The sequence below is a fragment of the Streptomyces sp. NPDC086989 genome (assembly GCF_044745505.1).
Classification (GTDB): Bacteria; Actinomycetota; Actinomycetes; order Streptomycetales; family Streptomycetaceae; genus Streptomyces.
Genome location: NZ_JBIVAL010000007.1, coordinates 332236 through 389906, shown reverse-complemented (window position 1 = coordinate 389906; position 57671 = coordinate 332236). Strand labels below are relative to the sequence as shown.

Below are 57671 nucleotides of genomic sequence, written 5' to 3'. Positions count from 1 at the left end.
CGCCGCCTCCTGGACGGACTTGGTGTTGGCGGTGCGCCAACCGCTCTCGGCGCCGACCTGGGCGAAGCCGAGCGTGATCGTCTTGCCGGATCCCGCCTTGGCCGCCGAGGAGGAGCCGGAGGCGGGGGCCTCGGTGGAGCAGGCGGTCAACGTCGTGGAGGCGAGTAGGGCGGCGGTGAGGACGAGAGCTGATCTGCGAGCCATGGGGAGTGTCCTTTCAGGGAGCATGAAAGAGGCGCCGCGCGGTCGGGGCCGGGCTTTGTCCACCAGGAGCCCCAGGAGTGCCGCTGCTCGACGGCCGGGGCAGCCGACGTCAGGTCGGCAGTCGGCAGTCGGCAGTCGGCAGTCGGCAGTCGGGGATCAAATGACGAATGCGGCGCCGTCGCATTGTGAGCGCTAACAAGGCACGTTCTCAACCCCCTTGCGCGCGTTACCTGTCCGTTATCGCATCAGGTGCGCCGACGAAGCGGACCGTCCCCCCTGTCGGCACGCTCCCCCTGGCGGCCTCATGCCGAGAAGCCTCAACGCGCCTCGCGCCAACGGCAGATCCTCCCGGGCCGCCCTACCCATACGGGGGCAGCTGCGCCGACGGAGCCGCACATCATCCGCACCCACCTCTTGCCTATCGACATTGTTAGCGCTCACACTGCGGGGGACCACCCGCCCGACCGTCAGGATTGCGGGCGGCGACTCCGGGCCTGCCCGACCGCCTGCCGCCCCACGGCTCCTTCGAAAGGCACTCTGTTGACGTCACCCCGTCCCCACGCGCCCACCCCGCATTCCGAGGAATCGGAGCACTACACGGTCGGCGTCGACTTCGGCACGCTGTCGGGCCGCGCCGTGGTGGTGCGGGTTCGCGACGGTAAGGAGCTGGCCGTCGCGGTCCACACCTACCGGCACGGCGTCATCGCCCGGCACCTGCCGCACAACGGGGTGCAACTGCCCCCGGACTGGGCCCTGCAACACCCGCAGGACTGGCGGGACGTACTGCGTCACGCCGTCCCCGAGGCCGTTGCGGCGGCCGGGGTCGACCCTGCCGCGGTGATCGGCATCGGCACCGACTTCACCGCGTGCACCGTCCTTCCCACGCTGGCCGACGGAACCCCCCTCGCCGAGACGGAGCTCGCCGGACGGCCGCACGCGTGGCCCAAGCTGTGGAAGCACCACGCGGCCCAGTCGCATGCCGACCGCATCAACGAACTCGCCCACGCCCGCGGGGAGAAGTGGATCACCCGCTACGGCGGCCGGATCTCCGCCGAGTGGCAGTTCGCGAAGGCCCTCCAGGTCCTGGAGGAGGATCCGCTCGTCTACGAAACCTGCGCGCGGTGGATCGAGGCCGCGGACTGGATCGTGTGGCAGCTCACCGGAACCGAGTCCCGCAACGCCTGCACCGCCGGATACAAGGGCATCCACCAGGACGGCGCCTACCCGAGCGAGGAGTACCTGGCCGCCCTCAACCCCCGGTTCGCCGACTTCGCACGGACCCGCCTCGAATTCCCACTCTCCGCACTGGGCTCACGCGTGGGCTCGCTCAGTCCCGAGGCAGCAGCTTGGACAGGGCTGCGGCCCGGCATCGCCGTGGCCGCGGGCAACGTCGACGCCCATGTCACCGCGGCGGCGGCCCAGGCCGTCGAGGACGGTCAGCTGCTCGCCATCATGGGCACCTCCACCTGCCACGTCGTGAACGCTCCCGTCCTCGCCGACGTCCCCGGCATCTGCGGTGTCGTGAGCGGCGGGATCGTCGAGGGAACCTACGGCTACGAGGCCGGCCAGAGCGCGGTCGGCGACGTCTTCGCCTGGGTGCTCGACCAAGGCGTCCCACCGGACTACCTCGCCGAGGCCGCCGACCGCGGCGAGGACCTGCACACCCTGCTGACCCGGAAGGCCGCCCGGCAGCCGGTCGGAGGCCACGGACTGGTCGCCCTCGACTGGCTCAACGGGAACCGTTCCGTCCTCGTCGACCACCACCTCTCCGGGGTCATCGTGGGGCTCACCCTCGCGACCCGCCCCGAGGACGTCTACCGTGCGCTGCTCGAGGCGACCGCGTTCGGCACCCGCGTCATCGTGGAGGCCCTTGAGCAGGGCGGGGTGCCGGTGAACGAGTTCATCGTCGCCGGCGGCCTGGCCAAGAACGCATTGCTGATGCAGATCTACGCCGACGTGCTGCGTCGCCCCGTCTCCCTCGCCGCGTCCGACCAGGGCCCCGCGCTCGGGTCGGCCATCCACGCCGCCGTAGCGGCCGGCGCGCACACCGACGTGCGCACGGCCACCGCCGCCATGGGCCGCCGACGGCCTGCCGTCTACACGCCCGACGCCTCCCGGGCCGACGCCTACGACGCCCTCTTCGCCGAGTACCGGCTCCTGCACGACCATTTCGGCACCGGCGGTCTGCTGCACCGTCTGCGGAACATCCGCGACACGGCCCACCACGCGGGCTGACCAGGCCCGCTGTTCGTCCCCGTCTCCCCACCAGCCCGCCGCCCTCACCACCGTTGGGGGACGTCACCTTCAGGAGTTCATGTGCCCAGCCACACATCCACCGCCCAGGAGATCTGGTTCCTCACCGGCAGCCAGGGCCTGTACGGGGAGGAGACGCTGAAGCAGGTCGCCGAGCAGTCACGGCAGATCGCCACCGCGCTGGCCGACTCCTGCGGCATCCCCACTCGCGTGGCTTGGAAACCGGTACTGACCGACGCCGACGCCATCCGCCGGACATGCCTCGACGCCAACGCCGACGACCGGTGCATCGGGCTCATCGCCTGGATGCACACCTTCTCGCCGGCCAAGATGTGGATCGCCGGACTGGACGCGCTGCGCAAGCCCTTGCTGCACCTCCACACCCAGTCGAACGTGGCCCTGCCCTGGGACACCATCGACATGGACTTCATGAACCTCAACCAAGCCGCTCACGGGGACCGCGAGTTCGGGCACGTCCAGGCCCGTCTCGGTGTCCCCCGCAAGACCGTGGCCGGCCACGTCAGCGACCCGGTGACGACCGCACGCATCGAGGTCTGGGCGCGGGCCGCCGCCGCACGCTCCGAACTGGCCACCCTCAAGGTCGCCCGCTTCGGTGACAACATGCGCGACGTGGCCGTCACCGAGGGCGACAAGGTCGAGGCCCAGCTGCGCTTCGGCGTCTCCGTCAACACCTACGGCGTCAACGACCTGGTGGAGGTCGTCGACGGCGCGGACGAGACCGAGGTGACGTCCCTCGTCGAGGAGTACGGGGACTTGTACCAGCTGGCGCCGGAACTGCGGCCCGGAGGCGCACGGCACGAATCACTGCGTTACGCCGCCCGCATCGAAGCCGGCCTGCGCACCTTCCTCGAAACGGGCGGATTCGGGGCCTTCACCACCAACTTCGAGGACCTGGGCGGACTGCGCCAGCTGCCCGGCCTCGCGGTCCAGCGGCTCATGGCCCAGGGGCACGGCTTCGGAGGAGAGGGCGACTGGAAGACCGCCGTCCTGCTGCGCGCCCTCAAGGTGGCCGCCACCGGCCTGCCGGGCGGCACCTCCTTCATGGAGGACTACACCTACGACCTGACGGCGGGCAACCAGCTCATCCTCGGCGCGCACATGCTGGAAGTCTGCCCCACCCTCGCGGCCGCCAGGCCCAGCTGCGAGATCCACCCCCTCGGCATCGGCGGGCGCGAGGACCCGGTGCGCCTGGTGTTCGACGCGGCCCCCGGCCCGGCCGTGGTGGTCGGGCTCGCCGACCTCGGCGACCGCTTCCGCCTGATCGCCAACGACATCGACGTGGTGGCACCCCCGCACCCGCTGCCCGCCCTGCCCGTCGCCCGCGCGGTCTGGCGGCCCCGCCCCGATCTGCGGACCTCCAGCGAATCCTGGCTGACGGCCGGAGGACCGCACCACACCGTCCTCAGTACCGCCCTCACCTCCGAGCACCTCGACGACCTGGCGGAAACGCTCCGCATGGAACTCGCCCTCATCGACGAGACCACCACCCCGAAGCAGTTCCGGCGCGATCTCCGCTGGAACCAGGCGTACTACCGGCTGGCACTGGGACTGTGAACCACCCGGAGGCCGGGCAGGTCCTCGCGGACCGCCCGGCCTCGTCGTACCCGGAGCCGTTCTCCGGGCGGGGCGGGCCGTTACTCCAGCAGCTCCGCGTACGAGCCCATGGCCAGGGCGACGTCGGCCTGGGCCCAGAACCGGTGGTACGTGAAGACGGGCGCGGCACCGCCCGCGAGGTAGGCCTCGACCTTCGGCCAGGCCGGGTCGTCCTTGTAGAAGGTACGGATCGAGGCGAAGGTGGACGAGGAGTTCACCGTGTCGCCGTTCGGCATCCTGCCGGTCCACGCGCCGGGCACGTACACCGGGTCGTCGAATCGGTTGTAGTCGGTCCGCGTCTCCTGGACGCTGACGCCCAGCGGGTCCTGGTGGTGGGCCCACATGCCGTCGAGGAGGGCCTTGGCGACCCGCTTGGCCTCGGCGTTCCCGGACTTCGCGGCGTAGTAGGTCAGGGCCTTGGCGTATGCGGCGGCCACGCCCACGTCGTCGGTGTAGTCGGCGACGGTGACGTGCAGGCCCGAGTTGGCGCCGGGAGCCGACGCGTTCCAGGTGTCGGGGGCGCCGGACCACGTGAGGGTGGAGGGGATGCGGTAGGTGCCGTCGGGGTTGATCGTGGTCTTCGACAGGGCCCAGCCGACCCACTTGTCGAGCAGCGTCTTGGCGCCGGCGTCACCCGTCTGCCGGTAGAGCTCGGCGACCCGCTCCATGGACCAGGCCTGGAAGCCGAACCACTGGTTGGACGGCGGGTCGTGGTAGACCGGCTTCTCGTCGTAGAAGAGGCCGTGGAAGGTGGGGGTGCCGGCCGGGGGCTGTGCGTAGCGCCCCTGCCAGCTGTTGGTGGCGCCGCCCGCGATGGCGCCCTCGTCGGACTGGAGCCACCGGTAGAACTCCAGCTGCCGGTCGAGGCTGGTCGCCCAGTCCGTGGCGCCGGTCGCCGACTTGGGCTTCAGCGGGGCGTACTGGCTGAGCGCGTAGGCGGCGAGGGGGTTCTGGTAGCCGCTGTGCGCGTGGCTGGAGCCGATCCGCCAGGACCAGCCGGCCGTGGTGTCGGTGGCGCCGCCCCAGGCGTAGTACCAGGACATCAGGTAGTGCGCGCTGTCCTTGCCGGTGCCGGCGGGACAGACCGTGGGCCCGACGCAGTTTCCGGCCCTCTTGAAGTACTTGTCGAACATGGAGTACCGGAGGTAGTCGCCCATCTTGGCCGCCTTGGAGACGGTCGCGGCGACCTGGGTTCCCCTGCCCTGCTCCTTGGCCCAGACGTCGGCCCAGTAGGCGGCCTGGACGGCACGCGCGTCGGCATCCGGGGCGTCGGTGAACTTCCACTGCTTGGCGTAGGAGGTGTCCCCGGTGAAGAGGTCGAGGTAGCCGTTCTTGCCGCCGAAGGTGAAGTTGTCGCAGGTGGGGTGTGGAACGGTCTCCCAGACCGATTCCTGGGGCCCGCGCTGGAAGGTGTTGATGTACGAGGGTCCGGTCGCGGTCGGTCCGGCGGAACACTTTCCTGGCCCGTTGCCGTAGCCGTAGACGTTGTCGACGTCCTGGAGCCAGTGCATGCCGTAGATGTCGTCCGTGCCGTACGCACTTTTCAGCTCGCCGGCGATCGGGTCCGCACCGGCGGCGACTCCCCCGTCGAGCTTGGCCGGGTACTGGGAGGGAAGGTCGTGCTCGGGGGCGTAGGTGGCGGGCTTGGAGGCGTTGTACGAGCCGGTCGTCGGCTGGTCGGCATGGGTGGGGATCATGAACTTCTCCATGGTCTCCCACGCGCCGTTGAACTTGGTCCAGTCCCCGGTGATCTTGCCGTACATGGCCTGCAGCCAGATCAGGTAGCTGTACGCCTCCGAGGTCGTCTCGTGCCCATGGTCCGGGGCCTCCACGATCAGCGTCTCGACGGAGTGGTACGGGATGCCCTCGGGCGAGAAGTAGCCGTTCGCCGGGTTGGTGATCTTCCCGTGGAGGTCGAGGAACCGGGCGTCGTACGTCGAGTCGGCGGCCAGCTCGGCGACCGTCACCGCGGCCTCCGCGTGACCCGGGGCGGTCGCGGTGAAGACGGCGGAGCCGGTGCCGTTGGTCCCGGCGGTGACCGTGACCTTCTGGGCGGTGTTCCAGTTCGCCGGGGTGAAGGTGAGCGAGGCCGGCGTCGCGGCGAGGTCGGTGTTGCCCGAGGTGCGGGCCACGCCCACCATGACGTTTGCGGTCGGCTGCCTGGACAGCTTCAGGTCGAAGGTACCGGTCTCCCCCCGGCGTACGGTGAGCTGTGCGGGGCTGGCGACGAGCGCGGGGCCGGCGGCGACCGTGATGCCGACGGGGGCCGACTCGGCGGAGGCGGCGAGGCTGTCGTAGGCCTTGGCGTAGAGGGAGTGGGGTCCGGCGGCGAGGCCGGTGGCATCCAGGGTGAAGGGCGCCGTGGTGTCCGTGCCCAGGAGCGTGGTGTCGCTGTAGAACTCGACCTTGGCGACGGTGGCGCCGTCGGCCGCGGCGGCGGTGGCGGCGAGCGGGACGGGGGTCCCCGCCGTGTAGACGGCGCCTGCGGTGGGGCTGGTCAGGACGGCGACCGGGGGCCGGTGAGCTCCGGTGCACGGGGTGCCGTTGACGGCGAAGGAGGTGGGGGCGGCGTTGGTCCCGCTGTAGGAGAACTGGGCGCCGGTGGTGACGGCCGCGCCGGCCTCGACGGTCTTGTTCCAGTCCGGCGCCGCGACGCGGACGCTCTTGCCGGACTGGGTCCAGGTGCCGTTCCAGCCGTTGGTCAGCTGCTGGTTGCCGGAGTGGTCGTAGGTCAGGGTCCAGCCGTCGAGTGCGGTCGCGGACCGGTTGGTGAGGGTCAGCTCGGCGGTGAAGCCCGAGCCCCAGTCGTTGGTCTTGTAGTCGACGCTGCACTGCACGGCCGCGGCCGCGGCGGTGGGGGCACCGACGGCCGTGAGACCGAGGGGGAGGGACAGCGAGACGGCCACGGCCGAGGCGGTCAGCAGCCTGCGTCGGACGTGCGGCCTGGGTGGGGGGTGTGCCGACATGCGGATGGTTCTCCTCGCGACTCGGGGGAGACGGGGACGGAAGAACGACTGCGCACGAGCTCCGACTAGTGGGAGCGCTCCCACTGTGCAGAGGCGGCGTGACGGCGTCAAGACGCATGGAGAGTCGAAAGCAATCTGCGAGAAATGTGCGCAACCCCTCTTTTCCTTGGCGCCAGTTGACGCTACGGTCGGGCCCCAACCAGTGGGAGCGGTTCCATCGTTGGGCGCGCCGTCGGGCGCAACCCCTGCAGGATTCGCTCATGCCGCCCCGCGTCCGTCGGCCCTGCTCGGCGGAGCAGCGCCGCCCTTGCGCGAGGCGGTCCCGGCCGGAATCCGCCACGAGGTCGCCGCCCTGCAGCACCCGGTGGAGACCGTACGGACGGCGGGGACCCGGCCTCCCACCGCTCCCGGCACCGCCTGCGACGACCCGGGCCAGTGGCTCACCGGTCCCCCGCCCTCGCGCGGTCGCGGACCGGATCCCCGGCCGCGGGCCAGAGCGGCGAGCACACCTGCTGACACTCACTCTTCGACCGCGCCGCGGCCCGGGCCCGACGGCCGCATCCGTACCGCCGCACCCGCTCCGTACGACGGCACCCCTCCGCACCACGGCACTCACCGCATTCGGCACTCACCGCATTCGGCACCGGGTTGCGCAACCGCCTGCGCACCCTCGACTGAGAGGCATCCCCGACATGAGCCGCAGCACTTCCCGCACCGCGTTATTGGCAGCCCTGAGTCTCGTCACGGCCGCCGGCGCCACCGCCACCGTGTTCGGCACCTCCGCCGGCGCCGCAACCGCGGGCTGCAAGGTCGAATACCAGATCACCAACCAGTGGAACAACGGGTTCGGCGCGAACGTGGTCGTCACCAACACCGGTGACCCGGTCGCCTCCTGGACCCTGGAATGGTCCTACGCGAACGGCCAGCAGGTCACCCAGGGCTGGAACGCCACCATCACCCAGTCCGGGGCCGCGGTGACCGCGAAGAGCATGTCCTACAACGGGTCGCTGGCCACGGGCGGTTCGACCTCCTTCGGCTTCAACGGTTCGCACGCCGGCACGAACGCCGTCCCCGTGGCGTTCAAGCTCAACGGCGTCTTATGCAACGGCGCCACCGACCCGACCCAGCCCCCGACCACTCCCCCGACAACGCCGCCCACGACGCCGCCGACCACCCCTCCGTCACCCGGCGGCAAGGTCGACAACCCCTACGCCGGCGCCAGGACGTACGTGAACCCCGAGTGGTCCGCCCATGCCGCCGCCGAACCCGGCGGCGGCAGGGTGTCCAACCAGCCCACCGGCATCTGGCTCGACCGCATCGCCCTGGTCAACGGCACCAGCACCACGATGGGGCTGCGCGACCACCTGAACGCCGCCCTGGCGCAGAAGGGCAGCGGCGAACTCGTCGTCCAGCTGGTGATCTACGACCTGCCGGGCCGGGACTGCTCCGCGCTCGCCTCCAACGGCGAACTGGGCCCGACCGAGATCGACAAGTACAAGACGCAGTTCATCGACCCGATCGCCGCGATCCTCGCCGACCCCAAGTACGCGGGGCTGCGGATCGTCACGGCCGTCGAGATCGACTCGCTGCCGAACCTGGTCACCAACGTCGCCGGACGCTCGACGGCCACCCCGAACTGCGACGTCATGAAGACCAACGGCAACTACATCAAGGGCGTCGGCTACGCCCTCAAGAAATTGGGCGCGATCCCCAACGTCTACAACTACGTGGACGCCGGTCACCACGGCTGGCTCGGCTGGGACGACAACTTCGGCGCCTCCGCGGAGATGTTCAGGCAGGCGGCCACGGCCGAGGGCTCCACGCTCTCCAACGTGCACGGCTTCATCGTGAACACGGCCAACTACAGCGCCCTCAAGGAGGACCACTTCACGATCGAGGACTCCGTGAACGGCGCCTCGGTGCGCCAGTCGAAGTGGGTCGACTGGAACCGCTACACGGACGAGCTGTCGTACGCCCAGGCCATGCGGACCAAGCTGGTGTCGCTGGGCTTCGACGCGAACATCGGCATGCTGATCGACACCTCCCGCAACGGCTGGGGCGGCGCCGCCCGGCCCACCGGTCCCGGTGCGCTGACCAGTGTGGACACGTACGTCAACGGCGGCCGCTACGACCGGCGCATCCACCTCGGCAACTGGTGCAACCAGTCGGGCGCCGGGCTCGGCGAACGGCCCCAGGCCGCCCCCGCCGCGGGCATCGACGCCTACGTGTGGATGAAGCCCCCGGGCGAGTCGGACGGCGCCAGCAAGGAGATCCCGAACAACGAGGGCAAGGGCTTCGACCGGATGTGCGACCCCACCTACACGGGCAACGTACGCAACGGCAACAGCATGTCGGGCGCGCTCCCGGACGCGCCGCTCGCCGGACAGTGGTTCTCCGCCCAGTTCCAGGAGCTCATGAAGAACGCCTACCCGGCACTGTGACACACCGCCGATGAAGGGCCCGGAGCCGTACGGAACCGCCTTGATTCCGTACGGCTGCGGTCCGTACCGCACTCAGGCCTCGGCAGCCCCAGGATCGGCCCCGGCCTCTCACCACTCAGGAGGAATCCCGCACGATCAGCTCCGTGGGAAGGACCCGCCGCTGCTCCCCACCCGCCGCAGGACCGGCTCCGGGATCCTCCGCGACCTTCTGGAGCAGCAGCCGGGTCATCGTGCGGCCCATCTCCTCGATCGGCTGGCGCACGCTCGTCAGGGGCGGGTCCATCAGACGGGCCACCGCGGAGTCGTCCACCCCCACGAGGGCGACGTCCTCGGGGATCCGCCGCCCGGCCTCCCGCAGCACCCCGCGCGCCCCCGCCGCCATCACGTCGGAGGCCGCGAAGACCGCGTCCAGGCCGGGTGCGCGCTCCAGGAGCTCGCGCATCGCCCGCCGGCCGCCCTCCTCGGTGAAGTCCGCGGTCGCAACCAGCGACTCGTCGGGCGCGATGCCGGCCTCGGCGAGACCCGCGCGGTAGCCGCCCAGACGCGCGCGGGCCACGTACATGTCCAGCGGCCCGGTGATGGTGGCGATCCGGCTCCGGCCCCGCCCCGCGAGGTGGGCCACGGCCGCCCGGCCGGCACCGATGTTGTCGGAGTCCACGTACGCGACGGGTTCGGGCTCGGAGCGGCGGCCGTTCATGACGACGGGAAGCCCGAGATCCGCGATCCGGTCGGGCAGCGGGTCGTCCCCGTGGACGGATGCCAGCAGTACGCCGTCGACCCGCTGGGCGGCCAGATAGTGCTCGAAGCGCTGCCGCTCGGCCTCGGTGCGGACCAGGGTGAGCAGCAGTTGTTTGTCCGCCTCGGCGAGTTCGGCGCTGACCCCGCGGATCAGATCGAGGAAGTACGGCTCCGAGAACACCCTGGCCTCGGTCTCCGGGATCACGAGGGCCACCGCGTCGGTCCGGCTGCCGGCCAGGGCCCTGGCCGCCTGGTTGGGCACGTATCCCAGCTCGGCGACGGCGCGGGCCACCGCGTCCCTGGCCTGCTCGCTCACCCTCGGCGAGCCGTTGATCACCCGCGACACCGTGCCCCGGCCGACGCCGGCCAGGGCCGCGACCTCCTCCAGGGTGGGTCTGCCGTTCTGCCGTCCGCTCACGACCCTCGAACTCCCCTCGTGCATCGCACTCGCACTCCGCGCCGGCCCGGCCGGCTGATCCTGTGGATCCGGTGGATCTGGCACGATGATGGACCCCACCGCGGTCACACGTTACGCCCGAGCCGGTGGGAGCGCTCCCACAGTACGCTCGATTCTTTGAACGCGCCACGCCCACGCCCCCGCCCGAGGGGCTGCACCCGAGAGAGGGGGCAGGCGGGCGTCGGGGGGCAGGCAGGGGGCAGGCGGGCGCCGGAGCCCGGCGTCGTGAATTCGTGTTCCATCCCTTGACACCCGCACCCGCCAGGCAGCAACCTTCCGGCAACGACGTGGGAGCGCTCCCATCCGTGGGTGCGGCAACGGCGTTCACATCAGGTCCAGGCGGGCCCCTGGCCGAGCCGCGAGCAGCCCGCCGGTCCCCCATGGCGCACAACGAGCGGCACCTTGGACGAGGAGAGTGCAATGCGTACTTCCAGCAGCAGACGCGGACGCGGACGCCGCACCGTGATCAACCTGGTCGCCACGGTCGCCGTCGTGTCGACCGGCGCGGCCCTGCTCACCGGATGCGGCGGTGACAGCGACGACGGCAAGGGCGACGGCGCGGCCGCCGGCGAGCAGATCACGCTGCGGATCGGTACCTTCGGCTCCTTCGGTTACGACGACGCGACCGGGGCCAAGCTCTACGCCGAGTACACGAAGACCCACCCGAACATCAAGATCGAGGAGTCGAACGTCGCGGACGGCCAGAAGTACTGGGACACGCTCAAGCTGCGCCTCTCCCGCGACAGCGGTCTCGCGGACATCCAGGCCCTTGAGGTGGGGTACATCGCCGAGGCGACCGGCCCCGCGCTGGCCGGCAAGTGGGCGGACCTGGGCAAGACGGGCGGCGCGGACCTCGGTGCGTTCCTCGGCTGGAAGGTCAAGCAGGCCACCACGGCCGACGGCAGGGTCATCGGCCTCGGCACGGACATCGGCCCGATGGCCATCTGCTACAACAAGGACCTCTTCGCCCAGGCCAAGCTGCCGACCGAGCGCGCCGAGGTCTCCGCGCTCTGGGCGGGCGACTGGTCGAAGTTCATAGCGGTCGGTGAGACGTACAAGAAGAACGCCCCGGCCGGGACCGCCTTCCACGACTCCGCCAGCGGCCTGTTCAACGCCGTGATCTCCAGCGAGGCCGTTCAGTACGCCAACGCCAAGGGCGAGCTGGACTACGAGAACAGCCCGGGCGTGAAGAAGGCCTGGGACACCGCCGTCACGGCCGCGACGGGCGAACTGACCGCCAAGCTGCGGCAGTTCGACGAGAAGGGCACCTGGAACGCGGCCTTCAAGAACTCGAAGTTCGCCACCGTCGCCTGTCCCAGCTGGATGACGGGCATCATCAAGGACCAGGCGGGCCCGGAGAACCGGGGGAAGTGGGACATCGCCGCGCCGCCCGTCGCCGGGAACTGGGGCGGCTCCTTCCTCGCCGTGCCGAAGTCGGGCAAGCACGTCAAGGAGGCGGCCGAGCTCGCCGCGTGGCTCACCGCCCCCGCCCAGCACGCCAAGGTCTTCGCGGTGAACGGCAACATCCCCTCCTCCAAGGACACGCTCGCCTCTCCGGTGGTTCAGGACGCCAAGCTGCCGTACTTCGGCGACACACCGGTCGGCAGGATCTACTCGCAGGCCGCGGCCGGCATCACACCCGCCCCGATCAGCCGCTGGGACGGCCAGGTGAAGACCTTCCTCACGGACAACGGCATCCTCGACATCGAGCAGCGCGGCACCGACCCGGCGAAGGCCTGGGAGAACGTCAAGAAGCTGGTCGCCGACAAGATCGACCGGTAACGGAGGAGCGTGACGGCCCGCCGTCACCCGCTGCCTCCCGCGGGTGACGCGGGCCGTCGATCGTCCGCACCACCGCAACACTGCACGCATCGACCTGGAAGGAAGCCCCCGTGGCCACCTCCGTACGGGCGACGGGCGACGGCTCCGCGCCGCCCGCCGCACAAGCCCCGGGCTCCGGCGCCGGCCCCCGCTCCCCCAGGCAGCGGCCCTCCGGCCGGAGCGGTTGGCGCAGCACGCTCTACCGCCTCGACCTGAAGGCGGTCCCGTACGTCTTCATCGCTCCCTTCTTCCTCACCTTCGCGGCCTTCGGCCTCTTTCCCCTGGTCTACACGGGCTGGCTCTCGCTCCACCGGGTCGAACTCGGGGGTGACGCACAGTGGAGGGGGCTGGGGAACTACAGCGCGCTGGCGACCAGCGAGTTCTTCTGGAACGCTCTCGCCAACACCTTCACCATCGGTGTGATCTCCACCGTCCCCCAGCTGCTGATGGCGCTCTGCCTGGCTCATCTGCTCAACTACAGGCTCCGCGGCCGGGGCTTCTTCCGCGTAGCGATCCTCGCCCCGTACGCCACTTCCATCGCGGCCGCGACGCTCGTCTTCGCCCAGCTCTTCAACACCGACTACGGACTGATCAACACGGTCCTCGGCTGGCTGGGCTTCGACCCGGTCGCCTGGGAGTCCTCCAAGTGGCCGGCGCAGATAGCGATCTCGGTGATCGTGACGTGGCGCTGGACGGGCTACAACGCGCTCATCTACCTGGCGGCGATGCAGGCCGTGCCGCAGGACCTCTACGAGGCCGCTGCGCTGGACGGGGCCTCGCGACTGCGGCAGTTCCTCAGCGTCACCATCCCCTCCATCCGGCCGACGATCCTCTTCACCGTCGTCGTCTCCACCATCGGCGCCACCCAGCTCTTCGGCGAGCCGATGCTCTTCGGGGGCAGCGTCGGCATCAGCGGCGGCAGCGGGAACCAGTTCCAGACCCTGAGCCTGCTCATGTACGAGAAGGGCTGGGTCACCGGCGCGCTGGGCCAGGCCTCCGCCATCGCCTGGGTCATGCTCCTGCTCCTGCTGATCATCGGCGGGATCCAGGCCCTGGTCTCCCGCTCACACCGCAGCCGCAACCGACGCACGAAGGCGGGGAGCTGACCTCATGGCCCGCACACTCGACATGACGCCACCCTCCGTGGCGCCGCGCGCCAGGCGTCTTCGCCCGTCAGCCGGCCGTCAGCACCACGCGGGACCGCTGACCTACGTCCTGCTCGGCCTGGCCGCCCTCATCTCCCTCTTCCCGCTGTACTGGAACCTCGTCGCCGCCTCCCATTCGGGCGAGCGCGTGGTCGAGGCCCCGGCCCCGCTCCTGCCCGGACCCCGGCTCCTCGACAACCTCTCCTTCGCCTGGAACCAGGTCGACATGGGCGAGGCGCTGCTCAACACGACGATCGTGGCCGGACTCGTGTCCCTGTCCACCGTCCTGTTCTCCACGCTGGCCGGCTTCGCCTTCGCCAAGCTGCCCTTCAGGGGCCGCGGCGCCCTGCTGGCGCTCGTGGTGGCCACCATGACGATCCCGCCCCAGCTCAGTGTGATCCCGCTGTACCAGCTCATCACCGACCTCGGCTGGGTCGACCAGCTCCAGTCGGTCGTCCTGCCCTCGCTGGTCGCCGCCTTCGGGGTGTTCTTCATGCGCCAGTACCTTCTCGAGGCACTCCCCGCGGAACTCGTGGAGGCGGCCAGGATGGACGGGGCCCACAGCCTGCGCATCATCTGGCACGTGGTGTTCCCCGTGGCACGGCCCGCGATGGCGGTCCTCGGCATGCTCGTCTTCGTCCAGGCGTGGAACGACTTCTTCTGGCCCTTCATCGCACTGACCCCCGACGGCAACCCCACTCTCCAGGTCGCCCTGGCCGGCCTCGGGGCGGGCGATCACACCGTCGACCAGGCCGTCGTACTGACCGGCGCGCTCATATCCACACTGCCGCTGCTCCTGGTCTTCGCCGTACTAGGCAAGCACGTCGTGGGCGGCATCACCGCCGGCGCCGTCAAGAACTGACGCGTCGTTCGTCGACGAACCGCCGACCCGGCCGGTCCGTTCGCGCCCACCTTCCGGCGTCGCGTCCTTCCGGTGCGGGCCTCATCCGGCACGACTTCATCCGGCACCCCTCCATCCAGACCTGCGTTGGGAGCGCTCTCCTATGACCGCGTCCGAGACCCGGCCGCTCACGGCCACCCGCACCTTCCCGCCCGATTTCCTGTGGGGCACGGCGACGGCCGCGTACCAGATCGAGGGCGCCGCCCGCGAGGGCGGCCGGACCCCGTCCATCTGGGACACCTTCTCGCACACGCCCGGCAAGGTCTTCGAGGGCCATACCGGGGACGTGGCGGTGGACCACTACCACCGGTATCCCGAGGATGTCCGGCTCATGGCCGAACTCGGCCTGAACGCCTACCGGTTCTCCGTCTCCTGGTCACGCGTGCAGCCGACCGGCCGGGGACCCGCCGTCCAGAAGGGCCTGGACTTCTACCGACGGCTCGTCGACGAACTGCTCGCTGCCGGCATCGACCCCGCCCTCACCCTGTACCACTGGGACCTGCCCCAGGACCTGGAGGACGTGGGGGGCTGGCCGGAACGCTCGACCGCCGAGCGGTTCGCCGAGTACGCGACCCTCGTCGCCGACGCCCTGGGAGACCGGGTCAAGCGCTGGATCACGCTCAACGAGCCCTGGTGCAGCGCGTTCCTCGGCTACGCCTCCGGCGTACACGCTCCGGGCCGCACCAATCCGGTCGCCGCCCTCCGTGCCGCCCACCACCTCAACCTCGGCCACGGCCTCGCCGTCCGGGCGCTGCGGTCCGCCCTGCCCGCAGATGCCCAGCTCGCGGTGTCCCTCAACCTCCACGAGGTCCGCCCGCTGAGTCCTTCGGCCGAGGACCGGGAAGCGGCGCGCCGTATCGACGCCGTGGGCAACCGGATCTGGTTGGGCCCGATGCTGGAGGGCGGCTACCCGGAGGACCTCCTCGCCGACACCGCGCACCTGACCGACTGGGCCTTCGTCAGGGACGGCGACCCCGCAGCGATCCACCAGCGGCTGGACCTGCTGGCCGTCAACTACTACACGTCGACGGTGGTTTCGCACGTGGCCAAGGGCGCGGCGCGGCCGCAGGACGACGGCCACGGCGCCAGCGAGCACTCCCCCTGGCCGGGCGCGGACCAGGTCGCCTTCCACCGCGCCCCGGGCGAGCGCACCGCGATGGGCTGGCCGGTCGACCCGAGCGCGCTCTACGACCTGCTCACCCGCACCACCGCCCGGTATCCGGGCCTGCCGCTCGTCATCAGCGAGAACGGCGCCGCGTACGAGGACGTGATCGGGCCGGACGGCACGGTCCACGACCCGCAGCGCGCCGCCTACATCCACGCGCACCTCGACGCCGTGCACCGGGCGATCACGGACGGGGCGGACGTGCGCGGCTACTTCCTGTGGTCGCTGCTCGACAACTTCGAATGGGCGTACGGCTACGCCAAACGGTTCGGCGCCGTCCACGTCGACTACGACACCCTGGAGCGCACACCCAAATCGAGCGCGCGCTGGTACTCCCGCGTGGCCCGGACGGGAGAGCTGCACGCGCCGCCTAACGGAGGGGCAGGCGGGTGGGGTCGGCGATGATCTGCTGGACGGTCGACCATGCCGCACCCAGGACCGGTCCGCGGCGCCCCAGGGCGGAGCGCCGCACCGCCTCCGGTCTCCAGGGCCGGACGGTGACCCGGGCGGCGAGTTCGGCGCGTATCGGCGGGAGGAGCCAGTCGGCGAGTTCGGCGTAGGCGCCGCCCAGGACGAGGCCGTCCGGGTCGATGAGGTTCACCGCCGAGGCGAAGGCGAGGCCCAGGGCCCGACCGGCCCGGTCCAGGGCGCGCAGGGTCGCCGCGTCCCCCGCGCCCGCCCGCTCGGCCAGCAGGGCCACCGGGTCGCCGGCGCCGCCGAGCCCGGCCTCGCGCAGTACGGCCGCTTCACCCGCGTACTGCTCCAGGCAGCCGCGTGCCCCGCAGGGACACGGTGCGCCCTCCGGGTGGACGGGCAGGTGGCCGAGTTCGCCCGCGAAACCGCGGGCGCCCCGGAACAGCTGCCCGCCGATGACCAGTGCGGCGCCGATTCCGGCCTCGGCGGAGACGTGGACGAAGGTCTCGGCGGGGTGTCCCTGCTGCCGCTGCTCGGCGAGCGCCCCGAGGTTGGCCTCGTTCTCCGGCTCGGGCACGGCGGCGGGGTCGGGCCAGTGGTCGGCGGGCCGGACGGCCTGCCAGCCGAGGTTGGGGGCGTTCGCGACCAGTCCGCCGGGGGCGTTCGCCACCACCCCCGGCACGGCCAGGACGCGGCCCTCCACCCGGAGGCCGAGTGCGGCGGCCTCGGACTCCGCGTCGGCGCCCAGTGCGGCCGCCTCCGCCAGTACCCGCCCGGCCGGCCGGCCCGCGTTGGACCGCTCCACCCGGCGCCACACCCGGGGTTCACCGCGCAGGTCCACGACGCACGCGGCGAGGTGGGTGACGCCGATCTCCAGGCCGAGGCCGGCGGGGCCCCGGTCGTTCAGGGCCAGCGCCCGCCCGGGGCGGCCGACGCGTCCGCTGGGCGCCGTCTCCGTCTCGGTCAGCGCGCCGCGGCCGATGAGCTCGTCGACCAGCGAGGAGACGGCCGGCCTGGTCAGGCCCGTGTGTCCGGCGATGTCCGCCCGGGAGAGCGGGCCGTGCGCGGCGACCGCGCCGGTCACCGCCGCGAGGTTCTTCCGGCGCATCCCCTGTTGCGAGGCGGGCGTGATCTCCACGGCCCCGCCCGCCCTGCCGATCCCGGTCATCGACCCGGCCCCCCTCGTCCTTCCGGCGGCGCCTCCTGCAGGGCCCGCGCCCGCCGCAGCGTACTGGTGATCCGTTCGAGCGTGTCGTCGTCACGGGGTACGGGCTCCAGTACCGGGCCCTCGGCGGTCCGCCAGCGCCGGGCGACGGCGTCGGCTGGCTCCCCGGTGAGCAGTGCCGCGGCCTGGGCGGCGGCCCCGAGCGCGACGAGCTCCCGCGCCTCGGGGACCTGGACGGCCCGCCCGGACAGCCGCAGGACCGTGTGCTGCCAGGCCCTGCCCGCGGCTCCGCCGCCGATCAGCAGGAGGGGTTCGTCGGCGGCGGGATTCTCGCCCCCGGCGCGCAGTACGTCGTCCAGGGCCACGAGCAGGGCGTGGGCGGCCCCGTCGTAGGCGGCCTGGAGCAGCTGCCCCGGGGTGGTGTCGTGGCGCAGACCGTGGACCAGGCCGGAAGCGCCCGGGAGGTCCGGGGTGCGCTCGCCGTCGAGGTAGGGAAGCACCACCACCGTGCCGCCTCCTTCGACAGCCTCGCGGTCGCGGCCGACGAGGGCGGCGAAGCGGTCGACGGCGAGGGCGCAATTGAGCGTGCAGGCGAGCGGCAGCCAGCCGCCGAGGGCGTCGGCGAAGCCGGCCACGGTTCCGCTGGGGTCGGCGGGCCGCGTCCGGCCGACGGCGTAGACGGTGCCGGAGGTGCCGAGGCTCAGCACCGGACGTCCGGGGGTCAGGCCCAGTCCGAGGGCGGCGGCCATGTTGTCCCCGGTCCCGGTGGCCACCGGCGCGCCCTCGCGCAGGGGCATCCCGGCGCGGACGAGGCCCGCCCGGGCGCCCGGCGGGAGAACCTGCGGCAGCAGCTCGGAGTCGAGTCCGATCCGGGCGAGGACCTCCTGGTCGTAGCCGTCCGGACCCCACCAGCCGGTTCCCGAGGCGTCACCGCGGTCCGTCACCGCCTCGCCGGTCAGCCGCTCCGTCAGGAAGTCGTGGGGAAGCCGGACCGCGCTGACGCGGTCGGCGGCGGCGGGCTCGTTCGCTCGCAGCCAGGCCCATTTGGCGGAGGTGAAGGCGGCCGTGGGGACGCTGCCGGTGCGGCGGGCGAGCTCTGCGGGGCCGAATGCGGCCGCGAGTCCGGCGGCCTGCGGGGCGGAGCGGACGTCGTTCCACAGCAGTGCCGGGCGCACCGGCCGGCCGGCCGGGTCGAGGGTGACCAGGCCGTGCTGCTGGCCGGCGATCGAGCATGCGGCGACGCGGTCCGCCCAGCCGGTGCCCGCCATGGCCGCGCCGAGCGCCCGCCACCACTCTTCGGGGTCGCTCTCGCGGCCGGCGCCCGCGCTGACGGCGTGCGCGGCCCGGCCCTCGCCCAGAACGGCGCCGGTCTCCAGGTCGACGGCGAGGGCCTTGGTGGACTGGGTCGAGCTGTCGACGCCGATCACGACACGCTGAGCAGCCATGCGTTCCTCCGGTGGGGTTCCTTCTGGCGTCTGCGCATACTAATTTGTTTTCCGTCATTACAAATAGCCCTCGGCCCGGATCCGGAGCGCCTCATGACCAGCGACCCGCTCGTCCCCACTCCCGCGCACAGGTTCACCTTCGGCCTGTGGACCGTCGGCTGGCAGGGCCGGGACCCCTTCGGCGACGCCACCCGGCCCGCCCTCGACCCGGTCGAGACCGTGGAACGGCTGGCCGGGCTCGGCGCCTACGGCGTCACGTTCCACGACGACGACCTGATCCCCTTCGCGGCCGGCGACACCGCACGCGAGCAAGCGGTCAAGCGCTTCCGCACCGCACTCGACACGGCCGGGCTGAAGGTGCCGATGGCCACCACCAACCTCTTCACCCACCCGGTCTTCAAGGACGGCGCCTTCACCGCAAACGACCGGGACGTCCGCCGGTACGCGCTGCGCAAGACGATCCGCAACATCGACCTGGCCGTGGAACTCGGCGCCTCGGTCTACGTGGCCTGGGGCGGCCGCGAGGGCGCCGAGTCGGGCGGGGCCAAGGACGTGCGCACCGCCCTCGACCGGTTGAAGGAGGCCTTCGACCTGCTGGGCGAGTACGTCGACAGCCAGGGCTACGACCTGCGCTTCGCGATCGAGCCCAAGCCGAACGAGCCGCGCGGCGACATCCTCCTGCCCACCGTCGGACACGCCCTGGCCTTCATCAACGCGTTGGAGCGGCCCGAGCGGGTCGGCCTCAACCCGGAGGTCGGCCACGAGCAGATGGCCGGGCTGAACTTCCCGCACGGCATCGCCCAGGCCCTGTGGCACGGGAAGCTGTTCCACATCGACCTCAACGGCCAGTCCGGCATCAAGTACGACCAGGACCTGCGCTTCGGCGCGGGTGACCTGCGCCAGGCGTTCTGGCTGGTCGACCTGCTGGAGTCGGCCGGCTACGACGGCCCCCGGCACTTCGACTTCAAGCCGCCGCGCACCGAGGACTCCGCCGGGGTGTGGGCCTCGGCGGCCGCCTGCATGCGCAACTACCTGCTCCTGGCCGAGCGCTCCCGCGCCTTCCGGTCCGATCCGGAGGTCCAGGCCGCGCTCGCCGCCTCCCGACTGCCCGAACTCGCCCTCCCCACCGCCGAGGACGGCCTGGCCGGCCTCCTGGCCGACCGGTCCGCCTTCGACGACTTCGACGTCGATGCCGCAGCCCGCCGCGGCATGGCCTTCGAACAACTCGACCAGCTGGCCCTCGAACACCTCCTCGGCGCCCGCTGAGCCGGTGCGCCCGCTGAGCCGGGCCGTGGCGTTCCACGACCCGGCTCCGCACCAGGGCAGGTGAGGCGCGGGTGCCGTCGAGTGCCTCCTCGCCGTGGTCCACGGGACGCGGTAGGACCTGCTGCCGTGCGGGCGGCTGCGCGAGGAGAGGTGACCGCACCGCACCCGGTACGTGAAGACGGTGGGAGGCGGGGTGCCCTCGAAGCCCCGAACCTCACCGTGCGGGCTCCTCCGCCTGCGCGCGGTGCGCTGTGATCAGGCCCCGGTACCAGTGGTAGCTGTCCTTGGGCGTCCGGGTCAGGGTGTCGTGGTCGACGTGGACCAGGCCGAAGCGCTGACCGTGGCCGTGCGTCCACTCGAAGTCGTCCAGCAGCGACCAGACGTAGTAGCCGCGCACGTCCACCCCTGCGGAGATGGCGTCTGCGACGGCGGCAAGGTGGTCCGCGAGGTAGTCGATCCGCGCGGTGTCACGGACCCGGCCGTCGAGGCCGGCGGTGTCATCCTCCGCGGAGCCGTTCCCGGTGATCCAGACCGGCGGAAGGCGCGGGTAGCGGGCGTGGAGTTCGCGGAGCAACTCCGTGAGCGCGTCCGGGACGACCGGCCATCCCATGGTGGTGCGCCGGGACCGGTACCGGTCCAGCTCGGTGACGCCGATGTCCACGGCGGTCCGCCTTTCGGGGGCGGCCTCGCGGTGGGGGGCGGCGGCGAACGTGACCGGCCGGTAGAAGTTGACGCCGAGGAAGTCCGGCGGGGCGCCGATCAGCTCCAGGTCGCCCGGCAGTCGCCAGGGGCCGTCGGCGAGGCCGGCCCAGGTCTCGGCCTCGTGCACGGGGTAGCGGCCCGCGAGGAGCGGCTCGGTCCAGACCTCGTTGTGGAGGACCTTGGCGCGGCGCAGGGCCGCCCGGTCCTCGGGAAGGGCAGAGGCGAGATGGATGCGGTCGAGGCTGAGGGCGATCCCGACCTCCTGGGCGCCCGCGGCGCGCAGCTCCCGTACCGCCAGGCCGTGGGCGACCAGCAGGTGGTGTGCAGCCGCCAGCGCGCCCCGGCCCTCCTCGGCACCGGGTGCGTGCCGCCCCTCGGCGTAGCCCAGGAAGGCGGAGCAGTACGGCTCGTTGAGGGTGATCCAGCGCTCCACGCGGTCCCCGTAGCGCTCGGCCGCGAGGGCCGCGTACTGGGCGAACGCCTCGGCGGTCTCCCTGACGCGCCAGCCACCGCGGTCCTCCAGGGCTTGGGGCAGGTCCCAGTGGTAGAGGGTGACGGTGGGGGCGATTCCGACGGCCAGCAGACCGTCGATCAGGCGGTCGTAGAAGTCCAGGCCCTTGGGGTTGACCGGTCCGGTGCCCCCGGGCAGCAAACGGGGCCAGGCGATCGAGAAGCGGTAGCCGTCGACACCGAGCCCGCGCAGCAGGGCGATGTCCTCGCCGTAGCGGTGGTAGTGGTCGCAGGCGGTGTCGCCGGTGGCACCGGCGAGGGTACGGCCGGAGCTGTGGCTGAAGGTGTCCCAGATGGACGGGCCGCGGCCGTCCTCGTCGTGGGCGCCCTCGACCTGATAGGCGGCGGTCGCGACACCGAAACGGAACCCGGCGGGCAGTTCCGGGAAGGCCGGGGCGCTCATGGGCGGTACCTCATGGGGTCTTTCGGGTTCCTCGGTCTCGGGGCGTGGCTCGGGAGTGGAGCGGCCGGGCGCGCGGGGCACCCTCCGGTTCACCCGGTCCGGTGGTACAGGGTGGTCAGAGCTCATGGGCCAGGCCGCGCCCGCGCAGCCGGGCCGGTTGGACGGGTGGAGGGGAGCCGTCGCCGCCGTGGTCGCCGAACGGCCACACGGTCGTGCTGCGGTCCCGGCCCGCGGACTGGTTGAAGGCGGCGCAGACCGTGGAGGGCGGCCAGGCCGGGTCCGTCAGGCCCACGCCGAACGGCGTCGGCGTGGGGGCTCGCCGGGCGAAGTGGACGCCGTCGAAGTGGTCGAGGGTGGCGAACGCCGGTTGCTCGCGGTGGGGGCTGCGCCGGCGCGACCCGTGACGATCTCCTGGTACAGGCCGTCGCAGCAGATCGCGGCAGCGTGGCGGAGGGGGCACCGGCACGGGCCGTCCGGCATGGCCGCCGCCACGCGGTCCCCGGCGAGACGGGCGCTGGCGAGACGGACGCCGGCGAGCGCCAGACCACCGCCCTGGCCGGCTCCGGCCGCCAGACCCACCGCCCAGGGCTATTCCGGCCGCCACCGGCGACGGGTCGGGCGTGGGCAAGCGCCCGTCGTCGGCTTCGACGGTGCTCAGCGGGTGCTGGGCGCTGACCCGTTCCGCCGTGATCGACGCGTCGTGCGACCGGGCGCCGGCAAGGGTCCGCCGACAGAAGGCGTCGAAGTCGGCCGGCTCGGACAAGTGTGGTCGGCGGTCACCGAGTTCCTCCGCTTCGAGGTCGGTGAGCGGCATGGGGCTTCCTTCGGTCGGAGCGGTGACGAGGTGGCGGAGCTCGGCGGCCCCAGAGAGCCCTGCCCCCGGACACAGGCAACAGATAGGGGGAGGGTGGCGGCCCGCCCCCCGGACGGGCCGCCGGTCTCGTGGGTGCGGGGCCTCTGTCGGTCCCGCGGACGCGGCGGAGCTGAAGGCGGCCAGGCGGAAGCCGCCGTGCAGCGTCAGCCGCAGGTCATGAACGCCGGCCGGCGGAACGGCTGGACCGGCGGGACCGGCCGCGCCGGGTCGGCGTGGGTCACGGCGTCGCCGCTGGTGCGGGGCGTCTTCCCTGGTCGGCCGAGAAGCGATACACCGTCATCGAGCGGTACTCCTCCCCCGGGCGCAGGTGGGTGGAGGGATACTCGGGCCGGTTGGGCGAGTCCGGAAAGTGCTGGGTCTCCAGCGCGATGCCCGCGTACGCGAAGTACGGGCGACCGGAGCGGCCGGTCAGCGAGCCGTCGAAGTGGTTCCCGGTGTAGACCTGGAGCCCCGGCTCCGTGGTCAGGCACTCGACGCGGCGTCCGCTGGCGGGGTGGCTCAGGACGGCGGCCCGCCTGAGCCCGGTGCCGTCGAGCACCCAGTTGTGGTCGAAGCCATCGCCGGCCCGGCGGATCTGCGGGTGTTCCTCGGTGATGCGGGACCCGATCGTCCGCGCCTCGCGGAGGTCGAACGGCGTGCCGGTGACGGACTCTGCCGGACCGAGCGGTATCAGTTCAGCGTCCACGGGGATGTAACGGGCGGCCTCGACCCGCAGCAGGTGGCCGAGCACCGTCCCGCAGCCCTCGCCGGCCAGGTTGACGTACATGTGGTTGGTGAGGTTGACGACCGTCGGGGCATCCGTGGTCGCGCGGTAGGTGAGGCAGAGTTCGCCGTCGGGGCCGAGCAGGTAGGTGACCTCGGCCTTGAGGGTGCCCGGGAAGCCCTGGTCGCCGTCAGGGCTGTCCATCCGGAAACGGACGCCGGCCCGCCTGCCCACGCGGACCGGCACGCCGTCCCAGAGGCGAGTGGCGAAGCCGTCCGGTCCGCCGTGCAGGGTGTGGCCGCCCTGCTGGGTCGCCAGCCGGTGCGTCGTGCCGTTGAGGGGCAGCGTTCCGCGCGCGATCCGATTGGCGTAGCGGCCGACCGTCGCGCCGAAGTAGGCGGCCCCCCCGAACAGATCGGCTGTGCTCTCGCAGCCCAGGACGACGTTGGCACACCGCCCGTCCCGGTCCGGCGCGTGCAGGGCGTGCAAGCGGGCTCCCAGATTCAGCACCTCCGCCGTCACGCCCTCCGGAGAGCCGAAGGTCCAGCGGGTGATGCGCCGCCCGTCCGCAAGCTCTGCGGCGGTCTCCTGGGCCACCGTCACTTCACCATGGGATACGAGTACGTCTCGCGACACGCGACTACTCCGTTCAACGCGGCGGGGAGGGGAGGGACGTCCGCCGTACGGGCGCCGTCATCGGCTGGGAAGGAGTGACGCGGGGGCGGCGCCGGGGACGACGTGGCAGGTGGACGTACCCCTGCGGGCGCGGAGTTGGCCGTTCTCAAGGGCCGGAGCGGCCGCCGCGGCCATGTGCGCGTCGACATGGCCGGCGGCCGGCGCGCTGCCCGCGGGCAGCCCTGTCCACTCCTCTCCCAGTGCGGTGAGCGAGCCGACCCGGGACACGAGCGGGACGAGGGGGCGCTCCGGACGGGTGCGGGCGAAGCCGCCGGACCAGGGCGCAGAGCGGCGAGGTACGCCTCCGAGGTCCTGCCGGCGTAGCGGGAGAACCACTTCTCTCCGCGGGCGGGAACGGGGGCGGGGGTGTTGATGCGGTCGGCCTGGTCCCGGGCCGCGTGGTACTTCCAGAGCTTCGGCCTGGCGTGCGGGTGAGCGGCCCGCTCGGCGGTCCCGGCGAGCGCGGCGCCGTCTGCGAGCACCGGCAGGACCGTGCAGCCGGTGAAGTCGGTGGCGAGGGCGATGACATGGGCGGGATCGGCACCGGAGACGGCGAGCGCGACGGGAGCGACGGGAGCGACGGGAGCGACGGGAGCGACGGGAGCGACGGGAGCGACGGGAGCGACGGCGCACGGTACCTCGCGCCGGCCCTCGGAGTGCTGCAGGGCCCGGCCGGGCGGCGGTGGGTGCCCGGTGCCGGGTAACTCGCGCTCGACGACGGCGTGCGGGTACTCGTGGACGACGGTCGCGAGCTCTTGTCCGTCATGCACGCGGACCACCACGGCACGATCGGAGAGGGTGCCGAAGTCGACGCCGACGACGTACCTGTCCGAGCCCCGGACGGCAGGGGTCAAGGTCACTTTCTCATCCTTCGCACCGGAAAACGGCATCGCTTCCAGCGGAGTTGAAGGGGTATCTCTCGTGCTGAGAAATTGTGAGCGTTAACAATCGCCGTGTCAAGGAATCGCCGAGGCCCTCGGCCCAGGGAGTCCGACGCGGCAGTGAGCGTGGGCCGCCGGGGCGGTCAGCCTCGGGCCCGACGGTGCCGACTCAACGGCGGGTGGCGGGACCCGCGCTGCGACGCAGCACCATCTCGGGCGGGATCCGCACGTGGGTACGCGTGTGCGCGACGCCCTCGAGCTCCTCTACGAGCAGTTCCAGGGCCCGGCGGCCGAGCTCGCCGAAGTCCTGCCGCACGGTGGTCAGGGGCGGGGTGAAGTAGGCGGCCTCGGGAATGTCGTCGAAGCCGACCACGCTGATGTCGCCCGGGATCGAGCGGCCGGCCTCGTGCAGGGCGCGCAGCAGGCCGAGCGCCATGTGGTCATTTGCGCAGAAGACGGCAGTGACGTCGTCCAGTTCGGCGATCCGCAAGCCCGCCTGGTAGCCGGCGCGCGCACTCCAGTCGCCGGGCTCGACACGCGGCACGGGGGCTCCGGCGGCCTCCAGGGCGCCGCGCCAGCCCTCCTGGCGGTCCCGGCTCTCCAGCCAGCCGGCCGGCCCCGCCAAGTGGTGCACGGTGCGGTGCCCCAGATCGAGCAGGTGTCCGGTGGCCGCTTCGGCGCCGGACCGGTTGTCCACCGAGACCATCGGAACCCGTGACTGGCTGCCCGGTCCGACCGCGACGACCGGCACGGAACTGGAGAGCTTGGCCACCGCGCTGACCGCGGAGATCTGGGGCGCGATCACGACCACGCCTTCCACGCCCTGGTCGCGCAGTCGGTCGACGGCCTCCTGAACCGAGCGGCCGTCCAGGGAGCGCAGACTCGTCACGCTGACGAAGTACCCCGCACTGCGCGCAGCCTGCTCGATGCCGTGCAGCATCGAGGCGGGACCGTACAGCGTCGATTCGAAGCTGACCACGCCGAGGGTTTGCGAGCGTCGGGTGACCAGGGCGCGGGCGGCGGAGTTGGGCCGGTAGTCCAGCTCCCGGATGGCGGCGAGCACGCGCTCCCGGGTGCCGGGCCGCACGTGCGGGGCGCCGTTGAGCACCCGGGACACCGTCTGGTGGGACACGCCGGCCAACTTCGCCACGTCCGCCATCACCGGGTGGCGCCGCTCGGTCCCGGCACTGTCGTTCCCCACGCGCACTTCCCTCCTCGACTCCTGGCCACGGTACGCTACCGACCCTCGACGAAGGCGATATGAGCTTCGCGTCAGCCCCGCCCTCCAGTGGACCGGCGGCAGGCGGTCGTCGGCGGCAGGGTCCAGGAAGCTGATCGCCTGCGTGTTGTTGAAGACTGAACGGCGACACGGGCAGACCCTTGACGGGCACTGTTGTGAGCGTTAACACTCATGTAACGCCAGGCCGGAGCCGCTGCAACGCCGGACTTCGCGCAGCGCGAGAAGACGACTCCCGGCCGCCCCCGCTCGACCGCTTCCGGTCACCCGAACCGGGTCGCACTGTGCCGGTCGCGGAACATCACTGGAGGAACTGTGCGGAAGCTTTCAGCGGGCCTCGTCTCCGTGGGCCTCACGCTGTCGCTGACAGCCTGCGGCCAGAGTGCCAACGGAGCGGGCGGCGGCGGGGCCGGCGGAGACGCCAAAGGGGGCCTCATCGGCATCGCGATGCCGACCAAGTCTTCGGAGCGCTGGATCAACGACGGCACCAACATGGTCAAGGAGTTCCAGGCCAAGGGGTACAAGACCGACCTCCAGTACGGCGACAACGTCGTGGAGAACCAGGTCTCCCAGGTGGAAAACATGATCACCAAGGGAGCCAAGCTGCTGGTGATCGCCGCCATCGACGGTTCCTCGCTCACCAACGTGCTGCAGAAGGCCGCCGACGCCCACATCCCCGTCATCTCCTACGACCGGCTGATCCGCGGCACGGGGAACGTCGATTACTACGCGACCTTCGACAACTACAAGGTCGGCGTCCTCCAGGGCAGTTACATCGTCGACAAACTCGGCCTCAAGGACGGCAAGGGCCCCTTCAACATCGAGCTGTTCGCCGGCTCACCGGACGACAACAACTCCACGTTCTTCTACAACGGCGCGATGAGCGCCCTCAAGCCGTACATCGACAACAAGATGCTGGTCGTGCAGAGCGGGCAGACCTCCCTCAACCAGATCGCCACACTGCGCTGGGACGGCGGTCTCGCCCAGTCCCGGATGGACAACCTGCTGAGCAAGTCGTACACCGCGGCCCGCGTCGACGCGGTGCTCTCGCCGTACGACGGCATCTCGATCGGCATCATCTCCTCGCTGAAGGGCGTCGGCTACGGGACCGGCCAGCCACTGCCCGTCGTCACGGGTCAGGACGGTGAGCTGGCCTCGGTGAAGTCGATCATTGCCGGCGAGCAGACCCAGACCGTCTACAAGGACACCCGCCAACTGGCCAAGGCCGCGGTCCAGATGGGCGACGCACTGCTGACCGGTGGCAAGCCCGAGGTCAATGACACCCGCCAGTACGACAACGGCGTCAAGACCGTCCCGGCGCAGCTGCTCCAGCCGGTCAGCGTCGACAAGGAGAACTACCGGAAGATCCTGGTGGACAGCGGCCAGTACACCGCGGATCAGCTCAAGTAGCCCACGGGGTCCGATCGGCGGCCCCCGTGCGAACCGGCGGTGCGACGCCCGGGAGACCGCCCGGCGTTGCACCGCCCCGACGATACGGATGCGCAACCATGGCCCGACCCGTTCTCGAGATGCGGTCGATCAGCAAGGCGTTTCCCGGTGTCAAGGCTCTCTCCGGCGTCGACCTGACCGTCGGCGCAGGGGAGGTGCACGCCGTCTGCGGCGAGAACGGCGCCGGCAAGTCCACACTGATGAAGGTACTCAGCGGGGTCCACCCGCACGGCAGCTACGAAGGCGAGATCTACTTCGAGGGCGAACCCTGCCACTTCCGGGACATCCGGGCCAGCGAGCAGCGCGGCATCGTCATCATCCACCAGGAACTCGCCCTTGTCCCCTACCTCTCCATCGCCGAGAACATCTTCCTCGGCAACGAGCACGCCACCCGGGGGTTCATCAGCTGGCACCGGACGCTGACCCACGCCGCCGCACTGATCCGGCAGGTCGGACTCGACGAGAGCCCGCACACCAGGATCGCCGATCTCGGCGTGGGCAAGCAGCAGTTGGTCGAGATCGCCAAGGCCCTCGCCAAGAAGGTCAAGTTGCTCATCCTGGACGAGCCGACGGCCGCCCTGAACGACGCGGACAGCCGCAAGCTGCTCGACCTGATCCTCGAACTCAAGGCTCAGGGCATCTCCTGCATCCTCATCTCGCACAAGCTGAACGAGATCGCCCGTGTCGCCGATGCCGTCACCGTCCTGCGCGACGGGCGGACCATCGAGACCCTCGCGATCGGTCCCGACGGCATCTCCGAGGAGCGGATCATCCGTGGCATGGTCGGCCGCGACCTGGAGCACCGCTACCCCGAGCGCGCCCCGCGGATCGGCGAGGTCGCCTTCGAAATCGATGACTGGAGCGTCCAGCACCCGATCGACCACCGGCGCAAGGTGGTCGACGGCGCTTCGCTCAACGTCCGTAGCGGCGAGATCGTCGGCATCGCCGGCCTCATGGGCGCCGGCCGCACCGAGTTGGCCATGAGCGTCTTCGGCCGCTCGTACGGACGGTGGACCGGCGGCCGGGTGCGGCTGCACGGGCGGGAGATCCGTACCCGGACGGTGCCGGAGGCGATCGGACACGGCATCGCGTACGTGACCGAGGACCGCAAGCAGCTCGGCCTCAACCTGGGCGACGACATCAGCCGGAACATCTCCCTGAGCGCCCTGGGCAAGGTGGCCCGGCGGGGCTGGGTCGACCGGCACGAGGAGGCGCGGATCGCCGAAACGTTCCGGCGGACGATGAACATCAAGGCACCCTCCGTGTTCGCGGAGACCGGCAAGCTCAGCGGCGGCAACCAGCAGAAGGTCGTCCTCAGTAAATGGATCTTCGCCGATCCGGAGGTGCTGATCCTCGACGAACCGACCCGGGGCATCGACATCGGCGCCAAGGCGGAGATCTACACCGTCATCGCCGAACTCGCGGCCCAGGGACGGACGGTACTCGTCATCTCCTCCGAGCTCCCCGAGCTTCTGGGCCTCTGCGACCGGATCTACACCATGGCCGAAGGCCGGATCACCGGTGAGGTGACCCGCGCCGAGGCCACCCAGGAATCCCTCATGCGGCTCATGACCATGAGCGCGGCATACCCCGACAAGCAGGTGTGAGGCATGGCCCAGATCGAGACCACCCCGGAGACCGCGCCCAGTCCCCCGGAAACCGGCCCACGACCGTCGGCCGGTGCCGTACTGGCCGGGGCGCTGCGGGGCAACCTGCGCCAGTACGGGATGCTGGTCGCGCTGGCGCTGATCGTGCTGCTGTTCCAGTTCTGGACGGACGGCATCCTGCTCCAGCCGCTCAACATCACCAATCTGATCCAGCAGAACGGCTACATCCTCATCCTGTCCATCGGCATGATGATCGTCATCATCGCCGGGCACATCGACCTGTCGGTCGGGTCGCTCGCGGCCTTCGTGGGGGCGGCTGCGGCGGTGATGATGGTCGAGCACAAGATGCCGTGGCCCGCGGCTCTGCTGGTCGCGCTGCTGATCGGGGCTCTCGCCGGTGCCTGGCAGGGGTTCTGGATCGCCTATCTCGGGATCCCGTCGTTCATCGTCACGCTGGCCGGCATGCTGCTGTTCCGCGGTGGGACCCAGATCCTCCTGCAGGGCCAGTCGGTGGCGCCGTTCCCCAAGGGTTTCCAGAACATCAGCAGCGGCTTCCTCCCCGCGGTCGGCCCCCACACCGACTACCACAACCTCACGCTGCTGCTGGGCCTGTCGGTACTGGCCGTGGCGATCGTGCAGGAGCTGCGCGGACGGCGGCGGGCCGCCTCGTACGGGCTGGAACCGCTTCCGGCCGGACTGTTCCTGGTGAAGCTCGGCGCGATCACCGCGGCCGTGGTGACGTTCACGCTGCTGCTGGCCAGCTACCACGGGGTGCCGATCGTCCTGCTGATCCTGGGCGTCCTGCTGGTCGGCTTCGGATACGTGATGCGCAACTCGATCCTCGGCCGGCACACCTACGCCATCGGCGGCAACGAGGCGGCGGCGAGGCTGTCCGGGGTGAAGAGCAAGCGGGTCGTCTTCCTCGCCTTCGTGAACATGGGCGTCCTGGCGGCCCTGGCCGGGCTGGTCTTCGCAGCGCGGCTCAACGCCGGTACGCCGCAGGCCGGCATCAACTTCGAGCTGGAGGCGATCGCCGCCGCCTTCATCGGCGGCGCCTCCGCGAGCGGCGGTGTGGGAACCGTCATCGGTGCGCTCACCGGCGGTCTGGTGCTGGGCGTGCTGAACAACGGCATGTCGCTGGTCGGCGTGGGTACCGACTACCAGCAGGTGATCAAGGGCCTGGTCCTGCTGGCGGCCGTCGGCTTCGACGTCTACAACAAGCGCAAGGCCGGAGCCTGACCTCGCCTCTCCTCGGCCCGGCATCGCCGCCCGCACGAGGGGGGTGACTCCGCTGCCGGGGAGCCCGCCTCGTGCGGCTCCGCTCGCGCGTCGACGATCTGCTCGAAGAGGGACCCGTACGCGGGGAAGGAGACGTCGTACTCGTGACCCGGGTACGGCGGGGCTTGACCAGCTGGGCGGCCCGGACCAGCCGCCGGCCCGCGCGGAGCGCCGCCACACCCGACGCGTACGGCGGCTCGTTGCGCCGGTCCGGCCGACCGGTCGCCTCCACGCACCACGCGGACATCGAGTCCGGCACCGCGGCCATCGGGGAGTCGTCGAGATCCGGTGCGTCCCACCTGCGCTGTGGGCGCACCTGGAGGTGAAGCGGCTTCCGAACACGTGGCACGGCGCATCGCGTCGCCGTCGTTGCTCCGGCCCCGTGCCCGGGGCCGTGGTGCAGGGACACCGCCGTCCCGGCCGGGCGGACCGGTCGTCCCGGCCGCGCAGGTCGTCCGCCGGAGGTGACTGCCCGGCACGGTGAGCGTTCCGCCCCTACGCCCGTCTCCGGCGTCGCCGCCTGCCGAAAGACGTCAACTGCCCGACGGAGGCGTCCGCCCGGACGTCGATGCCGGTCCGCGGGCAGCGGGTACGCGTCGCCGCCGTGACGCTCGCGTGTGTGCCGAAGCAGTGGTCCACCCACGGCTCCGGGCCCCCTCGGCTGTGCAGGCTGCCGGCTCTTTGGCAGCCCCATCGCTAATCGGCGCCAACGGCCTCGCCGCCGGTCGCGACTTCCGGGCCCCGGTGGCCGCGTACGAGGACGTCGCCCGGCCAGGAGGCAGGAGGCCCGCTTGACGTACACGGCACGGGGTACGGGACCCGCGCCGGCCCCGATCCCGGCTGGCTCACCACTCCGCTGCAGCAGGGCGTCGGCTGCCTGGCCGAACACCCTGCACGGGCCGCTGCCGAGGTACGGGCCGCGCTGTGGGGATCTCCCAGCTCGCCCCTCCGGGGAGCGGAGCACGGGCCGTTCATCCGGCGGGCGCAGCCGGCGTCGCCCTCATCGCTCCCCCGCCCAATGGGCGGACCGGTACGGGACGCGGCTGCCCGGCCGCCCCGAAGGACCCGCGCGCCCGCCGGCAACCGCCGGCATCCGTCGGCAACCTTTTCGCATCCTGCGGCGACCAGGCAGTGCACCTCGACTCGAATCTTCGGACGGACGGACATGCAGACTGCACGACAGGCCGCGCGGCAGCGCAAGCGTAGACACAGGCTGATGAGGGGAACGGCGGTGATGCTGACCGCCGCGGGCGGCCTCCTCTGCCTGGTGACCGCCGTGCTCCCCGGCCCCAAGTCCGGGACCGGGACCGGGGCCGGGGCCGGGGCCGACATGGCCGCCCCCGCCGCCCCCCTGGCGGGAGCCACGCCCTCGGCCCCGACGAGCCCCGCACCCCCGGCGAACAGCTCGCCTGCCGTGGCAACCCCGACGGCGGACGTCGGGGCGACCACCGCGGCGACGTCACAGCCTCCGGCGAAGGAGATCCGGCCGCCGGCGTCCTCCCCGGCACCGTCGGCAGGGCGCATCCAGCCCGGGGCCACCTACAAGGGCGTCGCCACCGCCTACGCTGCCGGCGACGGCAACGGCGCCTGCCTGTTCGGCCCGAGCGACGACCTCATGATCGCGGCGATGAACACCACCGACTACGAGTCGTCCCGGGCGTGCGGCGCGTACGTGCGCGTACGCGCCGCGAGCGGCGCCTCGATCACGGTCCGGATCACCAACGAATGCCCACTGCCCTGCGCACCCGGACAACTGGACCTCAGCGAACAGGCCTTCGCGAAACTGGCGGATCCCAAGCTCGGCCGTATCCCGATCACCTGGAGCCTGCTGAGCCCCCACACGTCCGGCCCGCTCTCCATCCGGTACAAGACCGGATCCAGCCCCTATTGGTGCGGCATCCAGGTGATCGACCACCGGAATCCGGTCGCACGGCTGGAGGTACGCACCACCAACGGCTGGCGGAGACTGCCCCGCACCGACTACAACTACTTCCTCTCCTCCGACGGCAGCGGGTGCGGCGGCGCGATGAGGATCACCGACATCTACGGAGAGCAGCTGACGGTCGACGGGACCGCGCTGCTGCCGAACGTCGCGCAACCGACCCGGGTCCAGTTCGCCCCGCACTGAAACCGCACCGCGGCCGGGCGAGCGGATCGGGGGTGCGGCGCATCGGGCGCACCCCCGATCGACCGGGCACTGATACGCTCCCGGCTGGATGTTAACGCAAACATTTGTGGAGGGGGGCGACCGACGGCCATGGTCCTCGATGACGCGTCCGCGCAGTTCCACGAGTTCTTCGAACGCCACTACGCCGAACTCGCCCGTTTCGCGCATCTCCTGACGGGTGAGGCGGACGGCGCCGACGATCTGGCCGCGGACGCCCTGATCGCGCTGTGGCAGCGCTGGGACCGGCTGGGCCAGGTCGAGTACCCGCTCGCCTACGCACGTGGCGTGGTCGCCAACCTGGCACGGTCACGGATCCGCAGCGCGGTTCGCGAACGCCGCCGGATCGCCCTGTTCTGGTCCCGCGGAGTGGAGCCGTCGGGCGGCCCGGACGTGGCTGCCGTGGTGGACGTGCGTACGGCTCTCGCCCGGTTGCCGTTCCGGAAGCGGACGTGCGTGGTCCTGCGGCACGCCTTCGACCTGTCGGAGAAGGACACCGCGCTGACGCTCGGGATATCGGTCGGTACGGTGAAGAGCCAGACCTCGAAGGGGATGGCCGAACTGGAACGGATGCTGGGCGGTACGGAAGCAGCCGGGGAACTGCTGGCGGGGAGGAGGAGCCGATGAACGAGGAGCTCAGCGCGCGGCTGCGCACAGCCGCCGAGGCACACCAGCCCGACCGCGCCCGGATCCTGGCACGCCTGGAGCGCGGTATGTCCGGCGCCCCCGACCGCCACCGGGAGTCGTCCGGCGCGAGGCCCTGGCCCAGGGTGGCACTGGCCTCCCTCGCCGCGGCCGGCATTCTGGCGGGCGGTGGTTTCGCCGTCGCCGCCATCGTCCAGTCCCCGCCGGCCAGGCCGGACAACTCGGGCACCCCCGCCGCGCCGTCCGCGCCGTCCGCGCCCTGGACGCCCCACACGACACCGCCGGCGCCCGCCACCGGCGGCCCGTCCGCGCCGGACCGCTCGTCCTCGACGAGCCCCAGCCCGGAGGTGTCCGGGGGCACGGCCTCGGCCCGGCCCGACAGCGCGCACGTCCAGGACGGTCCTCTGTGGTCGGCCGGCTCCCTGAACGCGAGCAGCAACACCTACTGGGCGCAGAGCGACATCACCCTCAAGACCACCCAGCCCCTCACCGCGCTCACCGTGGAACTGCGCATCACGCAGACCGGCGCAGTGCAGAGCACCGGCAACTGGCGGACGCTGCCGGCCGACGACTTCACCGTCACCGTGCAGCCTGAAGGCGGAGCCGTGGTCTACCGCTGGACCCTCAAGCCGGGCCGTACGGTCCCGGCCGGACAGCACGTCTTCGCCGGCCAGTACAACCACGCCGCCGGCCGGCGCGAGGCCAAGCACGACGGCTACCGCGTCGACGCAACCGGTCCGCGCGGCGCCCTCTCGGTCTGGGGCGGCTTCACCCCGGCACGGTGAGTCCGTGCCGGTGTCCCGGTCGACGTGCCGCGGCCATCCTCGGCAGCGGCCCGCCCGTGGGTGGCCGGCGCGGACCCCCGCCCGGCCCACGGGGCGGGGCGGGCCCAGACCTGCTGCCTCGTCCGGGCGTCGTCCGACAGGTCCGCCCCGGGCACGTCCAGCACCTCGTCGCTGTCCCAAGACCTGCTGCCTCGTCCGGGGGTCGTCCGACAGGTCCGCCCGCGGCGCGTCCAGCACCTTGTCGCTGTCCACGGACATCAACGCCCGGCGGGCGCCGGCATCCGGCGTCGCGGCTTCCACGTCGGTTTGCACGGACACCGGGTGGGGCCGAGCACACCGGGCTCGCCCAGTGCCGGACCCGAGGTCGTCCAGCGCCGGCGGATGGCCGTCCACACACACCGCTCGTCACCGGCCGCCACGGGCGTGCGCACGAGCCAGCCCCTGCCGCGGCGTTGGCACGGAATCGGGGCTTCGCATGTTCGGCGACCGCGCCGACCACGCCGGCCGCGGTGTGGCGACGGTACGCGCCTGAGTGCCTGACGCTGTACAACGAACTGGTCTCCCCCTACCGGAACCGCGCCCGAAAGGCTCCGACCCTGAACGCCGCACCCGCTGAAGCACTGTCCGTCGTCCTGCTCCTCGCCGTCCTGGCCTGCGCGGTGATCAGGCCGTGGGGCTGGCCGGAGGCGGTCGTGGCGGTCCCCGCCGCCGGAGTGGTGATCGCCGCGGGAGCGATCTCCCTCGACCACGCCGCGGCCGAGGCCGCCAGGCTGGGCCCGGTGATCGGCTTCCTCGCGGCCGTCCTGGTCCTGGCCCAGCTGTGCGACGACGAGGGCCTCTTCCACGCCTGCGGCGCCTGGATGGCGCGCCGGGCGGCCGGCCGCCCCCGCCGCCTGCTGGTCCTCGTCTTCGTGATGGCCTCCCTCATCACCGCGGTCCTCAGCCTCGACGCCACAGTGGTACTGCTGACGCCGGTGGTCTTCGCCACCGCCACCCGGCTGGGCGCCCGTGCCAAGCCGCACGTGTACGCCTGCACCCATCTGTCGAACAGCGCCTCGCTGCTGCTGCCGGTGTCCAACCTGACCAATCTGCTGGCATTCGCAGCCAGCGGCCTGGCCTTCACCCGGTTCGCCGCGTTGATGGCGCTGCCCTGGCTGGCCGCCATCGGGGCCGAGTACGTGGTGATCCGGCGCTTCTTCGCCACCGACCTGGACGCGGGCGCCGACGCCCCGCCCGCCGCCGAGCCGCCCGAACTCCCCCTGTTCGCCCTGCTCACGGTGGCGGGCACCCTGGCGGGCTTCGTGCTGGCCTCGGTGTTCGGCATCGACCCGGCCTGGGCGGCGGCCGCGGGTGCGGCCGTCCTGGCGGCCCGCGCCCTGGCCCGGCGGCGCACCACCCCCGTGGCGATCGTGCGGGCCGCGGCCCTGCCGTTCTGCGTCTTCGTGCTGGCGCTGGGCGTCGTGGTCCGGGCGGTCGTGGACAACGGCCTCGCGGATGCACTGGGCCACGTGGTCCCGGCCGGCACCGACCTGGCATCCCTCCTCGCCATCGCGGCGCTGGCGGCCGTCCTCGCGAACGTCATCAACAACCTGCCCGCCGTCCTGGTGCTGCTGCCGCTGACCGCCCCCACCGGCCCGGGCGCGGTCCTGGCCGTGCTCCTCGGCGTGAACATCGGCCCGAACCTCACCTACGCCGGCTCCCTGGCCACGCTGCTGTGGCGGCGGGTCGTGCGCGAGCACGGCACCGACGTGCACCTGGGCGAGTTCACCCGGCTCGGCCTGCTCGCCACGCCGGCCGCCCTGCTGCTCTCGGTGGTGGCACTGTGGGTGTCACTCCACACGATCGGAGGCTGAACACGGTGACCGTCATCGTCTGGATCGTCGAGGGCACCTGGCCCGCCTGCGTCGACGCCGCGCGCGCCCATGCGCCCCAGGGCGCCGACGTGGTGCTGCTGCACGTGGCCGGCCCCGAGGCGCCGGGCGCAGCGCACGGCGCCTACGCCGGGCTGCTGGGCCGCGCACGCCCCGATCGCGACCCCGGCACGCGGGTGGAGCACCTGGCCGCCGCGGCCGGCGAACGGCTCCTGGCCGGTGCGGCCGAGAGGCTGGGACGCCCGTGCACCCGGCAGGAACGCTCGGGCCGCGTCGAACGCGAGGTCGTGGCCGCCGCCGAAGGCGCCGACCTGCTCATCCTCGCCCGCGACGGTGACCGCACCCACCTCGGACCCCGCAGTCTCGGCCCTGGAAGCCGTTTCGTCGTCGACCACGCCCCGTGCCCGGTCCTGCTGGTCTGGCCGGAGACAGCGCCGGGCACGGCTGCCATCCCGCCCCCGCCACCCGACCCCCCGCACCACCGTTAGCCACGGCGGAACCCGAGGGCCCGGTGTCGGAAGTGCTCCCCGGACGGCGGGTACGGGGCCGGGGGTTCCCTCCCCGGCGGCGAGGGGGTCCGGGCCGCCACGGTGACGGCTCCCGGCCCGGCGTCGCGGGACGCCGAGCCACACCATCGGGGCGCCGGTCCGGTGCGGACCCGGCGTCCACGGGCGCCCGGGCGGTGGCCGAACCGTCAGGCCCCAGCCGCGCCGGTTCCCGCGATCACCTCGGGCCGCAGCAGCGCGGCGAGCTTCTCGGCCGGGAGCAGGCCCCTCTCCAGGACGAGCTCGGCCACACCCCGGCCACTGGCGAGGGCCTCCTTGGCGATGTCGGTGGCGGCCGTGTACCCGATGTGCGGATTCAGGGCGGTCACCAGGCCGATGGAGTTCTCGACGGTCGTGCGCAGCATCTCGGTGTTGGCGGTGATGCCGGCCACACAGCGCTCCGCGAGGGTGAGGCAGGCCGCGCGCAGGTGCGTGATGGACTCCGACAGCGAGTGCAGGATGACCGGCTCGAAGGCATTGAGCTGAAGCTGCCCCGCCTCGGCGGCCATGGTGATGGTGACGTCGTTGCCGATCACCTCGAAGGCGACCTGGTTGACGACCTCGGGGATCACCGGATTGACCTTGCCGGGCATGATGCTCGAACCCGCCTGTACCGGCGGCAGGTTGATCTCACCGAGGCCCGCGCGCGGTCCCGAGGACAGCAGGCGCAGGTCGTTGCACGTCTTGGACAGCTTGACGGCGATCCGCTTGAGCACGCCGGACATCTGGACGAACGCGCCGCAGTCCTGGGTGGCCTCGACCAGGTTGGCCGCGGTGACCAGCGGCATCCCGGTGATGCCGGCGAGATGACGGCGGGCCGATTCGGCGTACCCGGCGGGGGCGTTGAGGCCGGTGCCGATCGCCGTCGCGCCGAGGTTGATCTCGTGGATCAGTTCGAGGGCCTCCGCGAGCCGGCTGCGGTCCTCGTCGAGCATGACGGCGAAGGCGGAGAACTCCTGCCCGAGCGTCATCGGCACGGCGTCCTGCAGCTGGGTGCGGCCCATTTTCAGCACGTCGCGGAACTCGATGGCCTTGCGGGCGAAAGCCTCCTGGAGGACCGCCATGGCGTCCAGCAGGCCGTGCACCGCGGAGACGGTCGCGATCCGGACGGCGGTCGGGTAGACGTCGTTGGTGGACTGACCGAGGTTGACGTCCTCGTTGGGGTGCAGGTGCCGGTACTCGCCCCTGGCGTGGCCCAGCAGCTCCAGCGCCCGGTTGGCGACGACCTCGTTGGCGTTCATGTTGGTCGAGGTGCCGGCGCCACCCTGGATGACGTCGACGACGAACTGGTCGTGCAGCTTGCCGCCGCGGATCTCCTGGCAGGCGGTGACGATCGCGGCGGCCTTCGCGGGCTCCAGCAGGCCGAGTTCCTCGTTGGCGAGGGCGGCGGCCTCCTTGACGGTGGCGAGGGCGTCGATCAGGTGCGGGTAGGCGGATATGGGCGTGCCCGTGATGGGGAAGTTCTCCGTGGCGCGCAGGGTGTGGACGCCCCAGTAGGCGTCGGCGGGGACCTCGCGGTCTCCGAGCAGGTCGTGTTCGCTGCGGGTGGCGGCGGTCATGGGTGTGCGGATCCTCTTCCTGAGGTGGGTGGTTCAGGTGGTGAAGCGGAGGGGGTCAGGCGGTGGCGGCGGTGGGCCCAGCGCCGCCACCGGCCGGATGCCGCCGACGGGCCGGCCGCCACCGGTCATCTGCTCGCCCTGGAACCCGGCGAGCAGCCGCGGCTCGACTCCCGCCCGGGCGAGGGCGGCGGCCGTCACCGGGATGCGCGCGCGGTCCGCCCCGTCGGCGATCTTCACTGCGACGGCCCTGCCGTCGGGCAGCGCCGCGACCTGGACGCCCTCGAAGCCGTCCTTGGCCAGCAGCCCGGGCACCGCTCGCATCAGTTCGGCCGTGTCCCGCCCGGTGCCCGAGGCCATCTCCGGGTGGGCTCGCAGCGCGTCCGCCACCCGGCGCTCGGCGGTGTCCGGCGCGGCCGTGGCGATGCCGGCTGCGGCTCGGGCGAGGCCGTGCAGGGACACCGAGAACAGCGGGGATCCGCAGCCGTCGACGGTGACGTTCGCGATGCGCTGGCCGGTGAGTTCCTCCACGACCTCGGCGATCGCCCTCTGGAGCGGGTGGGCCGGGTCGAGGTACGTCTCCAGGGGCCAGCCCGACAGCTTGCACAGGTACAGCATCGCGGCGTGCTTGCCGGAGCAGTTCTGGGCGAGCCGGGAGGGCTCCCGGCCCCCGCGCACCCAGGCGTCCCGGACCGCCGGGGCGTACGGCAGGTCAGGGATGTTGCGCAGGTCGCCCTCGGAGACGCCGGCCAGTTCGAGGATCATCCGGGTGCCGGCGAGGTGGTGCTCCTCTCCGGAGTGGCTGCCCATCGCGAGGGAGAGGAGGGCGCCGTCCAGCGGCAGCCCGGCCCGCACCATGGCGGCGGCCTGGAGGGGCTTGAGGGCTGAGCGCGGGTAGCAGGCGGCCTCGATGTCGCCGATGCTCGACCGGACGCCGCCGTCGCCGTTGAGGACGACGACGGAGCCGTAGTGGACTCCCTCGACCACGCCACCCCTCGTGACGTGGGCGACCGGTGCATGCTGGGGTTCGCGGATCGCGGGGGCGTCCGCGAGGAGACTGCTGCGCATCACTGCCTCGTTGGGTGGTGGGTTGCTGCGGACCGATGTGGCAGGCGGGGGCCCGGAACGCCGGGTCGGCGTCCGCTCAGCCCTCGCCCTCGGCGGCGGCGCTCGCCACGCGGCCGCGGACCGCGTACCAGCCGGCCACCAGCGCCGCGGCGATCAGCGGCACGCACAGCACGGTGGTGCGCGCGGCTCCTCCGTCGGCGTACATGAGGACCAGGACGGAGGCGAGGAAGGCCAGCGTCACCAGTTCGGTCCACGGGGAGCCCGGCAGGCGGTAGGACGGACGGGTCAGCTCGCCGCTGCGGGTCTTCCGCCAGAAGAGGAGGTGGCAGAGCATGATCATGCCCCAGGTGGAGAGGATGCCGATCGCCGCGAGGTTGAGGACGATCTCGAACGCGTCCGCGGGGACGACGAAGTTGAGCCCGACGCCCAGGACGCACATGCCGCTGGTGAGGAGGATGCCGCCGTAGGGGACCTGGGTGCTGCTGAGGCGTGCGGTGAAGCGGGGGGCGGAGCCGTTGACGGCCATCGAGCGCAGGATGCGGCCGGTGGAGTAGAGGCCGGAGTTGAGCGAGGACATGGCGGCGGTGAGGACGACCAGGTTCATCACGTCGCCGGCCGCCGGGACGCCGATGTGTGAGAGCACGGTGACGAACGGGCTCTGGCCGGCGCTGTAGCTGCTCCAGGGCATCAGCATCGTCAGCAGGACGACCGAGCCGACGTAGAAGAGGCCCACGCGCCACATGATCGAGTTGATGGCCTTGGGCATGATCAGCTCGGGGTTCTCGGTCTCACCGGCCGTGACGCCGACCAGTTCGACGGAGGCGTAGGCGAAGACGACGCCCTGGATGATCAGCAGCATGGGAAGCAGGCCGTTGGGGAAGATGCCGCCGTTGTCGGTGATCAGGGCGGGGCCGGGGACGGCGCCGTCGACGGGGTGCCGGGTGATCAGGAGGAAGATCGCGATCCCCATGAAGACGACCAGGGCGCTGACCTTGACGATGGCGAACCAGAACTCCAGTTCGCCGAAGATCCGCACCGAGATGAGGTTCACGGTCAGGACCACGGCCAGGGCTATGAGCGCGATCACCCACTGCGGGACGTCGGAGAAGAGGTGCCAGTAGTGGGTGTAAGTGGCCACGGCGGTGATGTCGGCGATGCCGGTGGTCGCCCAGTTCAGGAAGTACATCCAGCCCGCGGTGTAGGCGCCCTTCTCCCCGAGGAACTCCCGGGCGTAGGAGACGAAGGCGCCGGAGGACGGCCGGTACAGGACGAGTTCGCCGAGCGCGCGCACGACGAGGAACGCGAAGATCCCGCAGACGGCGTAGGCGACGAACAGGGAGGGCCCGGCGTCGGCGAGGCGTCCGCCCGCGCCGAGGAAGAGACCGGTGCCGATCGCACCGCCGATGGCGATCATGTTGACGTGGCGGGGTTTCAAGGACTTGCTGTAGCCGGTGTCGCCGGCGTCGACGTGACGGGTCGTGGGGCGCTTCTCGTCTTTGAGGAACTGCTCGCTCACGCCTCGGGTCTGCCTTCCGTAGGGGCGGTCGTGCGCTGGGGGCGCACGATGTCGGTGAGGGTCGTCTCGACCCGCAGGAGGTGGTGGGACATGGCCTCCACCGCGTCGTGTTCGGAGCCGTCGACCAATGCCTCGAGGATCGCCCGGTGCTCGCAGTTGGACTGCTCGCGCCGGCCGCCCAGTTCGTTGAGGAAGGTCGACTGACGCGCCAGTGCGTCGCGGATCTCCTCGATGACCCGGCGGAAGACGGGGTTGCGGGATGCCTCGGCAACCGCCAGGTGGAAGACGGTGTCCATCGCCACCCACGCGGTGGTGTCGGTCTCCTGCTCCATCCGGTCCAGCAGATGACCCAGATGGTCCAGGTCCTCGGGGGTGCGGCGCACCGCGGCGTACCCGGCGACCGGGATCTCGACGTGCCGGCGCACCTCGAGCAGGTCGCTGGCGGCATAGTCGCCGAAGGTGGGGTCCTCGACCGTGTTGGCCAGGACGAACGTGCCCTTGCCGCTCTTGGAGACGGTCAGACCCATGGCCTGCAGGGCCCTGAGGGCTTCCCGCAGCACAGGCCGGCTGACCTCCAGGGTCCGGCACAACTCCGCCTCGGAGGGGAGCTTGTCACCCACTACGTACTCGCCGCGCTCGATGGCGCTGCGCAGGTGGCCGAAGACCGCTTCCATCGCGCTGACGCGCCGCGGGCCCGGGCCACCTGTCTGGCTGTCTGACAGGTTCACGCTGTGATCTTGCGGTCTGCACCAGAGGGGTGTCAAGACATCCGTGTCGGGAAAGCCCGGCCCGGCGAGGTTCGCACCCTGCGCACCTTCCGTCCGGCGACCTGAACCGTCAGATCGGCGTTCACAGGAGGGGAGCGGCGGCACAGCGACGGCCCAGTGGGAGCGCCCCCCACCTGCGCAATCGACACCGCGCGCGGCGCGCGGCACCGCCCCGTCACCGCGCTCGGTCGATGGCCGCAGTCCTGAGCGGGGCCGCCCTCTCACGCGTACGGCGACGCGCGGCCCGGGCGGCCGGGTGAACGGATCGTGGCGGCCCGGTGCAATACGGCCAAACTTGCCGTCGGCCGGACGCGCGTAGACCTGACCCCGATGTCAGGATTTCCACTATGGCCGACCCCCGGCCACAATGGCTGAAAATTAAACTACCCGGTGGCGGGCGCACTACGTTTGCGGCGGTTGACGCTCCACCGAGAGGAAACCCCCTCATGACCGCCGCCGACAGCACACCGAGAAGAACCGCCCACGTCCTCCCCGGATACCGCCCCGACGACGCCTTCATGGCCGTGGAGCTGGACCCGCCACCGGCCGAGTACGTATGGCACGACGAGCACGCCGAGCAGCAGGAACAGCGCTATGGCCCGGGAGCGGCCTACCACCAGTGGCTGGCAGTGGACGCGTGCGACGGCGCCGTCTGGTTCGGGGACACCGACTGGCGGGCCCCGGGCGAAGACCTCGCCGACCGGCTGCCCGGCCTTCCCCGCAAGGTGCTCGGCGACGGTGCCGTCCCGGCCCCTGGAATCGTGGTGCACCTACTGGACCACCTGACCCATGACGAACAGCGTGGCTGCTCCTGGCGCTTCTTCACCGCCGAGGAGCTGCACGCGCTCGCGCTGCGCATCCTGCCCGGCGTACAGCGGCTCGTGGATTCGATGCACCGGATCGGGCCGGCCGGTGAACTGGAGTGGTCGGCTGAGGCCGCCACCGCCTGGGACGACATCGCGCAGGCCACGGCCCACCCCGTCGATCCCTCGGGGGGCCTGCTCCGGGCCGGGCTGCGCACGACGCCGACCCCTGCCTGGCGCGTCGAGGTCGGCGCGTTCCTCGCCATGAACCCCGACCTGTGCGACCCCTCCTGGGCCCTGGCCACGGACGCGGAACTCGACGCCTACGCCGACTACCGTCCTGAACGCGGATACGGCGGGGTACCAGGGCGGATGTGCCACGACGCCGACCGGCAGATCGAGGACGGTTTCACCTTCTACGGCCACCGTGCCGCCCTCTACGCCTACCGCGCGCAGGCGTGCGGCGACCGCACTCCGACGGACGCCCGCATCTGGCTGGAGACGACAGACGCGGGCCGGGGAACCTGGGAGGCGGCCAAGCCCCTCGGAGCCACGCTCGCCGACGTTCCGGACTGCGTGCTGGCGGCCCTGGCCGAGGGATTCCAGAACGCCGCGCGCGAGGAGGGCCTGGTCCTGACGGGCCTGAACTCCTACCTGCAGCGGCTGCGCGCCGAGGAACGCTCCGCCGTCGACAGCCAACTCGTGCGCGAAGCCGAGGAGGTCGAACGCCTGGAGAACATGCTCAAGGACTTCCGAGCCGCACGGAACCGCACCGTGACACGGATCCTGGCCTGGTCCGACGCGCGCAGCGACGCGGAGATAGCCCGCCTGGCGTCCATGCCCGACGAGTACGTCAGAAGCTGGCGGGCCCGCCTGACCGACGAGGAGACCGTCACCCCGCCCGGAACGTGAACCCCTTGCGCGACGAAGGGGCCGTGGTCGATCCGCTCCCCGGCCGAAGCCACGGCGGACGCGGCCGGGGTGGCGGGCGTGGCGTCGGGACTTGAACGGGTTGTCGGGTGATGATGGCGCAGTGCGACTTGATCACGTGTCCTATGCGGTGGCCCGCGACAGCTTCGTCTCGACCGTCCAATGGATCGGATCGGCCCTCGGCGGCGGGTTCGTCGACGGGGGCGTGCACCCGCGGTTCGGCACCCGCAATTTCATTCTCCCGCTGAGCGGCGGCACCTACGTCGAGGTCGTCACCACACTCGACCACCCCGCCGCCGACCGCGCACCCTTCGGCCAGGCGGTCGCGCGCCGCGCCGCCGAGGGCGGCGGCTGGCTCGGGTGGGTGGTCTCCGTCGACGACATCGCCCCGGTCGAGGCCCGCCTCGGCCGCACCTCGGCCGAGGGCCACCGTGTCCGCCCCGACGGGTTCGACCTGAGGTGGAAGCAGATCGGCCTGCTGGAACTGCTGGAGGACCCCCAACTTCCGTACTTCCTGCAGTGGTTGGTCCCCGACGAGGAGCGCCCGAGCGCCGACCCGCGCACCTCCACCACCATCCACGGGGTCTCCATCGCCGGCGACGCCGCCTCCATCGCGGAATTCCTCGGCGAACCGGCCGACCACCCCCTCGACCAGATCGACGTCACCTGGGTCGAGGACGAGGAACCGGGTCTGGTCTCGGTCGAGTTCGCCACCGCCCACGGCCCGGTCACGATCTGACCGGGGCCCGACCGCCCCGCCACCGGAACCACCCCCGCGCCATTCATCACTACCACCAGATCGGTCTGCTGCCGGAGCCCGGGCGAGGCGGAGACCGACGCCGCCGCTACGGCTACGACGACATGATCCGCCTGCTCTGGATCCGCAAGATGTCCGAGGCCGGCATCGGCCTGGACGACATGCGGGCCGCCTTCGTCGACGAAGCCAGGGACGTCGAGGACGCCCTGGGCCGGCTGGAGGAGACCCTGGCCGCCCAGGAAACCGACATCAAGCGTCAGCGCGCGGCAGTCCAGCGCCTGCGGATCGTGGGCAGCCCCTTGGGCTCGCTCTCCCCGTTGGTCACGGACCGGCTCAGCCACCTGCCTTCCGGCGCACTGCGCCCCTGCGACCTGGACTCCCTGCTGGTCACGGAACGGATCTTCGGGCCGCTGGGAGCCGCAATCCAGGCCGGCGAGTTCATCGTCCTGGCGCCCCATCCCGGCCTACGGGCCGAGGCAGACCGCCTCGACGCGGCCGACGCCGCCCTCGGTGACACCGTCGACCCCCACGACCCGCAGGTCGAGGAGCTCGCCGCGCAACACTGGGGTTCGCCGGCTCGTCGCCCCCCCCGAGCGCCATATCGGGGACTCAGCCGTCCGTGGGCGGCACGTCGTGGTAGGGGTTGAGCGGTTGGCCGACAGGCTTGACGGCGTCGACCTCCATGGTCGGGACCGGGTTCTCGGCAGCGACCTGGTCGCCCCGCCAGACACCCGTGACCTCGACCCAGGAGTCGTCGTCGGGTGCCTCCGCGCCGTGCACCTCCACACGCAGGGTCCGCGCGTCGGCCGCACAGCAGCTGAGCTTCAGGCGGTTGAGGTACCAGCTGTCCGGGCCCTTGCCCGCGGAGACGAATCCGAGCAGCCGGACCTTGCGGCCGCGCAGGGTCTCCGGCCCGTTCACGGAGCGTCCGATGAACTCCTCCAGGGCCAGGGGTGCGATCGGCGCGTCCGGCAACGGGTCCTTGTAGGCGCTGTGCTCCACCCTGGCCGCGGCCCCGTCCCGCGAGGCCGTGTACGAGCCGAGCGCCGGCGGGGCGACGAACATCAGGGTGAGGGCGGGTACGGCGAGGAGCCAGGCGACGTGCGTGGCACCTCCGTGCCCGTGCCCGTGGTCATGCCCGTACCCGTGGTCATGCTCGTGCCCGTGGTCTTGGTCGTCGCGTTCTTCTGCGCAATCGTCCGGCAGCTGCCGCAGTCGGCGCACCAACTCGGCTCCGAGCCCCGCGAGGCCCAGGGCGACCAGCAGGACTCCGGAGGCGATGAGGTACGGCCGCAGCCCTTCCTTCACGTACCGGAGATACACGTCGCTGCGCACCGTCGTGTGCAGCAGGCCCGTGCCGGTCAGGACCAGCAGGAGGGGCTGACCGAGTCCGCTCAGCAGGCGCGCTTCTGTCACGTCGGTGGGGGGCCGTCCGGTCACAGGAGTACGCCTCCGACGACTACGGAACACAGGATCGCCACGACGAACGTGCCGGCGCAGAACCGCACCGCGAACGTCCGCCCGAAAGCCCCCGACTGCAGGGCGATCAGCTTCATGTCGACCATCGGGCCCACCACCATGAAGGCGAGGCGGGCGGTGGGCGAGAAGCCGGTGAACGAGGACGCGACGAACGCGTCCGCCTCCGAGCACACCGACAGGAGGACCGCGAGCGCCGCCGCCACGAGGACGCCCAGCCATGGAGAACCGGAGAAGGCTTCCAGGACGGACGGCGGTACGAGGACGTTGAAGGTGGCCGCGGCCATGGCGCCGACCACCAGGAACCCGCCCGCCTGCAGGAAGTCGTGCTCCAGCCCGCGCCGGAAGGCCTCCAGCCGGCCCGCGCCGGGTGCATGCTCCGCATGCCCCGTCGGCAGCCGCAGCCACTCCTCGCGCCCCCACCGGATCCACAGCCAGCCCATGACGACCGAGGTGAGGAGCGAGGCACCGAACCGCGCGGCCACCATCTCCGGCTGTCCGGGGAACGCGATCGCCGTCGCGACGAGCACCACCGGGTTGACCGCGGGCGCGGCGAGCAGGAACGTCAAGGCCGCCGCGGGAGCCACGCCCCGGCGCATCAGGCTGCCCGCGACCGGCACCGAGGCGCACTCGCACCCCGGCAGCACCACTCCGGCCGCACCGGCCACCGGGACGGCGAGGACGGGGTTGCGGGGCAGGACCTTGGAGAAGACCCGGGCGGGGACGAACGCGCCGATGGCCGCCGAGACGGCGGTGCCGAGGATCAGGAACGGTACGCCCTGCATGACGATGGCCACCAGCAGGGTGCGCCAGGCCCCCAACGCGGCGAGCCCGAAACGCCGCTCCAGCCACGGACCGGCGAGCACCCCGACCACCACGGCCCCGACCAGGACCGCGCTGACCGTGCCGGCCCTCGACCGGTGCCGCCGCTCCGCGTCGACCCCGCCGCCCTGCGGGTCGAAAGGACGTGGAGGTGGTGCCGTCGTCGTGCTCGCCGAGCCCTCAACCACGCTGCGCCCCTCGCTCTTCGTCCGCCGCGGCGCGGCGGTACGCGCCCAGCCCGCCCGGAGGAGGCCCGGCGCGGGCGGGCACACACTAGCCCAAGACGATGCCGGTCATGGCCGCGCAGGAGGCCGTGCGGCGTGCCGTCCCGAACCGTGCTGCGATGCCGACCGGCTGCCGGGGCGGCACGGCGGAATACCGCTGCTCCCTCCCGCCTTCGAGTGCGAGGCACGAGGGGTGCCGGTAGGCGGCCGCGGCGTCCGCCGTGGTGGTGCAGCCAGGCCGCGTCGCGGCCGGTGCCGCAGCCGATGTCCAGCCCCCGGGGGCCCGGCGCCGTGGCGGCGCAGGGTGTGCCGCGGACAGCGGTGACGGTTCTCACCGCGCGGCTCCCGCGGGTGTGCCGCCGCGGGGCAGTACTCCCAGGCCGGCGCGCGGGGCGGGACGTACGGTGCCGTCGGCGCCGCCGATCCCCTCCCACGGGTCGTCGGCGAGGAGCAGGTGGCCGTCCAGATCGACCCAGCGGGCCCGGTCGACCAGGTGGACTGCGGGTGCGATGCCGAGCGAGCTGGCGGTGAGGCAGCCGAGCATGAGGTCGGTGCCGCTGCCGCTCAGGACGGTGTGGATGCGCAGTGCGGCCCGTACGCCGCCGCACTTGGCGAGTTTGACGTTGACCCCGTGGACCCGGCCGGCGAGCGCTGCGGCGTCCTCGTAGGAGACGGCGTCCTCGTCGGCGATCACCGGGATCGGGGAGGCCGCGGCGACGCGGGCCAGGGCCTCGGGCCGGCCTGCCGCGACGGGCTGTTCCACGGCGGTGACGCCGAGGGCGGCGAAGCGCGGCAGCAGTTCGCACGCCTGTCGTTCGCTCCATGCGCCGTTGGGGTCGAGCAGCAGCTCTGCGGCGGGTGCGCCCTCGCGCACGGCCTGGGTCCGGGCGAGGTCGTCGGCCGGGTCGGGCGAGCCTGCCTTGACCTTCAGGACGGTGAATCCCGCCGCGGCGAGCCGGACGGCCCGGGCGGCGGCGGGGACCGGGGCGACGATGCCGATGGTGCGGGCCGTGGCCGCCGACGCAGGCCTGGGGTTGCCGAGCATCCGGTGCGCGGGCTCCCCGGCCCGCTTGCCGGTGAGGTCCAGTACGGCGGCCTCGATCGCGGCGAGCACTCCGGCGGGCAGGTCGGCGCCGACGGGGCCCGCGGGAGCGAGCTCGTTCCAGGCCGTCTCGGGGTCCGGCAGGCGCTCGACCGCGGGGCGCACGGCGCTCAGGTGGCGCAGGATGCGCTCGGTGCGCAGCCCGAGGTACTCGCTGCTGACGGCCTCTCCCCAGCCGCGCTGCCCGCCGTGTTCCAGCGAGACCCAGACGGCGTCGCGGCGGGCCATCACGGAACGGGAGATGCGCAGGGGCTCCGCCAGTTCCAATGAGGCGGTCTGCCAGGTCAGCCTCATACGGCACCTCCAGGGGCCGGAACGCGGCCGGCGGCGGATGCGCCGACGGGGTCGACAACGGTGCGGCAGCGAACCCAGCCGAAGGCCTCGGCCGTGTGCGGGTGCGAGATCTCCAGCGGACGGGTGGCCACCGGGGTGGTGGTCAGTCCGTGGGTGAGGCAGTAGTCGTCGTCGTACACGGTCCCGAGGTAGCGGTGCGGCCCGTCGGGGAAGACGGTGGCCACGACCGCGCCGGGCTGGGCCCGGGCCGCCCATGCGGAGACGAGGGCGACGGCACCGGTGCTCCAGCCGCCGCTGACGAAGCTGCCGCGGGCGAGCCGGCGGCAGGCGTCGACGGCCTCGGCGGGGCCCACCCAGTGCACCTCGTCGAACACGCCGTAACGGACGTTGCCGGGGTGGATGCTGCTGCCGAGTCCGCGCATCAGGCGCGGCCGGGCGGGCTGGCCGAAGATGGCGGAGCCGACGGAGTCGACGCCGATGACCTTCAGCCGGGGCCAGCGGCGGCGCAGCGGGCCGACCAGACCGGCGCTGTGCCCGCCGGTGCCCACGCTGCACACCAGGACGTCCAGGTGGTCGAGCTGGCCGATCAGTTCCGCGGCCATCGCCCGGTAGCCCGCCGGGTTGTCGGGATTGTTGTACTGGTCGGGCCAGTAGGCCCCCTCGGTGTGGGCCAGGACCTCGCGCAGCCGGCTGATGCGCGCCGCCTGCCAGCCGCCCTGGGCGGCCGGACGGTCCACGAGCTCCAGCCGCGCGCCGTACGTGCGCAGCAGCTGCCGCATCGGGGGTTCGAGTTCGGTGTCGCCGACGATGACGACCGGGTGGCCGAGGGTCTGTCCGGCGAAGGCCAGGCCGATGCCCATGGTGCCGGAGGTGGACTCCACGACCGGGGCGCCGGGTCGCAGTTCGCCGCGTCGGCGGGCGCCGGTGAGCATGGACATCGCGGCGCGGGCCTTCATCCCTCCGGCGCTGAGGCATTCGAGCTTGGCCCAGAAGCCGGGGTGCCGGTGGGGCAGGTCGGTGCGGATGTGGGCGACGGGCGTGCGCCCGATCAGGGCCAGGAGATCGGGGTTGGCCTCGGCGGGCGCCCTGCGCTCGGGCGGAGCGAGAGTCATGCACGGTCTCCGTAGCGGTGGATGGTTCCCGGGCCGCCGTCGAGCCAGAAGAAGGGGTACGGCTCGGCGGAGACGGCGCTCACCCCTGCTCCGAGGAAGCGGGGCAGGACGGCGCTGCCGGTCTGGGCGAACATCACGAGGGGCTTGTCCGTCCCGGTGGCATGGTCGAGCAGGGCTTGGAAGGTGCCGTTGCCGAGGGTCATGCCGGAGGCGAGGATCGCCCCGCAGTGCTCCAGGCCGTCGGCCGTGTCGGTCAGGACGGGCTCGCCCCACTCGGTGGTGCCGCCCTTGAGATCGCACGGCAGGTAGTCGAGGCCGCGCGCACGCAGCTGCTCCAGGAGGGAGTTGACGACCCCGACCACCAGGACCGGGCGGCCCTCGCCGGACCGGGAGGCGTATGCGGGCAGCAGGTCGACGACCGCACGGGCCCGTGCGCGCGAACGGCTCAGCGAACTGCCGGCCGGCAGGGGGTACGGGTGGGCACCGTTCTCCGGCGCGTGCGGGCGTGCGTGGGCCAGGTAGGCGTCGAGGGCCGCGATCCGCACCGCCGGCAGCGGATGGCCGAGCAGGTCGGCGACGGTGGCGCCCACGCAGTCGTCGAGGGCCCCGTCGGGCAGCGCCCCGGGCTCCACGGCGCAGGATCCGACGGCCGCGTCCAGGCGCAGGCTGAGCACCTCGTTGCGGTAGCCACGGGTGCGGCCCTGGTGGCGGACGGCCTGGGAGGTGGTGAACGCGAGCGAGATCCGCGCACGGGCCGGGTCCGAGCCGTACGCCCCGGCGCGGACCAGGTCGAAGAGCTGGTCCACGGTCCGGACGACAGGGTCTCCGCCTGCCCGTTCGTGCGCCCGAGGCCCTTCGGTTTCCAGCGTGTGGAGGGCAGACGGGGTCACGCGGGCACCGCCGCGGAGGGCTCGTAACAGGGGCGCAGTCCGGCGAGCAGCCGCTCGGCAGCGGCGCGGGCACCACCGCCCTCGGTGTCGGCGGTCATGACGTGCCCGAGGTACTCGTTGTTGCTGGTGGCGGCCCGTACCGTGCGGCCGGGTCCGGCGAGGGTGAGCTCCAGGACCTCGGGGCGGGCGCGGACGGCCTCCGCCCCCTCGATGGCGGCAAGGACGCCGTCGGTGTCGGGCAACAGGAACGAGATGGCGGCGCTGCGCACGCCGGTCGATCGCGGCGCCAGGTCGGGCGTACGCCCCAGGGCCACGTCCACACAGGCGGTGGCCAGGTCGACGCCGGTCACGTGCCGGACCAGTTCGGTGATGCGGTTGCCGGCCGGGCGGGGGTTGACCTCGACCAGCCGGGGTCCGTCGGGCGTCAGTTTGATCTCGGTGTGGCAGACGACCTGGTCCAGACCCAGTGCATTGACCGCCCGCAGCGCGGTCTCGGCGGCCTCGGACGCCAGGGCCGCCTCGATCCCGGCCGGGAACATGTGGCCGGTCTCGATGAAGGCGGGCGCCCCGCCGATGCTCTTGTCGGTGACGCCCACGACGTGGGTGGCGCCGCCGAAGGAGACGGTCTCCACGCTGACTTCGGGCCCGCCCAGCAACTCTTCGAGCAGGATCACGGGCGCGCGGTCCTGGCCGCGGGCGTTGACCGGGAACCCGGCCAGGTCCTGGCAGGCGAGCTCCAGTTCACGCTCGTCGCGCACCGCGCGGACCAGCATGCCCGCACACAGGTCCACCGGCTTGACGACGAGCGGGTAGCCGATCCCGCGAGCGGCGGCAGCAGCCTCCCCTGCTCCCTCGCAGAGCGCGAACCGCGGTCCGGCGACCCCCGCTTCGGCGAGTGCGCGGCGCGTCAGGTCCTTGCGGCACGCCGCCTCGACGGCCTCCGGGGCAGGACCGGGAAGGCCCAGCCGCCGGGCGGTGTGGGCAACCGCCGGCAGGTAGTAGTCGCACGAGGAGACCACGCCGTGGAAGCCGAGGACGGCGTGCAGGCCCTCGATCCGATCGAGGAGGGCCCCCGTGTCGTTGGTGTCCGCCGTGATGACATTGCGGGCCGTGAGCAGCGGGTGCAGCCCCTCCCCCGCCGGGGCTGAGCGCAGGTAGTGGTGCAGGTCGCGGGTGAGGAACGTGAACTCGTGCCCCTCCTCCCGGATCGCCCGGGGCAGCAGCCCGCTCATCGACCCCACCCAGCTTTCGATCACCAGCAGATGTCCCACCGGACTTCCTCCCAGACTGCCGTCGGCTCTGTGCGACGCAGACGTTATCGGAAATCGTTTTCATTTCCAATTGGCGACTTCGACGTGCTCGACGCCCCGGTACGGCGCCAGCCGGCGGTGGCGCGCCCCGGAGGGTCACCGCGTTCTCGGCAGGAGCACCCCGCACGGGCGACCTGCCTGCGGATGGCTTCCTCGCCCTCTGGGAGCAGGCCGAGAACCCGCCCGACGGCCACGGCGGATGACGCAGCACCCATGCGGGCAGTCGAGCAGCGGCGGCCCTGTGGCACCGCTGCCCGACTGCCCGGTCACTCGTGGACGCTCAGCGGCTCACGCAGGGCAGCCGGGCCATCTCCCGGGCGTTCTTGACGGCGGTGGCGAGGGCGCCGGGGTGGGGGTCAGGCTGTGTCGAGGAGGGAGTCGAAGGCTGCGGGCAGCTCCTTCCAGGCCTCGCGCCCCGCCATGTACTCCGCGTCCGTGAGCAGGCACGAGTCGAGGAGCCGCTCCAGCCCGTCCCGGTCGAGACCGGGCGAGGTGAAGACGAGGTGCTGGCAGCAGTCCCCGTGGTCCGGCTGCCAGTCGAGCGCGGCAGCCGCCCGACGCATGGGCGGGACCATCTCCCACGCCGCATCCGGCAGCGACGCCAGCCAAGGGCCGGCGCTCTCCACACGCAGGGCTCCGCCGGCCGCGTCCCAGGCGAGCAGCGTGTCGGGGCGGTCGGCGAGCCAGAACCGGCCGCGGCTGCGGGCGGCGGCGCAGCACAGGTCTTCGAGCGCCTGGTAGAGGCGTTCGGGGTGGAAGGGCCGCCGGCGGCGCCAGACGAAAGTGCCGACGCCGGCCTCGTCGGCGTCCTGCGGCAGGAGTGCGTACGCGGGGTGCTGGGCGGCCGCCGCGGCCTCGACATCGAAGCCCGCGAACGCGGCCCGGGCCAGTTCGACGGAACGGACGGGAACCCGCTGGGCGGTGGGGTGCAGTTGCGCGAGGAGCGCACGGTCCTCGTCGTCGGCCTCGTCGCTGTCGACGACGGCCAGGACGGGCGCGTACTCCAGCTGCCGGGCCCAGGTGTCCCCGACGGTCCGCTGGTCGGTGGGTGCCGCCGCGAGTCCGGCTTCGGCCAGGTCGTCGCCGTTGCCGAGACAGGGCAGGACGAGTGCCGGGTCCACGGCGGTGATCACGTTGGTCAGGGCGAGCCGGTCCCCTCCGTGCGCGACGACGACTTCCGCCATGGCCTTCGGCTCGACCGAGTCCCACAGTTCGACCACGGCGAGCCGGGTCAGGCCGCTGTCGGCCAGCCGTTCCAGTTCCGGCACCAAGTCCTCGCGCAGGGCGCAGCACGCGCAGTCGTCGACCAGCGGTGCATCACCGCGGGAGAGGGTGCCGGAGGCGTCGCGGACGATCCGGAGCACGGTGCCGCCGCAGGCTCCGGCCAGATCGTGGTGCAGCGCCACGCTCCCCTGCACGGAACGCAGAAGGCGTTCGACGACTTCCTTGCGCGCATCGGCGTGCATCCCGGCGACGATCACGACGGGAAGCTGGTGCTCACGCGCCGCCATCGGGTTCCGTAGCGGCGCTGGAACTTCTCGACGCGTCCGGCGGTGTCGAGGACGCGGGCGGTGCCCGTGTAGAAGGGGTGGCTCGCGGAGGAGATCTCCACGTCGACCACCGGGTAGGTGTTGCCGTCCTCCCATTCGACGGTCTTGTCGCTGGTCATCGTGGAACGGGTGAGGAAAGCGGTGCCGGAGGCGGTGTCGCGGAAGACGACGGGCCCGTAGGCGGGGTGGATGCCGGGCTTCACGGCAGAAACCTTTCGACGGTGGGGCGGGGTTGCCGGGGGTCAGCGCTCTTCGCGGAAGTCGACGTGGCGCCTGGCGACGGGGTCGTACTTGCGCAGCACCAGCCGGTCGGGGTCGTTGCGCCGGTTCTTGCGGGTGACGTAGGTGAACCCGGTGCCGGCCGTGGAGCGGAGCTTGACGATCGGGCGGATCTCGTTGCGTGCCATGGCGCTACTATATGGGAATGGTTTCCATTTCCAATACAGGGACCCCCGCGCGAGAGGCGGCATCCATGTCGGCGCACTGCCAACTGACCGGCACCAAGCCGGGATTCGGCAACAACATCTCCCACTCCCACCGGCGCACCCCGCGCCGCTTCGACCCGAACATCCAGCACAAGCGCTACTGGCTGCCCAGCGAAGGGCGCCACGTCCGCCTGACGCTCAGCGCCAGGGCGATCAAGACGGTGGACGCGATCGGCATCGAGGCGGCCGTGGTCCGCATCCGCGCCCGAGGGGGGAAGGTCTGATGGCGAAGCGGAGCAAGATCGCGAAGAACGAGAGGCGCAAGGCGGTCGTAGAGCGCTACGCCGCCCGCCGGTTCGAACTCAAGGCGGTCATCCGCCGCCCGTCCTCCACCACGGCCGAACGCGAGGCCGCCCTGACGGAGCTGCGCCGGCTGCCGCGCGACGCCAGCGCCACCCGGGTGCGCAACCGCGACAGCGTCGACGGCCGCCCTCGCGGCCACCTGCGCAAGTTCGGACTGTCCCGCGTCCGCACACGGAAGCAGGCGCACGCGGGACTCCTGCCGGGAGTGACCAAGTCGTCCTGGTAGCCACACCCCACGCCCGCCCGACCCCCGGTCCTGCGCCATCCCCGGCGCACCGCGTCCCGAGAACCTGGTCGGCGCGCGCCGGGCAGCACCGCCCCGGGAAGAGCACCCCGTTCCACGGATGGCGCCACGTTCCGGCACGACTCGCATCGCATCCACCCACCAGAACAGGGAGTTTCACCATGGCCGTCCCCAAGCGGAAAATGTCCCGCAGCAACACCCGCCACCGCCGCGCCCAGTGGAAGGCGACCACGCCCCAGCTGGTACCGGTCACCGTCGACGGCGTCGTCCACCTGGTCCCGCAGCGGCTGGTGAAGGCGTACGAGCGCGGCCTCATCCACCCCGAGGGCTGAGTCCCTGACCTCGTACGACCGCCTGCCCGTGGCGGTGCTGTCGGGCCTCCTCGGCGCGGGAAGGACCACGCTGCTCAACCGCCTGCCGGGCGACCGCGAAGGCCTGCGGGTCGCGGTGATCGCCAACGACATGAGCGAGGTCAACATCGACGCCGCGCTCGTAAGGGGCGGCGAAGCGGCGCTCTCACGGACCGACGAGACGAGCGGCTGGTCGAGATGACCAACGGGGCCCCCGAGTGACCGGCCTGTGGTCCCAGGCCGGCGCCGTCGCCCGCACCGAACCCTCCGGCACCCGCGGACCCGACAGCGCACAGGGCCAGGAGCTGGTCTTCATCGGCGCCGGCCTGGCCGCGGGACCCGACCGGTCCGTGACCGAGGCGTCCCCCGGCTTCACGAGTCGCCCCGCCGCCGGACAGCCACGAAGGTGCTGAGCGTCAGGCGGGCGTCCGCGCCGAGCGCGATCACTTTGCGTGGCACGCCCTCCGGGGCCGACTCGGGTCATCCGCTAGACAGCGTGGTCGTCCTCCAGCATGTGGCGTCGTTCCTGTTCGCGCTTGGAATAGGCGGCTGCCCGGATGGCCTCGTCGCTCTCCAAGCCGGAGCCCAGCGCGCCGCCCACTGTCGCGGTCGAAGCGACGAACCACGACAACGTCCAGTAGTCGGTTGTGTCCAGCGGTTCTCGTGTCATGGAAGCGAACACCTGGTCATTGAGGATGAACAGCGCCCACACCACGTTGATGAGCAGCAAACCCGCGTAGCAGACCAGCACCCCGATCCCTACGGTCAGGACCGTCGACGCGTTGTAGAGCCTCGCCTTCTGCCTCGCCTCCGGCGAGCCCTCGGCCGAGCGATGCCACAGCTCCGCGTCTACGATCAGCCAGCCGATCATGAGCGCGACAGAGCCGACCATGGCGATCACGAGGCGTGGTGTGCTCAGGGCCTCGGCGAGGGTCCAGACGGTGGAGTTCACGGTGGCGACCGCTCCCGTGGCGAGTGCGGCCGCCAGAGCTTTCGACAGCCCCGGCACCAAGCGCCAAGGCCGGTTGGCGCGGACCATACCGAGGAGCACCCGTAGGTAACCGCGTGGCCCGCTGACGACGTACCGCAGGTCGGCGGTCTCCTCCTCACCGACCTGGCCCGGATGAACGGGTGTGAGACGACCGGCGAACGGCCCCGGATGCCGCTGCCTTCGCGGAGCCTCCTCAACACCGGTGTCATGCGGACCGGCCAAGCCGAGCACGGCTTCTTCCACGGCCCGCCGGGCCCTTGTCTGCAGGCGCAGACCCCCCAGAGAAGGAAGCGAGAGCAGCGCCAACCCGTGTTCGTGACTCAGGTCCACAACGACCTTGTGCCCGTGTGAGTGCAGCGGAAGGTCGGTGAGGGCCACGATGATGTCCCAGTCCTCCGCACTTCCGCGGTCCATGATCCGGCGCATCAAGGTGCGCGGGTCCTCGGTCCCCGCGGTGAAGGGCTCACTGATCACCTTGACGTCGAACCGCTGCCCCTGGCCCGACTTCTCGGCGAGCCGAGTGGACAGTCCCCGGGCCATGCGCTGCGCGATTTCCGTCGGCGCGTCCGGATCCGCAAGAAGGGCTACGACCGTAACGTCCTGGGGCGACGTATGCATGACCCGACCCTTCTCGTCGGCTACCTCCACGATCGCAGGTGCCCACAGGATGCCCTCGCGGCGACGTCGGCACTCCGCGCGACACGCTGTCGTCCCGCCGGCAGGTGCGGCCGATATGGGCTGCCCTCCCCCGCCCGGCTACACCGACTGCCCCGCCGCCGGCCGAGGCCCTTCAGGGCCCGCGGAGCGGACCAGGTTGCCCGTCACCCCCCGGTGCTCGTGCACGAAGCGAATCGCCATGGCCCCCTCCCCGGCGGCCGAGGCCACTCGCTTGACCGAACCGCTCCTGACGTCGCCGGCGGCGAAGACCCCCGGGAGGGTCGTCTCCAGCAGCAGCGGATGGCGGCCGAGCGAGTCCCACCGGGATGCGTCGGCCACCGCTTGTGCGTCGGCACCGGTGAGGACGAAACCCTTCTCGTCCAGGGCCAGCACGCCCTTGAGCCAGTCCGTGCGCGGCCGGGCGCCGATGAACACGAACAGCGCGGCGGACCGCAGCTCGCGGCGCTCACCGCTTGCGTTGTCCTCCACGATCAACGACTCCAGTTTCTCCTCCCCGCAGACGCCCCGGACCTCGGTGTGGAGCAACACCTCGATCTTCGGGTGCCGTTCCACCTGATCCACCAGGTAACGCGACATGTCCGCGTTGAGGTCGCCGCCCCGGACGAGGAGATGGACCCGGGACGCGTGGTTCGCGAGGAACAGCGATGCCTGCCCCGCGGAGTTCCCGCCGCCCACCACGGCGACCGGATCCGCCTGGCAGAGACTGGCCTCGTGGACGGTCGCCGCGTAGTAGACGCTGATGCCCTCCAGGCGGTCGATGTCGGGGACCTCTAGCCTGCGGTACCACACGCCCGAGGCGAGGACCACGGCGCCCGCCCGCGCGCTGGACCCGTCTGTGAAGGTGACGACGTACTCGCCGTCCTGCGGGGTGAGCCCCGTGACCTGGGCCGGCACCATGAGGCGGGCGCCGAACTTGTGGGCCTGGAGCACCGCGCGTTCGATGAGCTCGCCCCCGGAGACGCCCGACGGGAAGCCGAGGTAGTTCTCGATGCGGGACGAGGTGGCGGCCTGGCCTCCGGTGGCCACGGCGTCGACGGTGACCGTGGTGAGCCCGTCGGAGGCACCGTACACGGCGGCGGCGAGTCCCGCGGGGCCCGCACCGACCACCATCACGTCGCACCGCGCGGCATCCGGCGAGGGGGCGGGCAGCCCGATGAGCCGGGCGAGTTCGGCGTTGCTCGGATTGCGCAGCACCCGCTCGCCCTTCCAGAGGACCACCGGGGTCTCCTCAGGTCGGATCGAGAACCGGCGCAGCAGCGCATCGGCCTCCTTGTCCTTCTCCAGGTCCACCCACCGGTGGGGCAGCCGGTTGCGGGCCGCGAACTCACGCAGCCGCAACGTGTCAGGGGAATAGCACGACCCCAGGATCCGGAAGCCGGCACCGAGACCGATGAGCAGATACCTGCGGCCCAGGTAGGCGCGGAGGATCAGGTCACCGAGGACGGGGTCACGGTCGACCAGGGCGCGTTGCCGCTCCACCGGCACGGCCAGGATCTCGCCGGCCTGGCGCATCACCGCGGTGTCGAAGGCGGCTTGGCCCTCCAGCAGACCGAGTTCACCGAGGAACCTGCCGGGCCCGTGCACGGCCACCGTGCGCTCGTCGGGCCCACCGTGGTCGTGGAGGATCTCGACGGTGCCGCTGAGGATCGCGAGGAACTCCCGGAACGGCTCACCCTCGCGGTACAGCACCTCGCCCTCGGCGACCTGGCGGCGTTCACCGTGTGCGGTCAGGTCCTGGAGCTGCTCGGGTGTCAGACGCGGAAACGCCCCGTACCGGTCAGGTGTCTCACGGACCGCACCAGGGTTGTGCTGGGCCGTGCCCATCAGACCAGGGCCTCGTGGACGAAGCACCAGCGCCAGTCCTCTCCCGGCTGGAAGGACTGCACGACGGGGTGACCGACGCTCCCCGCGTGCCGCCTGGCGTGCTTGAGGGGCGAGGAATCGCAGCAGCCGACGTGTCCGCAGGTGAGGCAGAGGCGCAGGTGCACCCACGGGGAGTGCTCCCTGAGGCAGTCCTCGCAGCCCTCCGGCGTACGCGGCGTCACTGGGCGCACCATCGCCAGGTGCGGGTCGGAAATCGTGGCCATGAGGGTTCTCCTTCCGGGAATGGGACGCTCAG

49 protein-coding genes and 3 pseudogenes (1 of these 52 running past the window's edge) are annotated in these 57671 nt (G+C 72.0%); 26 read left to right on the top strand and 26 right to left on the bottom strand.

The window, feature by feature from the left end:
• Window positions 1-204, bottom strand: the 5' end (the start) of a protein-coding gene (locus ACIPK4_RS19765; RefSeq protein ID WP_402314224.1) for an ABC transporter substrate-binding protein. 795 nt of this gene lie to the left of the window's left edge; 204 of the gene's 999 nt are visible here — the first part of the coding sequence; its start codon is at window positions 202-204; the stop codon falls past the left edge of the window.
• 540 nt (window positions 205-744) lie between these two features.
• Here ACIPK4_RS19765 and araB point away from each other — a divergent pair.
• A complete protein-coding gene (gene araB / locus ACIPK4_RS19760; RefSeq protein ID WP_402314222.1) occupies window positions 745-2439 on the top strand; it encodes a ribulokinase in 1695 nt (564 codons plus the stop codon).
• 81 nt (window positions 2440-2520) lie between these two features.
• Window positions 2521-4032: an L-arabinose isomerase gene (gene araA, locus ACIPK4_RS19755; RefSeq protein ID WP_402314220.1), complete on the top strand. Its 1512-nt coding sequence runs from the start codon at window positions 2521-2523 to the stop codon at window positions 4030-4032.
• A gap of 80 nt (window positions 4033-4112) precedes the next feature.
• On the opposite strand, the gene ACIPK4_RS19750 is transcribed toward araA, so the two are convergent.
• A complete protein-coding gene (locus ACIPK4_RS19750) occupies window positions 4113-7037 on the bottom strand; it encodes a glycoside hydrolase family 48 protein (RefSeq protein WP_402314218.1) in 2925 nt (974 codons plus the stop codon).
• Window positions 7038-7729: 692 nt separating this feature from the next.
• Here ACIPK4_RS19750 and ACIPK4_RS19745 point away from each other — a divergent pair.
• Window positions 7730-9478, top strand: coding sequence for a glycoside hydrolase family 6 protein (locus tag ACIPK4_RS19745; protein ID WP_402314216.1), 1749 nt, complete (start codon window positions 7730-7732; stop codon window positions 9476-9478).
• Window positions 9479-9593: 115 nt separating this feature from the next.
• On the opposite strand, the gene ACIPK4_RS19740 is transcribed toward ACIPK4_RS19745, so the two are convergent.
• A complete protein-coding gene (locus tag ACIPK4_RS19740) occupies window positions 9594-10658 on the bottom strand; it encodes a LacI family DNA-binding transcriptional regulator (protein WP_402314214.1) in 1065 nt (354 codons plus the stop codon).
• A 435-nt stretch (window positions 10659-11093) separates the two neighbouring features.
• Between ACIPK4_RS19740 and ACIPK4_RS19735 the strand changes: the two genes are divergently transcribed.
• The 4 genes from ACIPK4_RS19735 to ACIPK4_RS19720 all read left to right on the top strand — a co-directional run bounded on the left by ACIPK4_RS19735 (window position 11094) and on the right by ACIPK4_RS19720 (window position 16110).
• Window positions 11094-12455 carry an ABC transporter substrate-binding protein gene (locus ACIPK4_RS19735; RefSeq protein ID WP_402314212.1) on the top strand — a complete coding sequence of 454 codons (1362 nt, stop codon included), beginning with the start codon at window positions 11094-11096 and terminating at the stop codon, window positions 12453-12455.
• Between the two features lie 110 nt (window positions 12456-12565).
• Entirely contained in the window at window positions 12566-13600 is a 1035-nt protein-coding gene (locus ACIPK4_RS19730; protein ID WP_402314210.1) for a carbohydrate ABC transporter permease, read from the top strand.
• A 4-nt stretch (window positions 13601-13604) separates the two neighbouring features.
• Window positions 13605-14501: a carbohydrate ABC transporter permease gene (locus tag ACIPK4_RS19725; RefSeq protein ID WP_402314208.1), complete on the top strand. Its 897-nt coding sequence runs from the start codon at window positions 13605-13607 to the stop codon at window positions 14499-14501.
• 142 nt (window positions 14502-14643) lie between these two features.
• On the top strand, window positions 14644-16110 hold the full coding sequence (locus ACIPK4_RS19720; protein WP_402314206.1) for a GH1 family beta-glucosidase: 1467 nt from the start codon (window positions 14644-14646) through the stop codon (window positions 16108-16110).
• On the opposite strand, the gene ACIPK4_RS19715 is transcribed toward ACIPK4_RS19720, so the two are convergent.
• Entirely contained in the window at window positions 16076-17287 is a 1212-nt protein-coding gene (locus ACIPK4_RS19715; protein ID WP_402314204.1) for an ROK family protein, read from the bottom strand. The two genes, ACIPK4_RS19720 and ACIPK4_RS19715, sit on opposite strands and share 35 nt — an antisense overlap.
• Window positions 17284-18729, bottom strand: coding sequence for a xylulokinase (gene xylB / locus ACIPK4_RS19710; protein ID WP_402314202.1), 1446 nt, complete (start codon window positions 18727-18729; stop codon window positions 17284-17286). The genes ACIPK4_RS19715 and xylB overlap by 4 nt, the downstream gene beginning before the upstream one ends.
• A gap of 93 nt (window positions 18730-18822) precedes the next feature.
• On the opposite strand from xylB, the gene xylA reads away from it, so the two are divergent.
• Window positions 18823-19995, top strand: a complete 1173-nt coding sequence (gene xylA, locus ACIPK4_RS19705; protein WP_402314200.1) for a xylose isomerase — start codon at window positions 18823-18825, stop codon at window positions 19993-19995.
• 214 nt (window positions 19996-20209) lie between these two features.
• Here xylA and ACIPK4_RS19700 read toward each other — a convergent pair whose 3' ends face one another.
• The 5 genes from ACIPK4_RS19700 to ACIPK4_RS19680 all read right to left on the bottom strand — a co-directional run bounded on the left by ACIPK4_RS19700 (window position 20210) and on the right by ACIPK4_RS19680 (window position 25902).
• A complete protein-coding gene (locus tag ACIPK4_RS19700) occupies window positions 20210-21610 on the bottom strand; it encodes a GH1 family beta-glucosidase (RefSeq protein ID WP_402314198.1) in 1401 nt (466 codons plus the stop codon).
• A gap of 115 nt (window positions 21611-21725) precedes the next feature.
• Window positions 21726-22424 carry an acetylxylan esterase gene (locus ACIPK4_RS19695; protein ID WP_402314196.1) on the bottom strand — a complete coding sequence of 233 codons (699 nt, stop codon included), beginning with the start codon at window positions 22422-22424 and terminating at the stop codon, window positions 21726-21728.
• Between the two features lie 277 nt (window positions 22425-22701).
• Entirely contained in the window at window positions 22702-23790 is a 1089-nt protein-coding gene (locus ACIPK4_RS19690; protein ID WP_402314194.1) for an aldose epimerase family protein, read from the bottom strand.
• Window positions 23787-24722 carry a hypothetical protein gene (locus tag ACIPK4_RS19685; RefSeq protein WP_402314193.1) on the bottom strand — a complete coding sequence of 312 codons (936 nt, stop codon included), beginning with the start codon at window positions 24720-24722 and terminating at the stop codon, window positions 23787-23789. The genes ACIPK4_RS19690 and ACIPK4_RS19685 overlap by 4 nt, the downstream gene beginning before the upstream one ends.
• A gap of 190 nt (window positions 24723-24912) precedes the next feature.
• Window positions 24913-25902 carry a LacI family DNA-binding transcriptional regulator gene (locus ACIPK4_RS19680; RefSeq protein ID WP_402314408.1) on the bottom strand — a complete coding sequence of 330 codons (990 nt, stop codon included), beginning with the start codon at window positions 25900-25902 and terminating at the stop codon, window positions 24913-24915.
• 393 nt (window positions 25903-26295) lie between these two features.
• On the opposite strand from ACIPK4_RS19680, the gene chvE reads away from it, so the two are divergent.
• The 10 genes and pseudogenes from chvE (at window position 26296) to ACIPK4_RS19630 (ending at window position 36267) form a co-directional block, all read left to right on the top strand.
• Complete coding sequence (gene chvE / locus ACIPK4_RS19675) at window positions 26296-27390, top strand: multiple monosaccharide ABC transporter substrate-binding protein (RefSeq protein ID WP_402314191.1); 1095 nt, start codon at window positions 26296-26298, stop codon at window positions 27388-27390.
• Window positions 27391-27488: 98 nt separating this feature from the next.
• Complete coding sequence (mmsA, locus tag ACIPK4_RS19670; protein WP_402314189.1) at window positions 27489-29036, top strand: multiple monosaccharide ABC transporter ATP-binding protein; 1548 nt, start codon at window positions 27489-27491, stop codon at window positions 29034-29036.
• A 3-nt stretch (window positions 29037-29039) separates the two neighbouring features.
• Entirely contained in the window at window positions 29040-30275 is a 1236-nt protein-coding gene (gene mmsB, locus ACIPK4_RS19665) for a multiple monosaccharide ABC transporter permease (protein WP_402314187.1), read from the top strand.
• Window positions 30276-30346: 71 nt separating this feature from the next.
• Entirely contained in the window at window positions 30347-30640 is a 294-nt protein-coding gene (locus ACIPK4_RS19660; protein ID WP_402314185.1) for a hypothetical protein, read from the top strand.
• 373 nt (window positions 30641-31013) lie between these two features.
• A pseudogene (locus ACIPK4_RS19655) lies at window positions 31014-31088 on the top strand (homogentisate 1,2-dioxygenase); the annotation flags it as partial.
• Window positions 31089-31530: 442 nt separating this feature from the next.
• Window positions 31531-32442, top strand: a complete 912-nt coding sequence (locus ACIPK4_RS19650) for an expansin EXLX1 family cellulose-binding protein (RefSeq protein WP_402314183.1) — start codon at window positions 31531-31533, stop codon at window positions 32440-32442.
• Between the two features lie 129 nt (window positions 32443-32571).
• Window positions 32572-33105: a SigE family RNA polymerase sigma factor gene (locus ACIPK4_RS19645; protein ID WP_054224909.1), complete on the top strand. Its 534-nt coding sequence runs from the start codon at window positions 32572-32574 to the stop codon at window positions 33103-33105.
• Entirely contained in the window at window positions 33102-33908 is an 807-nt protein-coding gene (locus tag ACIPK4_RS19640) for a hypothetical protein (protein WP_402314181.1), read from the top strand. Before ACIPK4_RS19645 ends, ACIPK4_RS19640 begins: the two co-directional genes overlap by 4 nt.
• 596 nt (window positions 33909-34504) lie before the next feature.
• Entirely contained in the window at window positions 34505-35761 is a 1257-nt protein-coding gene (locus tag ACIPK4_RS19635) for an SLC13 family permease (protein WP_402314406.1), read from the top strand.
• A gap of 5 nt (window positions 35762-35766) precedes the next feature.
• A complete protein-coding gene (locus tag ACIPK4_RS19630; protein WP_402314179.1) occupies window positions 35767-36267 on the top strand; it encodes a universal stress protein in 501 nt (166 codons plus the stop codon).
• A 206-nt stretch (window positions 36268-36473) separates the two neighbouring features.
• On the opposite strand, the gene aspA is transcribed toward ACIPK4_RS19630, so the two are convergent.
• The 4 genes from aspA to ACIPK4_RS19610 form a co-directional block, all read right to left on the bottom strand.
• Window positions 36474-37883 (bottom strand): aspartate ammonia-lyase, encoded by a 1410-nt coding sequence (gene aspA, locus ACIPK4_RS19625; RefSeq protein ID WP_402314177.1) that lies wholly within the window; start codon window positions 37881-37883, stop codon window positions 36474-36476.
• 33 nt (window positions 37884-37916) lie between these two features.
• A complete protein-coding gene (locus tag ACIPK4_RS19620) occupies window positions 37917-38948 on the bottom strand; it encodes an asparaginase (RefSeq protein ID WP_402314175.1) in 1032 nt (343 codons plus the stop codon).
• Between the two features lie 76 nt (window positions 38949-39024).
• The gene (locus ACIPK4_RS19615; RefSeq protein WP_402314173.1) at window positions 39025-40464 is read right to left on the bottom strand and encodes an amino acid permease; all 1440 of its coding nucleotides are present in this window, start codon (window positions 40462-40464) and stop codon (window positions 39025-39027) included.
• Entirely contained in the window at window positions 40461-41192 is a 732-nt protein-coding gene (locus ACIPK4_RS19610) for a FadR/GntR family transcriptional regulator (RefSeq protein ID WP_402314171.1), read from the bottom strand. Before ACIPK4_RS19610 ends, ACIPK4_RS19615 begins: the two co-directional genes overlap by 4 nt.
• Window positions 41193-41677: 485 nt before the next feature.
• On the opposite strand from ACIPK4_RS19610, the gene ACIPK4_RS19605 reads away from it, so the two are divergent.
• The 3 genes and pseudogenes from ACIPK4_RS19605 to ACIPK4_RS19595 all read left to right on the top strand — a co-directional run.
• Window positions 41678-42946, top strand: a complete 1269-nt coding sequence (locus ACIPK4_RS19605; RefSeq protein WP_402314169.1) for a hypothetical protein — start codon at window positions 41678-41680, stop codon at window positions 42944-42946.
• Window positions 42947-43067: 121 nt separating this feature from the next.
• A complete protein-coding gene (locus ACIPK4_RS19600; RefSeq protein WP_402314167.1) occupies window positions 43068-43703 on the top strand; it encodes a VOC family protein in 636 nt (211 codons plus the stop codon).
• Between the two features lie 32 nt (window positions 43704-43735).
• Window positions 43736-44281, top strand: a pseudogene (locus ACIPK4_RS19595) (MerR family transcriptional regulator); the annotation flags it as partial.
• Between the two features lie 49 nt (window positions 44282-44330).
• Here ACIPK4_RS19595 and ACIPK4_RS19590 read toward each other — a convergent pair.
• From ACIPK4_RS19590 to rpmG, 9 genes are all read right to left on the bottom strand, one after another.
• Window positions 44331-45137: a TIGR03943 family putative permease subunit gene (locus tag ACIPK4_RS19590; RefSeq protein ID WP_402314165.1), complete on the bottom strand. Its 807-nt coding sequence runs from the start codon at window positions 45135-45137 to the stop codon at window positions 44331-44333.
• Window positions 45138-45157: 20 nt separating this feature from the next.
• The gene (locus ACIPK4_RS19585) at window positions 45158-46207 is read right to left on the bottom strand and encodes a permease (protein ID WP_402314163.1); all 1050 of its coding nucleotides are present in this window, start codon (window positions 46205-46207) and stop codon (window positions 45158-45160) included.
• Between the two features lie 367 nt (window positions 46208-46574).
• Window positions 46575-47639 (bottom strand): dipeptide epimerase, encoded by a 1065-nt coding sequence (locus ACIPK4_RS19580; protein WP_402314161.1) that lies wholly within the window; start codon window positions 47637-47639, stop codon window positions 46575-46577.
• Complete coding sequence (locus tag ACIPK4_RS19575) at window positions 47636-48751, bottom strand: PLP-dependent cysteine synthase family protein (RefSeq protein WP_402314159.1); 1116 nt, start codon at window positions 48749-48751, stop codon at window positions 47636-47638. The genes ACIPK4_RS19580 and ACIPK4_RS19575 overlap by 4 nt, the downstream gene beginning before the upstream one ends.
• Window positions 48748-49557, bottom strand: coding sequence for a Rossmann-like domain-containing protein (locus ACIPK4_RS19570; protein WP_402314157.1), 810 nt, complete (start codon window positions 49555-49557; stop codon window positions 48748-48750). The genes ACIPK4_RS19575 and ACIPK4_RS19570 overlap by 4 nt, the downstream gene beginning before the upstream one ends.
• Window positions 49558-49637: 80 nt before the next feature.
• Window positions 49638-50912 (bottom strand): ATP-grasp domain-containing protein, encoded by a 1275-nt coding sequence (locus ACIPK4_RS19565; protein ID WP_402314155.1) that lies wholly within the window; start codon window positions 50910-50912, stop codon window positions 49638-49640.
• A 395-nt stretch (window positions 50913-51307) separates the two neighbouring features.
• Window positions 51308-52462 carry a CobW family GTP-binding protein gene (locus tag ACIPK4_RS19560; protein ID WP_402314153.1) on the bottom strand — a complete coding sequence of 385 codons (1155 nt, stop codon included), beginning with the start codon at window positions 52460-52462 and terminating at the stop codon, window positions 51308-51310.
• Window positions 52429-52704: a type B 50S ribosomal protein L31 gene (locus ACIPK4_RS19555; protein ID WP_402314151.1), complete on the bottom strand. Its 276-nt coding sequence runs from the start codon at window positions 52702-52704 to the stop codon at window positions 52429-52431. The genes ACIPK4_RS19560 and ACIPK4_RS19555 overlap by 34 nt, the downstream gene beginning before the upstream one ends.
• A gap of 39 nt (window positions 52705-52743) precedes the next feature.
• Window positions 52744-52908 carry a 50S ribosomal protein L33 gene (gene rpmG / locus ACIPK4_RS19550; protein ID WP_402314149.1) on the bottom strand — a complete coding sequence of 55 codons (165 nt, stop codon included), beginning with the start codon at window positions 52906-52908 and terminating at the stop codon, window positions 52744-52746.
• A 65-nt stretch (window positions 52909-52973) separates the two neighbouring features.
• On the opposite strand from rpmG, the gene rpmB reads away from it, so the two are divergent.
• The 5 genes and pseudogenes from rpmB to ACIPK4_RS19525 all read left to right on the top strand — a co-directional run bounded on the left by rpmB (window position 52974) and on the right by ACIPK4_RS19525 (window position 54296).
• Entirely contained in the window at window positions 52974-53210 is a 237-nt protein-coding gene (gene rpmB, locus ACIPK4_RS19545; RefSeq protein ID WP_402314147.1) for a 50S ribosomal protein L28, read from the top strand.
• The gene (rpsN, locus tag ACIPK4_RS19540) at window positions 53210-53515 is read left to right on the top strand and encodes a 30S ribosomal protein S14 (protein ID WP_402314145.1); all 306 of its coding nucleotides are present in this window, start codon (window positions 53210-53212) and stop codon (window positions 53513-53515) included. The genes rpmB and rpsN overlap by 1 nt, the downstream gene beginning before the upstream one ends.
• Window positions 53516-53694: 179 nt before the next feature.
• Window positions 53695-53865, top strand: coding sequence for a 50S ribosomal protein L32 (rpmF, locus tag ACIPK4_RS19535; protein WP_402314143.1), 171 nt, complete (start codon window positions 53695-53697; stop codon window positions 53863-53865).
• 4 nt (window positions 53866-53869) lie between these two features.
• Window positions 53870-54093: pseudogene (locus ACIPK4_RS19530) on the top strand (GTP-binding protein); the annotation flags it as partial.
• 8 nt (window positions 54094-54101) lie between these two features.
• Window positions 54102-54296 (top strand): GTP-binding protein, encoded by a 195-nt coding sequence (locus tag ACIPK4_RS19525; protein ID WP_402314141.1) that lies wholly within the window; start codon window positions 54102-54104, stop codon window positions 54294-54296.
• Window positions 54297-54370: 74 nt separating this feature from the next.
• Here the strand turns inward: ACIPK4_RS19525 and ACIPK4_RS19520 are convergent, their stop codons facing one another.
• From ACIPK4_RS19520 to ACIPK4_RS19510, 3 genes are all read right to left on the bottom strand, one after another.
• Window positions 54371-55492, bottom strand: a complete 1122-nt coding sequence (locus ACIPK4_RS19520) for a hypothetical protein (RefSeq protein ID WP_402314139.1) — start codon at window positions 55490-55492, stop codon at window positions 54371-54373.
• 138 nt (window positions 55493-55630) lie between these two features.
• Window positions 55631-57376, bottom strand: coding sequence for an FAD-dependent oxidoreductase (locus ACIPK4_RS19515; protein ID WP_402314137.1), 1746 nt, complete (start codon window positions 57374-57376; stop codon window positions 55631-55633).
• Window positions 57376-57639 carry a UBP-type zinc finger domain-containing protein gene (locus tag ACIPK4_RS19510; RefSeq protein ID WP_376197145.1) on the bottom strand — a complete coding sequence of 88 codons (264 nt, stop codon included), beginning with the start codon at window positions 57637-57639 and terminating at the stop codon, window positions 57376-57378. The genes ACIPK4_RS19515 and ACIPK4_RS19510 overlap by 1 nt, the downstream gene beginning before the upstream one ends.
• Window positions 57640-57671 lie beyond the last annotated feature (32 nt).

What these genes read in the sequence shown, in the direction of transcription:
- mmsA (WP_402314189.1), top strand. Translation starts at nt 27,489, where the DNA reads ATGGCCCGACCCGTTCTCGAGATGCGGTCGATCAGCAAGGCGTTTCCC.
- ACIPK4_RS19745 (WP_402314216.1), top strand. Translation starts at nt 7,730, where the DNA reads ATGAGCCGCAGCACTTCCCGCACCGCGTTATTGGCAGCCCTGAGTCTC.
- ACIPK4_RS19725 (WP_402314208.1), top strand. Translation starts at nt 13,605, where the DNA reads ATGGCCCGCACACTCGACATGACGCCACCCTCCGTGGCGCCGCGCGCC.
- rpmG (WP_402314149.1), bottom strand. Translation starts at nt 52,908, where the DNA reads ATGGCACGCAACGAGATCCGCCCGATCGTCAAGCTCCGCTCCACGGCC.
- ACIPK4_RS19520 (WP_402314139.1), bottom strand. Translation starts at nt 55,492, where the DNA reads ATGCATACGTCGCCCCAGGACGTTACGGTCGTAGCCCTTCTTGCGGAT.
- ACIPK4_RS19700 (WP_402314198.1), bottom strand. Translation starts at nt 21,610, where the DNA reads ATGAGCGCCCCGGCCTTCCCGGAACTGCCCGCCGGGTTCCGTTTCGGT.
- ACIPK4_RS19510 (WP_376197145.1), bottom strand. Translation starts at nt 57,639, where the DNA reads ATGGCCACGATTTCCGACCCGCACCTGGCGATGGTGCGCCCAGTGACG.
- rpmB (WP_402314147.1), top strand. Translation starts at nt 52,974, where the DNA reads ATGTCGGCGCACTGCCAACTGACCGGCACCAAGCCGGGATTCGGCAAC.
- ACIPK4_RS19695 (WP_402314196.1), bottom strand. Translation starts at nt 22,424, where the DNA reads ATGCCGCTCACCGACCTCGAAGCGGAGGAACTCGGTGACCGCCGACCA.
- ACIPK4_RS19735 (WP_402314212.1), top strand. Translation starts at nt 11,094, where the DNA reads ATGCGTACTTCCAGCAGCAGACGCGGACGCGGACGCCGCACCGTGATC.
- xylA (WP_402314200.1), top strand. Translation starts at nt 18,823, where the DNA reads ATGACCAGCGACCCGCTCGTCCCCACTCCCGCGCACAGGTTCACCTTC.
- ACIPK4_RS19645 (WP_054224909.1), top strand. Translation starts at nt 32,572, where the DNA reads ATGGTCCTCGATGACGCGTCCGCGCAGTTCCACGAGTTCTTCGAACGC.
- rpsN (WP_402314145.1), top strand. Translation starts at nt 53,210, where the DNA reads ATGGCGAAGCGGAGCAAGATCGCGAAGAACGAGAGGCGCAAGGCGGTC.
- ACIPK4_RS19740 (WP_402314214.1), bottom strand. Translation starts at nt 10,658, where the DNA reads ATGCACGAGGGGAGTTCGAGGGTCGTGAGCGGACGGCAGAACGGCAGA.
- ACIPK4_RS19720 (WP_402314206.1), top strand. Translation starts at nt 14,644, where the DNA reads ATGACCGCGTCCGAGACCCGGCCGCTCACGGCCACCCGCACCTTCCCG.
- xylB (WP_402314202.1), bottom strand. Translation starts at nt 18,729, where the DNA reads ATGGCTGCTCAGCGTGTCGTGATCGGCGTCGACAGCTCGACCCAGTCC.
- ACIPK4_RS19750 (WP_402314218.1), bottom strand. Translation starts at nt 7,037, where the DNA reads ATGTCGGCACACCCCCCACCCAGGCCGCACGTCCGACGCAGGCTGCTG.
- ACIPK4_RS19560 (WP_402314153.1), bottom strand. Translation starts at nt 52,462, where the DNA reads ATGGCGGCGCGTGAGCACCAGCTTCCCGTCGTGATCGTCGCCGGGATG.
- ACIPK4_RS19650 (WP_402314183.1), top strand. Translation starts at nt 31,531, where the DNA reads ATGAGGGGAACGGCGGTGATGCTGACCGCCGCGGGCGGCCTCCTCTGC.
- ACIPK4_RS19580 (WP_402314161.1), bottom strand. Translation starts at nt 47,639, where the DNA reads ATGAGGCTGACCTGGCAGACCGCCTCATTGGAACTGGCGGAGCCCCTG.
- ACIPK4_RS19605 (WP_402314169.1), top strand. Translation starts at nt 41,678, where the DNA reads ATGACCGCCGCCGACAGCACACCGAGAAGAACCGCCCACGTCCTCCCC.
- ACIPK4_RS19515 (WP_402314137.1), bottom strand. Translation starts at nt 57,376, where the DNA reads ATGGGCACGGCCCAGCACAACCCTGGTGCGGTCCGTGAGACACCTGAC.
- ACIPK4_RS19680 (WP_402314408.1), bottom strand. Translation starts at nt 25,902, where the DNA reads ATGGCGGACGTGGCGAAGTTGGCCGGCGTGTCCCACCAGACGGTGTCC.
- mmsB (WP_402314187.1), top strand. Translation starts at nt 29,040, where the DNA reads ATGGCCCAGATCGAGACCACCCCGGAGACCGCGCCCAGTCCCCCGGAA.
- ACIPK4_RS19620 (WP_402314175.1), bottom strand. Translation starts at nt 38,948, where the DNA reads ATGCGCAGCAGTCTCCTCGCGGACGCCCCCGCGATCCGCGAACCCCAG.
- aspA (WP_402314177.1), bottom strand. Translation starts at nt 37,883, where the DNA reads ATGACCGCCGCCACCCGCAGCGAACACGACCTGCTCGGAGACCGCGAG.
- rpmF (WP_402314143.1), top strand. Translation starts at nt 53,695, where the DNA reads ATGGCCGTCCCCAAGCGGAAAATGTCCCGCAGCAACACCCGCCACCGC.
- ACIPK4_RS19640 (WP_402314181.1), top strand. Translation starts at nt 33,102, where the DNA reads ATGAACGAGGAGCTCAGCGCGCGGCTGCGCACAGCCGCCGAGGCACAC.
- ACIPK4_RS19715 (WP_402314204.1), bottom strand. Translation starts at nt 17,287, where the DNA reads ATGACCGGGATCGGCAGGGCGGGCGGGGCCGTGGAGATCACGCCCGCC.
- ACIPK4_RS19575 (WP_402314159.1), bottom strand. Translation starts at nt 48,751, where the DNA reads ATGACTCTCGCTCCGCCCGAGCGCAGGGCGCCCGCCGAGGCCAACCCC.